We start from the raw sequence: 57,459 nt of genomic DNA on the forward strand, positions 1-57,459 counted from the left end.
AATGCGGTCGAGCACCAAGGTAGCTCAAGCTGCGAGGCCGAAAGCATCCGCCGACGGCGAGTCTTTGCCGGATATGCCAGAGCTGAACGATGTCTCCGCCTATGTCCCGCTTCGGGTTGCGGTGTTGCAGCGCCTGAAGGCCGCCATCGTCAACGGTACTCTGGCACCGGGACTGCTGCTCAGCGAAAACGCCATTGCGGCCAAGTTCTCGGTCAGTCGCACGCCGGTGCGTGAGGCCATTCGCGCGCTGGAGCAGGAGGGTCTGGTCTCGGTTCTGCCCGGGCGCAAGGTGATTGTTTCGATGCCAACGCTCGAAGACATTCGTGAAATTTACGATGTTCGCCTGATCCTCGAGGCGGAAGCCATGCGCCGCATCGTCTCTCACCATCCCGACCTGATACCCAAGCTGCGCGCTGCGGTGGAATGCCAGCGCGAGGCCCTCCGTGAGGATGACCGCGCCCACCTGCGACGCATCAATGCCGAATTTCACAAGCTGATCACCTCCGGCCTCAAGAACAGCCGGCTGGATCAGTCCCTTGAAGCCGTGCACGACTCCATTTCCCGCTTCCGCCTTTATTCACTGGAGGACGAAAGCTGGGCTGAGAAGGGTGTGGCGGAACACGATCAACTGATCTCCTTTCTTGAGAAAGGGGATGTTGAAGGTGCGATCAGTCTTTTGGAACAACACCTTAAGACTGCCCAGCAAATACTGGAAGACCGCTTTTGGAGAAGACGAGATGATGAAAAACAAATCTAATAATCGACTCTTAGGATTGACAACTACCGTCGCGTTACTGCTCGCGAGTGGCCCGTTGATGGCCGAGGAAATCGAATTGAAGCTGGCGCACGTCCAGCCCCAATCCCACGTCTTTCACAAGGGTGCTGAGAAATTCAGTGAGACTCTGAAAGACCTTTCCGGCGGCGAAATGACTGTCAGCATCTATTCAGACGGTGTCATGGGTGGCGAGCGCAGCTTGCTGGAATCCCTACAGATCGGCTCCGTCGACCTAGTTACCGTCACATCGGCGTTAACTAGCACCTTCAGCGACGACTATGCCATGTTCTCGCTGCCGTTCCTGTTCGCATCCTATGAAGACGTCTTCCGCATCCTCGATGACGAGTCGATCACCAAGGACCTGGGCCAGGATCTGATCGGCAAGGGCATCCGGCCCATTGCCTACTGGATCGGTGGTGCCCGCAGTTACTACGGTACCGATCCGGTTAATGAGCTGGGTGATTTCAGCGGCATGAAGATCCGCACCATGGCAGATCCCTATTACGTGAAGACTTGGGAGGCGCTGGGCGCACTGCCTACGCCATTGCCGTTCGGTGAGGTCTACACCGCCATGCAGACCAAAATGGTCGATGGCGCGGAAGGCGCAGTGAATACCTATGTCTCGAAGAAGTTCTACGAGGTGTCCCCCAACGTTGCCCTGATCAACTACGTCTATTCCGTGCAGCCCCTGCACATCGCAGAGAGCACTTGGCAGAAGCTCAATGACGAGCAGCGGGGCTGGGTTCTCGAGGCTGCGCAGGCGTCTGCCGATTACGAACGCAAGATGTTGATGGAAGTAGACGACGCTCTGCGGGAGACCCTGGACGAGCATAACGTCAAAGTAACCGAGCCGGCCATCGAACCGATGCGGAAGGCCGTCGAGCCGGTTTATGCGGATTTCCGTGAAGAGTACGGCGACGAAGTCTACACACTGGTGGAAAAGATCCTCGCGCAATAAGCGCGAGGGGTAACGTCCTGGGGGAGTCCTGTGATGACCAATGACAATCACGCCACTGGTGAGCGCCTGCTTTCGCGTGTCGCTTGGCTCTGGCAACGCCGAGCACTGTTCGTCGAGAGCCTCTGCGCACTTTGCCTGAGCGTGCTGGTGCTGACGCTCTTCGTGCAGGTCATCATTCGCTATGTATTCGCGTTCCCGCTGACCTGGAGCCAGGAAGTGGTGGGGTTTTCCTTTACCTGGCTGTGTTTCCTGGGATCGGCCGTGGGCGTGAAATATCGCGGCCATATCGTGGTGGACTTCCTGATGGACTTAACGCCGGTGCCTTTCCAGAAAGTGGTAGTCAGTCTCACTGGCATCGCGGTAGTGGCTTTCTGTGCCCTGCTGGCGTATGCCGGTTACGGAATGATGCTGATCAGCCATGGCCAGTCGACACCGGCCCTGGGACTGCACCTGAGTTACGTTTATGCGGCCCTGCCAGTCAGCGGCGCGCTCATGACCTGGTATGAATGCCGCCACATCGTGCAGGTATGGCGCGGCAAGGAAGCGCCCGTGGCCTTTACATTGATCCGTGAAGAGGTGCCTAACAAATGACGATGGTTCTCTTCACAGTTTTTTTGATCACAATGCTGCTGGGCATGCCGGTGACCTTTTCCCTCGGCCTCGCGGCCTTGGCCGGTATCCTCTACGTCGACTTGCCCATGGTGGCGCTGGCCCAGCGCATGGTACCGGCGATCTTCGACGCCTCTGCGTTGGTGGCCATACCTCTGTTCATTCTTGCCGGCAATATACTCAGTTACGGGGGGATGGGCGACCGGATGATCAACCTGGCCAACATTCTGGTTGGCCGCACCCGCGGTGGATTGTCATCGGCCAATATTACAGCCAGCATGTTCTTTGGCGGCATTTCCGGCTCGGCGACAGCAGATACATCGGCCATCGGTAGCGTCATGATTCCTGCCATGGAGAAGCAGGGTTACCCCCGCGCCTTTGCGACGGCAGTGACGGTAATCTCGTCGCCCCTCGGAACCATCATCCCCCCCAGTATTGTCATGATCGTCTACTGCTGGGTTACGGAGACGTCCATCTCCCAGATTTTTGCTGCCGGATATCTCCCAGGCTTACTTCTTGGCCTGTGCCTCATTTTGATGGGCTGGGTCATCTCGGTACGCAACCAATACCCCACGGCACCGCGCATGTCCCGGCGCGAGCAGTGGGCGGTCTTCCTCGACACCTTACCGGGCCTGATGATGCCCGTGCTGATCATCGGCGGCATTCTCAGTGGTGCCTTCACTGCCACGGAGGCGGCGGCGATTGCGGTGGTCTATGGCTTGCTGGTATCGGTCTTCTACTACAAGGAGCTGCATTGGTCAGACATGCCGAGCCTGTTCCTGGAGACCATCAAGCTTACCGGCATCGTCACTTTCCTGATTGCAGTCGCGGCTGTGTTTGCCTGGCTGATGGCTTACGACCGACTGCCCTATGAGGTGGCAGAAATGCTGGTTGCAGTCGACCCCAGCGCCAGTGTCTTCCTGCTTTTTTACGTGCTAATCCTGCTGTTCCTCGGCGTGTTCCTGGCGCCCACCGAAGGGCTGATCATCGCCGTGCCGATTCTCTACCCGGCCGCTATGGCCATCGGTATCGACCCGCTGCATTTTGGCATTATCACGGTGGTATCCCTGGCCATGGGGCACGTAACGCCGCCGGTCGGGCTCTGTCTGTTCGTTGGTGCAGCGGTCAGTAAGCTACCGGTTGGGCAGATTATCCGCGCGCTGGTGCCGTTCTATTTGGCAGCGCTGTTCGCACTGATACTGATCACGGTGTTTCCGATCATTTCGACTGGCATTCCGCGCCTGTTCGGCATGTAGCAAATGTGCAACGTACTACTCGATTTAATCCGCCACGCCCAGTCTGATGACCGGGTGTATCTAGGCGACCCAAAGGCCCGTGCCAAGCAATATTTGCTGGTATGAGCGACAGTCTATCTACGGAGGAATAACCCATGGGAACATCCCAACCAAAAACGATTACCGAACCGGCCCGCGAAACCCAGGTCATGATGGAAGCCGACGTGGTCGTCGTCGGTGGCGGTACCACCGGCCCGTTCGCTGCTATATCTGCCGGTCGGCGCGGCAAGAAAGTAGTAATGATCGAGCGCTTTGGCTCACTCGGCGGCAACCTGACGCTGGGCCTCAATACCAAGCCCTCCGGCGCGCTGCTGGGTGGCCTGCCGCTGGAAATCTGGAACCTGGCGCGCACCGTCGATGGCGCCGGTAAGGATTACATGGCTACCACCAAGACCGGTGGCGTGACCATCGCTTCGCCCTGTGACCCGGAGATTATGAAGATCCTGCTGACCAGGCTGTGCGTGGACGCGGGCGTGCAGATCCTGTTCGAAACCATGGTTTCCAAGCCGGTCATAGAAGACGGCGCGGTTATCGGGGTAATCGTCGAGGGCAAGGCCGGCCGCCAATTTATCGCGGCCAAGACCGTAATCGACTGCTCCGCCGATGGCGATATCGCCGCCCAGGCCAACGTGCCGTTCGTAATGGGGGCGGGTGACGAGGACATCACCATGCAGCCGGCGTCCATGTACTTCACCATGTCCAACGTCGACGTCAAGCGTCTTGCCGACTGGGCCCGCACGACCGACGACGTGCCCGCCCGCGCCATTCCCGAGAACGAGGAAGACTTGGACTACGGCCTGTGGCTCACTGGGTTCAACAAGACCCTGAAGCAGTATCAGGATGACACCGGTATCGTACTGCAACGTGACAATATCACCCTCAAGACAGCGGCGGGCATCATGTACGTCAATGGAACCCGTGTCTTGGGCGTGAATGTGTTCGATCCCCTCCAGTTCTCCCAGGCGGTGGTGGAATGCTACCAACAGATCGAAGCGGTGACGGAGTGCCTGCGCCAACGTGTGCCTGGTTTCGAGAACGCCAAGATCATGCAGATCGCCCCAATGCTAGGTGTGCGTGAGACTCGTCACATTAAGGGTGAATACGTGCTAACCGGTGAAGATGTGTTCGGTGGTAAACACTTCGAAGACAGCATCTGCGCCGACGCTTCTGCCGTGGATATCCACGACCCCAAGGGTGCTGACGTGGATTTCCGCGGTATGGTTCCCTACGAGATTCCGTATCGCTGCCTGGTGCCCTTGGACGTGGAGCAATTGTTGGTAGCCGGCCGTTGTATCTCGGCTGACCACGACGCCCACTCCCGCTCCCGTAATATGCCTGCATGCATGGCCACCGGCCAAGCTGCCGGTATCGCTGCCGCGATTGCCATCGAAAAGGGAGTCACGGTACGTGAAGTACCAGTTGCTGAAATCCAGCAGGCCCTGCGCGATATCAAGATGCCGTTATTCGCCGAGGATGTGGTCTAGGACGTTCACGACCCGACGTACGCAGGAGGCACTAGAATGAAGGTCGTGATCGCCCCCGACTCCTTCAAGGAAAGCCTGTCCGCCGAAGCCGCAGCGGGTGCCATCGCTGCCGGCTGGCTCAACGTCTTCCCGGAGGATAACGTTGTGCTGCTGCCAGTGGCCGACGGCGGCGAAGGCACCACCCGGGCGCTGGTTCACGCTACCGGTGGGAGTCTGCACACGGAGCGTGTTACCGGCCCGCTCGGGACGACGGTTGAGGCTAGCTGGGGCGTGCTCGGCGACGGTCGCACCGGTGTGATCGAAACCGCCGCGGCGGCGGGGCTCGAGCTGTTGACGCCAGCCCAGCGTAATCCCTGGCGCACCACCAGTCGGGGCACCGGCGAGTTGATCCTTGCGGCGCTGGATCGGGGCATAACCCACTTCATCATCGGCCTGGGGGGCAGCGCCACCAATGACGGCGGCGCTGGCCTGATACAGGCCCTTGGCGGCCAGTTGCTGGATGCCGCAGGTCAAGCTATTGAGCCCGGCGGCGGCGGTCTGACCCATCTTGCCCGCATTGATCTCTCCACCCTCGACCCCCGTCTCGGCTACGCCCGTTTTGACATCGCCTGCGATGTCGATAATCCGCTGGTGGGGGACCAAGGCGCATCGGCTATTTTCGGCCCGCAAAAGGGCGCTGACCCCGACATGGTAGGGCGTCTTGATGCCAACTTACTGCACTACGGGCAACTGCTCAGCGAGGCCACCGGCGTTAATGTGCTGACCTTTCCCGGGTCCGGCGCTGCCGGTGGCCTGGGGGCCGCCTTTCGTGGCGTGTTTGGCGCCTCACTGCGCCGAGGCATCGATATCGTGCTGGACGCGGTTGATATGGACCGGCGCCTGCATGGCGCGGGTCTGGTCCTCACCGGCGAAGGCCGAATCGATGACCAGACCGGCCGTGGAAAGACCCTGATGGGCATCAGCCAGCGCGCACAGCGTCAACATGTGCCGGTAGTTGCCTTGGTTGGTGCCATTATAGGCAATCTGGAGCCCCTGCGTGAAGAGGGGCTGAAGGCCGTGTTCAGCATCGTACCTGGTGCGGTGCCACTGGACGATGCCTTGGAGTCTGCGAACGTCAACCTGAACCGCACCGCCCAGCAGGTGGCTGAGGTCTGGCGCTTGGCTGGGCTATCAGGGGAAGGGTAATAACAACGCGGCGAGAAAAATGATCCTTTTCGTTGACCGTTAAATTGGCTCATTCAGAGCCAGCGGATTTACCATAATGGCCTTCTTATGCGCAGTTAAGGAGGTCACTGAACCAACACATTGTGGCCAAACCGCTCAGGGCTTAGAATCAGCTTTGAGATTCGAGTATTGACGACAAGAAAATCTGGTTACTGCCCCTACCCCAGAATTTCGGTCCATTTAAAACTGGAAAAATCCGGCTCCTCAGCGTAGCGCGTCACACCAAAACTGAACGCGGCGTGCCAAAGGTTGATTGGCGGATTTACAGAACTGAAGCTACGGTCGCAAAGCGAACATTCCAACTCATGTAGCAAACGCCTCTTTTGATCCTTGGGTGTACCACTCACACTGGTGTAAGCCCTCGGATTCGGACGCTGAAGAGTACTTGCATTGACTTGATTTTGAACACTGCGCCAAACTGTAGGCGTCAGTTCATTCCGATTGGGGTTGCCGGTCAATGTGGAATCCAAGGATTTTTCGAGAAAACGCCGGGATGAAGGCATCACCTGCGGCATGTCTGATCTGGATGTATGGTGCACTTTCAACTGCGCCTAGCTGGTCAGAGCCCCAACCGAAAGAAGCGCTGAATGTCTCTATCGCCGCCCCAGCGTTTTGGTGCCCATATGCTTGTGACAAAAACGAGCCGCGCTGGGGAGCCGCAGTGGAAATTGTTCGTGCCGCTCTGGCTTCAGGTGGGCACAAAGTTACCTATCAAAATTCGCCGTATGAACGAGCGCTCTTCGAGGTTCGTGAAGGCCGCATCGATGCCACAGTGCCAACCTTCAAGGGGGAGGCCTCCGACTTTACCTTTCCCAAGCATGCTGTCTCGTCCACCGAATACTGTTTTTACGTTTCGCGGGATGAGACGTGGCGTTATTCGGATCGCGAGTCACTTGGCAACATCCACTTCGTTGCCACATCAGGGTATACCTATGGCCAAATCCTCGACGCTTACATTTCCGAGAATTTAGAGCAAAGCGTAACGCTTCTCCGAGGCGAGAATATTCCCGATCGCATGCGCAGAATGGTTCGAATGGAGCGCAATGATGCGCTTCTTGATGATCGGGTATTGTTTGAATTTGACAAGGATAATAAGGACCTGATCAACGCTGGCTGTCTTCCCGAGCGCCATCCTGGTTACCTGGCACTTTCCCCGAAAACGCCTGACCGATCAAAAACGATCGCCGAAGCGTTCGACCGCGGCTTCGAGCGAATCCAGGCAAACGGCCAGCTTTGTCGGGTTCTGGAAAAGTATGGACTCACCGCCCGTTTCGTGCCGCACCTGAACGCGAAACACTGTTCTCGATAATAGAACACCGGAGAAGACTGACAACGACACAAAAGATCGTATTCTCGTTCTTTTGTATCCCTGTTTGGCACACAACCGCGCCACCCACCTTGAGCTCTGCGCTGCAAAAGCTTCTTTGGTTTCCAATTACTGCACCGGTCAGTCTTACCAGACTACGCTCACTTACTCGTGTCGGAGCAACATAAAGGTCCGCTTTCCAATGTTGGCTTGGGTCTATAAAACGCGCTAACTACTGTTCGCTTCTGTTCAGAGGATGTCTGAGTAAACCAAGCATATGATTATTGACTGACTCCGAGAGCGGCTTCGATTCGCAGCGATTCGAATTCAAGGGCCACGTTACAGCAGTCAGATCTCAATACTCTCAGCTATCTCCAGAGCATCCTCCACCTCGACGCCAAGGTATCGAACGGTACTGGATATATTTGTGTGTCCCAATAGCAACTGGACTGCTCGAAGATTTTTGGTCTTCTTGTAGATCAACGTTGCCTTGCTCCGTCTCATTGAGTGAGTGGCATAGACGGAAGAATCTAGTCCAATGCTGGTTATCCACTTCTTGACGATACGGGCATATTGATGAGTAGTGATGTAATCAAACATCCTCATCCGGCTCGGCCATAAATAATCCATACCTGATAGTCCGCGAAATTCGATCCACGCTTCGACCGATTCGCGAGTCTTTTTGGTTATCTCAAACTGAACAGGTTGGCTGGTTTTCTGCTGAATGACCTGCGCCCGATCCAAAACCTCTCCATTTCTGGAAATATCTCGGACCAAGAGCTTTACCATATCGCAAGATCGGAGCTTGCAATCGATCGCCATGTTGAACATCGCCAACTCGCGGATGTTTTCTGCAATCTCTAACCGAATGCGGATAGCCCATATTTGTTCGAGTTTGAGCGGTAGTTTCTGGCCAACGAGCTTCCCCTTGTTCCAGGGAGCTTTGCTGATAGGAAATGTCATGACGTGGCCCTCTTTGGAGGGTAAGGGCCCTTAAGTATGGTTCAGAAGATTGTTTTCTGCTGGCCAACCAGGTCGCAAAGCGGACAGTCAGATGGTGCGATAACGCCTCCGTCCACAGGCAAAATTGTGAGCGCAGTGAGTAATTTTGTTGGAATTCCCCCAAAAATATAGACACGCCCCATTAATTAGTTTTAAAACCGTCCGTGGAAACGGGGTAGAACCCGTCGTTGACTTCAGTTAATTGGTGAAACAACTGGATATCCCTATCGCCAGCTCTTAGTACAGGTTTGTTGTCAGGGATAACAAAGGGGGCGGAAATTATTGGCTAGGCCTATACAGTCTGAAATAGAAGGCCATGCCATGAAGCGATCCAGCTAAATCGAATAGCGAATTTCCTTCTTCCTGAAGCAAACGGACGGGGCCATCTGAACTCAGGTGCTTAAAGCTACTGGAGAGAGATTCAACACCTAAAAGGAATGGCGGCTGACGTGATCCCCGAAAAACTCACGCTTCACGATATGCTCTCAGAAAGATTTCGGACCGCCTTGATCCCTTTCTTTCTCCCTCATTTACAAAGCAGATTCTCATCCTAGAAGTAAAGCCATTATCGCTTTACGTGCCTTCCTTTTCGGTGCTATAAACAACGACCAAGCCTGATAAGTCAATGTTTTAGTTTACTTTTATGGAATAAATCTCATGCTATCGATGGAAACCCATAAAAAGTATCACTTTAGCGTGGTCATCCCATATCGACATATTGGCGACCCCCTCCTAAGTACCTGATTTTCCTACCCCTAGAATCTCATCCTAACGTTGGACTGACACAAGTTCAGAGAGCCCTGCGTAGCACACTTTCCAAAACTGTGCGGAGCCATGGGTGAAGAGCGGAAGCTCTTCACGGGCTGGCCAAGGATGGCCTGCCCTGGACCCTCAGTGCGACGCAGGAGCAATAAGTACTGAGGGGCGGAACTCAAGCGTCACATGGATGTGCTTGAGCGCGTTTTGGAAAGGGTGCTACGCAGGGCGATGACTCCCAGGCGGGAGGAAAGCAAAGAGGAGGTGAAAATCATGTCAGGCAAAACCGTAAACAGTGCAATCCTTCTGCTGGTGATCGGCAACGCCATGGCATTGGTCAGCGACGTATTCATCAAACTGATGGAATCCGGCGCCCCGATTTTCCAGTTCACCTTTCTGCGCTGCCTGCTGACACTGTTGATGCTGCTGCCGCTGTATCGCTACATTGATTCCCGGCGTCTGTTCCAGGGCCTGGGCGTTCATCTCCTCCGGGCCCATGTGCATCTGGCTGGAATGGTGTGCATGGTGATCGCAATCGGATCGCTGCCGTTGGCCACCGCCAATGCGATTTTTTATGCCGCGCCCATTCTCGTCATGCTGTTTGCGGTGATATTTTTCCGCGAGCGCCTGAGTGGCTTCGCCGGTATCATTGTTATTCTGCGTCCGGTAGCGATAGGATGGGGCGCGGTGGCGGCCCTGGGAGCCGCGCTGGCGCTGGCAATCGCCGCAGTAATGGTCCGGCAGTTGCCGCGCAAACAATCCACCGTGCACAAACTGGTGCTTAGCTACCTGCTGATCCTGCCCGCCAGTTTTGCACTGATGATTATTGAAGGCGCCCCCTGGGATCCGGCTATACTGGTAAATTCCCTCGGCTCCACGGTGTTCATTCTGGGCTACAACATCACCGTGTTACTGGCCTATAAACAGGTCGACGCCAACCAGGTGACCAGCGCCGAATACACGGGGCTGATCTGGGCCGTAGCCATTGGCTGGATCTGGTTTAACGAAGTTCCGGACTTGTGGTTTCTGGTCGGCAGCGTGATGATTGTCGTGCCGCTGGTGCTGATCGGCTTGCAGCACCGGAAGCTCAGAGCGGCCACTGTAAGAAGTGGTTCAGCTGGCCTGACACAGGCAGCAGCTCATTCCACAAATTGAATGAACAGAAAACCCTAAAAACCTGAAGAGAAGCGATGATCAACACCGCCTTGCTGGCCGCGTTTATTCCCACCTTTGTGCTGGTATCCCTGACTCCCGGCATGTGCATGACCTTGTCCATGAGTCTGGGCATGACCATCGGGGTGCGCCGCACATTCTGGATGATGGCGGGGGAGCTGATTGGCGTCGGGCTGGTGGCGGTTATGGCCGTGGTCGGGGTGGCTGCCGTCATGCTCAGCGCACCGATGGTGTTTACCCTCTTCAAGTGGGCGGGCGGGCTGTACCTGATGTGGCTGGGGGTGGAGTTGTGGCGCTCCCGGGGCAAGCTCGCCATCCCTGAGACCGGCGCATCCGCCAATGTTCTGGCGCGTCCCCTGCAGCTGGCAGCCCAGGGCTTTTTTACCGCTGTCGCCAACCCCAAAGGCTGGGCGTTCTTTATGGTTTTGCTGCCGCCCTTTCTGGACGGCAGCCGTCCATTGGCGCCACAGCTTTCAATCCTGGTCGCGGCGATTCTGGTGATCGAGCTGTTGTCGCTGATTCTCTACGCAGCGGGCGGTAAAACCCTGAGCAAGCTGCTGTCCAACGGCCGTAATGTTCGGCTGATCAACCGGCTCGCCGGCACTCTGATGATGGGCGTGGGCGTATGGCTGGCGCTCGGCACCTGAGGCTGTCGACAACGCCAACCCGGGCTTACCAATGATATCCAGGCCGTATGACTTCCCCATAGGCAGCCACCTCGATCGATTTACCTCAGAGGCCTGTGCTCTGGACAAACCCTGCCACGCCCGTCAATACAATTTCCGCCGCCATCGCCGAGAGAATCAGGCCGCTGATTTTCGACATGATATGCAGGCCGGTTTTCCCCATGGCTTTTTCCAGAAAACCCGAGAGGTACAGCAACCCCGCCAGCCCAGCCAGACTCGCCACCAGCCCCAGCAGACCACCGGCCACTTCGGGCACGGTGTTGAGTTCGGCGCCATAGACCAGAATCGCACCGATCGTTGCCGGTCCGATAATGATCGGAATCGCCAGCGGTACCACCGCGACATCATCGCGGTCCTCTTCCGGCAGGCCGGTGGCGTGGTTGCGGGTGCCGTCACTGACCAGACTGATCGCCGTCAGGAACAGCAACGAGCCGGCGCCAATCCGGAACGAGTCGAGGGTGATGCCGATGGCGTTGAACAGCAGCGGCCCGGCAAAGAACAGCGCCAACCCGAGGATCAGGGCGGAAATACAGGCCCGGCGGATGATGGCGCTTTTTTCGGCCGCACTCTGGCCCCGGGTCAGGGCCAGAAACATGGTCACCGCAAAAAACGGCGCCAGCAGAAACAGGAATTTCAGTGCGCTGGTAACAAAAGTACTGAAGAAAACGGCAATCATAGGCGGGCCTGGAGTCGACTGTTCGAAAGAAGTTCAAAACGGATTGCGCAGTTTACGGGGGCAGGTGTCGGCCGTCATCCGGTCGGCGGTCGAAACTTCCGTGTCTCACGGCTTTTCTACCGGGCCGTCTAGCCGGGAAGCACATAAATCGCTACATTGGTAACACAATAAAAGGACCTCATCCCATGACTACAACCCACGCCAACACCGTTATCATCGAAGCCTTTGGCGGCCCGGAAGCATTGAAACTGAAAACTATGCCGGTCGGAGAGCCTGGCCCGGGCGAGCTGCGGATCCGGCACAAGGCCTGCGGCCTCAACTTTATTGATGTTTACCAGCGCACTGGCCTGTACCCGCTACCCCTGCCAACCGCGCTCGGGCTGGAAGCCTCGGGTGTGGTCGAGGCCGTCGGCGACGGCGTCACCCACGTCAAACCCGGTGATCGTGTCGCTTACGCCTCCGGCCCTCCCGGCGCCTACGCCGAAGCCCGCGTAATGCCTGCCGCTCAGGTATGCCCGTTGCCGGAGGGGATCTCCTTTGATGAAGGTGCCGCCATGATGCTCAAGGGCCTGACCGTGCAGTATCTGTTTAGGCGCACCACCCCTCTCGATAAAGGCGACACGGTGCTGTTTCACGCCGCAGCCGGTGGAGTAGGCCTGATCGCCTGCCAATGGGCAAAATCCGAAGGTATCACCCTGATCGGTACTGCGGGCACGGACGAGAAGTGCGAACTGGCGCTGGCCCACGGTGCCAGCCATATGATCAATTACCGCACCGAGAACTTCGCTGAGAGCGTCCGTGCCCTGACCAACAACAAGGGCGTTGACGTGGTGATGGACTCGGTCGGCAAGGATACGTTTGAAGGCTCCCTCGACAGCCTGAAGCCCCTGGGCATGATGATTTCCTTCGGCAACGCTTCGGGAAAAGTGCCGCCGGTGGATATCGGCCAGCTGGCAGCGAAAGGCTCGCTGAAACTCACCCGACCCACCCTGTTCACCCACATCGGAGACCACGATACCTGCCAGCAAATGGCGCGGGAACTGTTCGAGAAGGTCACCTCCGGTGCAATCAAGATCCGCATCGACCAGCGCTTTCCGCTGGCACAGATAGCAGACGCCCACCGGACACTGGAAGCCCGCCAAACCACCGGTGCGACCATTTTGACGGTCTAGTGCCGGCCTGCCCCCGGGCTTCGGTGTCCCGGGTCAGCAGTTCGTCAGTCAGCGGGTGACGTAAACCCAGTTCTTACCGACGTTGTCGCAGACCACAATATCCCGGCTAATCTCGGTACACAGGTTGATGTTGTCCGGCAGTTCGTCGTGGTAACGGGCTTTTACGGCGAGGGTCTTCCTGTCCTGTTTCAGCAGGTGGTAGGTCTGCTCCTGCCGCTCGGCAAAATCGACGCCAGCGCCCTCAATACTGTGAAAAGCATTGTGGAACGCGGTGAAACTCATGGTGGACGCCCCCAGCCCGATCGCGAGCATTTTGGCGATGTAAATGTCGTAGGCATCGGACAGATAACGCCGGACGGCTTCGTCATCGTTGCGATCACCTTCGAAAGAAGGCAGCGACAGGGTATTGCTGTCATCGAGTACGCCGGGCAACAGCTCGCGGTTGTGCTGATTCGTTGCCAGTTCGAACCGGCGGCCCGGGCAGAGGAGAACCTCACCCTGCAATTGACACTTCGCAAGGCTTCGCTCTGCCGTCCTGTTAACCGGAGCCGCGGAACGCTGACCACCGCGGCTGTCGGCTCGGAATTCCGGCCAATTTCCAGCAGCCGGGGCGGCGGATTTGGCCAGTGAAGGCCTGGAATCGCCAACGGGTACAGGCACGTCCAAGCCCAGGCGGGCAGCCGGGCGCCTGAGCAACAGTGCCTGCACTTGGGGATCATTGCGTTTGAAATCCGCCCTCGACGGTAAACTGCCGCCCTCGCCCTGCGCCATAATATCGCAGTAGAGACGCTCCAGTTCAGACTGGGCGGACGCTATGCAGGCGTCATCGGCGCTGGCGTTCTGAAGCCAGAGAGCCAGCAGAATCATGACCAGCCGCCTGTTATGGTTAATCATGGCCACTCCAGCGGGTGTGCTGTTATTCCTTACCATACAGCGCCTTGTCAGGAACGGGTACCGACGCTTTGCGAAACAACACATAGTTTCCCAACAGCGCCAGCATCGCCCCGATAATCGCGGTTATGGTCCACTCAAACCCTTCCAGCCAGGTCGACACTGACAGCGCCACCACCGGAAACAAAACCGTGGCATAACCTGCCTTATCTGCGCCCAGGGTGCGAATGACTGTTATGTAACAGTAAAATCCGATAATGGAGCCGGGAATGGCGAGAAATACCGTAGCGCCCCAGAAAGAACCCGATGCCGGCAGCTGCCAGGTCACACCCTGAACCAGACACCAGATGCCCAGCGCCACCGCCCCATAAAACATCGCCCAGGCGTTGCCCGCCAACAGCGGTATCTCCGCTGTCCGCACCTTGAGACTGATCAGATTACCAAGGGAAAACCAGAAGGTACCGGCAGCCGCAAACAGAATGGCTGCCACTGTCGCGTTGCCGAGGGTCAGATCATGCCAGAACAGCAACGCGACACCCGTTACCCCCAGCGCCACCGCCGGATAGACCCGGGGGCTCGGCCGCAGCCCCATGATCCACCAGCCATTGAAGGCGTTGAACAATGCAGCCAGGGAGAACACCACCGCCAGCAAACCGGTGGTCATGGACTCCGCTGCACGGTAGATCAACAGAAAATTGATGCTGTATAGGGTCAGCCCCTGCAACACCAGCCAACGGTGCTGACTGAGCGACATCCGAGGCAGTCGGCGAAGCAGCGTCAGCCCCACAAGGGCAACCAGTGCGGCAATAACAAAGCGGTAAAACACCGAGAGATCCACCGGGGCCGCTTCTACCTGCAGTCGAATCGCTGTCCAGGTCAGGCCCCAGATAAGAACCGTCAGGCAGTAGTGAACACTGATTGGCATAACAGGGCTTCCAGTTGCGGAGAGGGAAAAGCCAGCCCACTAGCTTAGTCTAATCCGCGGGCTCCGCAATCCCGACAGCCATTAGTCTGACCGGCCCCTAATCCCGCTGCTCCAAAACCACCCTCGCCAGCAGGTCCTCGATCCGACGGATGGCCTCGGCATCACCTTTTTTGCCTGTCAGCACCACCTGAGAACCGATAGTAGCTACGTACAACAGCAGGGAGAGATCTTTGACGCGCTGGGGGTCATTGCTGAGACGCTGGAACAGGGTACAGTTCTGCTGAATGCGGGCGGCGTCTACCTGGGTAACCAGGTCGGCGGCGTAGTCATTGCGGCGGGCGAAATCCCGTACCGCCAGCTCTACCTGCAGGCGGCGGATATTGCGGGAGGCGTCCGTCAGCAGCAGTTCCAGAATTTCCCGCAGTTCGGTTTCCACATCCCCGCCCTTGGGCTTCCAGTACTGAAGCTCGTGCAGGCGACGATCCCGCCAGCGGTCCAGGAAGCTCACCACCAGGTCCCCGTGATCCTTGAAGTGCCAGTAGAAGCTGCCCCGGGTCACCCCCAGCTTCTTGGCAAGCGTCATTACCCGCAGATGTCCGAAACCACCGGCAGCAACTTCTCCGGCCGCCGCGTCCAGCCAGTGATCCCGGGTCAGCTGGGCTTTATCGGAGGCTTTACGGCTGCCTCGGGCAGAAGCTTTGGATTCAGTCATTCTGACGGCGCGTCCTGTTGGGTTCGGATAGGTGTGAATTCTACCTGAAGCGTTGACCACACCCACAACATACATTAGTGTATGGACAGACAATACACCAGTGTATGGGAATAACAAGGAGCCGCACATGACTACTGCGCACTACGACACCAACGGCAATATAGCCGTAATCCGACTCGACAATCCGCCCGTAAACGGCCTTGGGCTGGCGCTCCGCCAGGGCATTGTCAACGGCATTCTGCAGGCGGAAGCCAACGATTCGGTAAAAGCTGTGGTGCTGATCGGCTCCGACCGTGCCTTCTCCGGCGGCGCCGACATCAGTGAATTCGGCTCATCCAAAGCCACCGCCGAACCGAACCTGAACACTGTTATTAACTATGTGGAAAGCAGCCGCAAGCCGGTCATTGCTGCCATCAGTGGTGCCTGCATGGGTGGCGGGCTGGAACTGGCCCTGGGTTGTCATTACCGCATCGCCAAACCCGATGCCCAGATTGCCCTGCCGGAAGTGAAACTGGGCCTGCTGCCCGGCGCCGGCGGCACCCAGCGCCTGCCCCGGGTGATCGGCGCCGAACACGCCCTGAACATGATTGTGTCCGGCAGTGTGGTGCCAGCCAAGCAGTTCAAGGGCAGCGCCCTGTTTGACGAGATTGTCGATGTTGAACTGCTGGATGCGGCCATTGCCTACGCCACCAAGGCGATCAGCGAAAACCTGCCGCTCAAGAAAGTGCGGGACCTGAAAGTGAAGCACCCGAACCCGGAAGGCTTCTTCATGTTCACCCGCAACACCGTGGGGGCCATGACCAAAAACTACCCGGCCCCGTTGAAATGCGTGGACGCAGTGGAAGCGGCGGTAACCAAGCCCTTCGAGCAGGGCATGAAGATCGAGCGCGAAGCCTTCCTGAACCTGATGCAGACGCCGGAATCCCGCGCCCTGCGCCACGCGTTTTTCTCCGAGCGCCTGACCAGCAAGATTGCCGATGTGCCTGCCGACACGCCGATTCGTGACATCAACTCCGTGGGTGTGATCGGCGCTGGCACCATGGGCACCGGCATCAGCATCAACTTCCTGAACGCCGGTATCCCGGTCACCCTGGTGGAAATGAAGCAGGAAGGCCTGGATCGTGGCATCGCCCATATCCGCAGTGTTTATGAAGGCCGGGTCAAGAAAGGCAAGATGAGCGAGGACAAGGCCAAGGTGGCATTGGACCTGCTCACCACATCACTCAGCTACGATGACCTCAAAGACGCTGACCTGGTCATCGAAGCGGTGTTCGAAGACATGGGCGTCAAACAGTCCGTGTTCGAGAAGCTGGATGAAGTGTGCAAATCCGGCGCGATTCTGGCCTCCAACACCTCCACCCTGGATCTGAACAAGATCGCCAGCTTCACCAAACGCCCGCAAGACGTCATCGGCCTGCACTTCTTCAGCCCCGCCAACATCATGAAGCTGCTGGAAGTGGTGCGCGGCGAGAAAACTGCGAAAGACGTTCTGGCCACCGCCATGAAACTGGCCAAGGTCATCAAGAAGACCGCCGTGGTGTCCGGTGTCTGCGACGGCTTTATCGGCAACCGCATGATCAACCAGTACCAGCGCGAAGCGTTGCTGATGCTCGAAGAAGGCGCCAGCGTGCAGCAGATCGACAAGGCCATTGAGAAATTCGGCTTTGCCATGGGTCCGCTGCGCATGGCGGACCTGGCCGGCGGTGACATCGGCTGGGCCATCCGCAAGCGCCAGTACGAAGAGAACCCGGACATGGTGAAGATGGTTGTGGCTGACCGCCTGTGCGAAATGGGCCGTTACGGCCAGAAGACCGGCGCCGGTTTCTACCGCTACGAGCCGGGTAACCGCAACGCTCTGCCGGATCCGGAAGTGGACAAGGTGGTGGACGAGGTTCGCGCTGAACTGGGCATTACCCCACGCAAGATCAGCAACCAGGAAATCGTCGAGCGCTGTGTCTATGCCCTGGTCAACGAAGGCGCACAGATTCTGGACGAAGGCATCGCCCAGCGCGCCTCCGACATCGATATGGTGTACCTGACCGGTTACGGCTTCCCGGTGTTCCGCGGCGGCCCCATGCATTACGCCGAAGAAGTCGGACTGCCCAACGTGGTTCGCGCCATGCAGGCCTTCACCGAAGACCGCCACACCCAGCCAGGCTTCTGGGAGCCGGCGGCGCTGCTGGCCAGGCGCGCCAAGGAAGGCAAGGGTTTCGACAGCAAATAACCGGTACACAAATTTATCCGGGGCGCCCTGCACACCGACGCTCCGAGCTCAGGAGAATTGTTATGTCCAATGATGTTGTCATCGTATCCACTGCCCGCACGCCCCTGGCCAAGTCCTGGCGCGGCGGTTTGAACATGACCCACGGTGCTACTCTGGCGGGCCACGCCATCCAGCACGCGGTCGAGCGCTCCAACGTCGACCCCAACGAAATCGAAGACGTACTGATGGGCTGCGCCCTGCCGGAAGGCTCCACCGGTAACGACGTTGCCCGTATGGGCGCCATCCGTGCCGGCCTGCCGGTGTCCGTGGCGGGCGCCACCATCAACCGCTTCTGCTCCTCCGGCCTGCAGGCCATCGCCATGGCCGCCCACCACATTGCCGTGGACCGGGTGCCGGTGATGGTCGCCGGCGGCGTGGAATCCATCTCCACCGTTCAGGCCAACGTCAACCAGAACTACTTCATGGAACCCTGGCTGGCGAAGAACAAGCCGGAGCTCTACTGGTCCATGCTGGACACCGCTGAAACCGTGGCCAAGCGCTACGGCATCAAGAAAGAAGACATGGACGAATACGGCGTCCGCAGCCAGCAGCTGGCGGCCAAAGCCCGTGAAGACGGCAAGTTCGACGACGAAATCGTGCCTATCACCACCACCATGGGTGTCGCCGACAAGGCCACTGGCCAGCTCAGCAGCCAGGAAGTGACTGTCAGCCAGGACGAGGGCATCCGCCCGGACACCAACCTGGAAGGCGTCAGCAAAATCCGCTCGGCGATGGAGGGCGGTGTGGTCACTGCCGGTAATGCCAGCCAGTTCTCGGACGGCGCATCGGCCTGTGTGCTGATGGACAGCAAAATTGCTGAACAGCGCGGTGTTGCTCCGCTGGGTATCTTCCGGGGCTTCGCCGTCGCCGGTTGCGAGCCTGACGAAATGGGCATCGGCCCGGTCTTCGCCGTGCCCAAGCTACTCAAGCGTGCTGGTCTGACAGTCGACGACATCGGCCTGTGGGAACTCAACGAGGCCTTTGCCGTTCAGGTGCTCTACTGCCAACGCAAACTGGGTATCCCGATGGACCGCCTGAACGTCAATGGCGGCGCTATTGCCGTCGGCCACCCCTACGGCACCACCGGTTCCCGCCTGGTTGGCCATGCCCTGATCGAAGGCAAGCGCCGTGGTGTTAAGTACGTTGTCGTCACCATGTGCGTCGGTACTGGTATGGGTGCTGCCGGTTTGTTTGAGGTTGCCTAGAGCCTTGGTTGCCTGAGGCTTTGGGGGAAGCGCCTGTTGGGAAGGTATCTCCAAAACGCGCTCCTTCGGCCCATGGATGGCGGAGTCCAAGCGCCCCAGGGATGGGCCGCAGGAGCGTGCTTTGAAAGGGGGTTCCCAACCGACACAGCCCCCGAGCTAGCAGGCCAGTCGTTAAATCTCGCAGGCCACAAACAAGCTGAAAACCATTTACCTCAGCCAAACAGACAAGAGGTGCACCATGGATCTGAATTACACCCCCGAACAAGAGGCGTTCCGCGCCGAAGTTCGCCAGTTTCTCGATGACAACCTGCCGGATGACATTCGCGAACGGGTGCAGAAACGCCTGCGCCCGGACAAAGCGATGACCGAACGCTGGCAGAAGATTCTGTTTGATAAAGCCTGGGGAGCTTCCACCTGGCCGAAAGAATTTGGTGGAAACGGATGGGACCCGATTCAGCAGATCATCTTTGAAGAAGAATGCGCCCTCGCTGGAACTCCACGGCAACTGGACTTCGGCCTGCGCATGGTCGCGCCGGTGATCATGACGTTTGGTAACGACGAACAGAAACAGCGATTTTTGCCAGGCATCCTCAGTGGCGAAGACTGGTGGTGCCAGGGTTATTCGGAACCCGGTGCAGGTTCGGATCTGGCATCCCTGCGCACGTCTGCCAAGCGGGAAGGCGACCACTACATCGTCAATGGCCAGAAAACCTGGACCACTCTTGGTCAGCACGCGGACTGGATTTTCTGCCTGGTGCGGACCAGCACTGAGGGCAAACCGCAACAGGGCATTTCATTCCTGCTGATTGACATGAACACCCCCGGCATCGAGGTTCGGCCGATCATCATGCTGGACGGTGAGCATGAGATTAACGAGGTCTACTTCGACAATGTGCAGGTGCCGGCGGAGAACCTCGTCGGCGAGGAAAACAAAGGCTGGACCTACGCCAAGTTCCTGCTGGGGCATGAGCGTACCGGGCTGGCAAACGTTGGGCAGTGGAAAGCCATAATGAAGCGGCTCAAAGAAGTGGCGCGCCAGGAGCAGGATGGTCAGCGACCGCTGATTGAGAACACCCGCTTCCGCGACCGACTGGCGCAGCTGGATATGGAGCTGCGGGCGCTGGAGCTGACGGTGTTGCGGGTGCTGACGGACAAGCGTGGGCCCGGGCCGCAGGCATCGATTCTGAAAATTCGTGGTACCGAAATCGGTCAGCAGCTGTTCGAGATGCTGATGGAAGCGGGCGGGCAAGATGCCATCGCCCATATTCCGGCGGCGCTGGAGTTGGATTATAACGGCCCCAGAGTCGGCTCTTTCGATACCACGCCCGCTGCAGGCGATTACTTCAACATGCGCAAACTGTCGATCTTTGGCGGGTCCAACGAGATCCAGCGCAATATCATTGCCCAACTCGTGCTCGGTCTGTAAGGAGGCGTTATGAATTTTGATCTCACCGAAGAACAGCAAATGCTGAACGATTCCCTGCGTCGCTTCGTGACTAACGAATACGGCTTTGAAAAGCGCGGGCAGATCATCGGCTCCGGAGCCGGCATTGACCGTGCTATCTGGGCGAATTTTGCCGAGATGGGTCTGCTTGGCTTCACCTTTCCGGAGGACTATGACGGGCTGGGCGGCAATGCCATCGACACCATGGTGGTGATGGAAAACTTTGGCCGCGGTCTGGTGGTGGAGCCCTACCTGGCTACCGTCGTACTGGCCGGCGGGTTGATCCGGGATGCCGGCAACGATGCCCAGAAAGCCGACATCCTGCCGGGCATCGCCAGCGGCGAGCGTCTGCTGGCGCTCGCTCACTACGAGCCAGGCGCCCGCTATCACCTTAGCCATGTACAGACCATCGCTCACAAGGACGGCGACCACTTCCTGATCAGTGGCCAGAAAACCGCCGTGCTCCATGGCGGCCAGGCGAACCAGTTGATTGTCTCCGCGCGCACCAGTGGTGCCGTGAACGATGAATCCGGGTTGTCCCTGTTCCTGGTGGATCGCCGCGCCAAAGGCGTCAAAGTGGACGAGTTTGCTACCCACGATGGCCACCGCACCGCCGAGGTCAACTTCAGCAACGTCAGGGTCAGTGCCGACAATCTGATTGGCACCATTGATGACGCTTACCCGGTCATCGAAAAAGCGGTGGATCTGGGTATTGCGGCCTTGTGCTCCGAGGCTGTTGGCGCCATGGAAGCCATGAACGCAGGCACGCTGGAGTACATCAAAACCCGCAAGCAGTTCGGGGTGCCGATCGGCAAGTTCCAGGTGCTGCAGCACCGCATGGCAGACATGTTCATCCAGACCGAACAGGCCAGAACCATGGCCATTCTGGCCGCCAGCGAAGCGGACTCCGATGACCGCGCCAGTCGCCGGGAAGCCATCTCCATGGCCAAGACCCTGGTCGGCCAGGCCGCCCGCTACGTTGGCCAGGAAGGCGTGCAACTGCACGGTGGCATGGGCGTGACCGATGAGATGTTCACCGCCCATTTGTTCAAGCGCCTGACTCTGATTAATCTGATGTTTGGTGATGCCGACCATCATCTCGCCCAGGTCAGTGATGCCCTGCTGGCAATAACCGCCTGAATACCGAAGGAGAACACCATGAGCGTAAAACAATTACTGGACCTGACTGGCAAGGTTGCCTTCATCACCGGAGGCTCCCGTGGGCTGGGCCTGCAAATGGCGGAAGCCCTGGGCGAGATGGGAGCCAGCATTGCCATCAGTGCCCGAAAGCAGAACGAGCTGGATGATGCCAAGGCACACCTGGAAAGCCTGGGTGTGAACGTGGTTACCATCGCCGCCGACCTCTCCAAACTGGAAGGCATTCCCGCGCTGGTGGATCAGGTGGTCAATCAGTTGGGGGATATCGACATTCTGGTCAATAACGCGGGCGCCACCTGGGGCGCGCCAGCGGAGGATTATCCACCTGAAGGCTGGATGAAGGTGATGAACCTGAACGTCAACGCCATTTTCTTCCTCACCCAGACCGTGGGCAAACGCTGCATGATTCCCCGCAATACCGGCAAGATTATCAACATTGCCTCAATCGCGGGCCTGTCTGGCAACCCCGAAGGTATGCAGACCATCGCCTACAACACCAGCAAAGGCGCTGTAGTGAACTTCACCCGGGCGCTGGCGTCTGAGTGGGGACACTACAATATCAATGTCAATGCCCTTTGCCCCGGGTTCTTCCCTTCGAAAATGTCCCAGGGCCTGCTGGAGTCTCAGGGCGACAGCATGCTTGGTCGTATCCCTTTGAAGCGTTTCGGCGGAAATGAAGACCTCAAGGGCGCAGCCGTCCTGATGGCCTCAGAGGCCGGCCGCCATATCACCGGCCAGTGCCTGGCGGTGGATGGCGGCACTATGGTCTCCTAATACTGCTTTATCAGAGCCATACCGGCTGGGCCTTCGATAGCCAGCCGGTCACGGCTCTCAAACAGCTTTTTCTCCTCCAGACTGCCGTCCTGATACCGCAAAACCAGCGTGTAAGCCGCCAGGTCCTCGCCTTCATGGCTTCCCATCCAAACCGGCCCCGGATACCGGCTGACCTGCAAAGCGCCACCCTCAACCCGCACACCCCACCTCAGCACCCGTGGCCCACCAGCTGCCTGGGTTGTAACTGTGCCGTCGGCCCTCAGGGTCAGGCGTCGTTCAAGATCCTTGAAGAACTCGCTGGGCTTAGGTTTCAGCCAGTACAGACCAATCAGTTCAGACGGCACCTCCGTGCTGACGACAACCGACCGACCCTGGTCCTCAAACACCTCCGTGCTTGAAACCGTTCGGGCGGTGATCACCTCGGCCGTAGCCACCTGGGTGACTACCAGCAACAAAACTGCGATAGCGACTCGGATGGGAAAGGTCACCGACATGTTCACGGCGAGCTTCAAAACGAGACTTACTTGTTAGTAGTGTTGTAAACGTAAGAGGCGACTTTGCCGTTGCCATCGAAACGCACCACCAGATCGGTGGTTTCGTCATCGCTGAACGCGGACCAGCGGTATTTGCCATAGGTCCAGGTACGCTTGCCATCCTCGACTCCTGTGCGCCAAGGCTCGCCGAACATATCCTGGATGTCGGACCGGGTGGTTTTACCAGTCTCAATCTGATCTACCTTGTGGGTGGCAAAATCCTTGCCCACCGTCGCACAACCGGTCACAAACAGGGTGGTGCCGAACAGCACCGCTGTAAACACTGACTTGACAGATCCCATAATGCCTCTCTTTCGTTGGTTTAAATGCCGATATCATACGGCTTATTGATCGCGGATGAATTACCGCTTGGACACCTGCCGCTCACACCACATCCGGCTAAAAAGTACTGTAAAAACCGACCGCCAGTGTATAGGGAGCCTCTGATAAAACTTCTGAATGAACTGATTTCGTCAGAAAACTTTACAGTTGTCAAATGGTCGTTTTCCAACCGGTTGATTGTCGGTCGTAAATTTTCAGGCGCGAATATTACAAGGTTAATCATGGCGTTGCATGACGTTGTTTATCTCAGCGTGATTCCGTTGGTGATTCTCGCCGAGTACCGGTTCGCCCATACCTGGCAGCGGCGGCGGCCGCCAAGGTGAAAACTATTGCCATGCAGCATGGGCAAAAAGTTACCCGCATCGTTGCGTGGACGTTTTTGTCCCGGCGCGAACAGATTGACTGGTGTCGCGCCCGTTGGTCTGATTAACGCGCGCGCCGCGATATAGCGTTGAAAAAGGGCCGCCTGGAGAAAGGTGAACGGTGTTCCAGCGTGCTCAACCCGACTCGGTGGCACGGCGGTTGCGATTTTCCAGCCCAGAAACAACAGGTAGAGCCCACTCAGTGCCATCAGCCCGGTGTAGCTGACCGGATAGACCTGAAAGACTTGCACCAACCCCAGGCCGACCAGCACCACCATCAGCACGAAACCACCGGCGACCCCCAGCATATGCGACACCGTAAGATGAAAACCGAATCAGCCGGTCAGCTCGCGTAACAGCACTCGCAAACGTCTCATGCCGGCGACCACGTGTTCCGGATCACCCTTCAGGCTCAGCTCCACCTCGCGTCGTCCGTCTGCATGGGGCAGGCAGGCCAGACGCAAATCCGGATACTCCGTCAGCAGCAGCTCCATCAGTGGAATCAGTGGCCCTTCCGAGGTATCGGTCAGCACCAGAGTCTGACTCACGGTGCGATTAGGTGCCTGGTAGTCGGCATAGTCATGGTCAAGCACCCACTCCACCATCGGCCAGGCCATTCGGGGAAAGCCGGGCACAAAATGATGGCGATGGATGGCAAAACCGGGAATGCCGTTGATCGGATTGGGAATGATTCGGCTGCCAACCGGAAACTCCCCCATCCGCAGATGCAGCGGATTCAGTCGTGACCCGAGCCGTGACCGGATTTCCGCTTCGGCTTCACGATGCAGAACAGTAACCACTCCCAGGGCTGCAGCCGCACACTGGCGCGTCAGGTCGTCCGGGGTCGCGCCAATGCCACCAAAGCTGAATACTACATCGGGGCCAGCAAAGGTTTGCGTTAGCGTCTGGGTAATCAACTCGCCGTCATCCGCAATCGTGCGCACCCACGACAGCTCCAATCCGCGCTCGTCAAACCGCGTAATCATGGCGGCCAGATGAGCATCCTGTTTGCGGCCGTTCAACAGCTCGTCACCGATGAGAACGAGACCGAAACGGGGCATTGGTGTGGTGTTCATCATTACTCCTGCGCAACGCTGGCACGAGGCCCGGATTTTTACATAATTAAAATACTAACCTGTCCAATCTGATACTAATGCAGCTTTACCAGCGGTTCGATAAAGAACAGTGTATGCGACAGAGTCCGAAAATGACGAGGGTCTGATGTTATTTCTGACGACCGCCATAATTCTCTGAGCAAGGGCGCTATAGGTGTATTACGCTATGAACAACACCGTATTACAGAGTCACCTTACGTTATGCTGCGAGCTCTGGGCCGAACATTCGCCACCCCGTTTTTCTGAGGTCTACACCATGAAGCCAACGCTGCCACTCCCGGCATTCCCGACAATTATGCTTCAGACAACGACCCTGACCTCGGCCTCCTGGGAATCCGATGACGCCTGCGGACTGGTGCTGTTGTTGCCGGAAGGCAACCGGGATGCCGTTGAGAAAACACCCTGGGCCGACGCGCTGCGCCTGCGTATGGATGCATTTCCGGAGAAGACCAACCCGGTGCTCACCACCACTCCCAATGGTCTGCGTACCGCCATCGGTTTCATTGGTGAGGGCGTTGCCAGCTTCAAATTACTGACCCTGGCGCGCAAGCTGGTTGACCCACTGCTGACTGAACGACCACGCCAGATCAAAGTGGTTTCCCTGCTGGATGACAGCGTTGCCGCCCGGGCCATGGCGCAAGCCCTGGTAGCCGCAGTGCATGCCGCCGTATTCCGCCTGCCGAAAATCACCGGCAAACCGGAAGATCTTTCCACTCTGCAAACGGTCAGCTTTGTGGGTGACTATGCCGGGGCGGAGTTCAACCATGCGCTGGCCACCGCCGAGGGCAACAATCTGGCCCGTTGGTTGACGCAATTACCAGGCAACTACCTGACTCCGGCCCTGTATCGCAACTACGCCGAGACACTGGTGAAGCAGGAAGGCTGGGACGCTGACTTTATCGACCTGAAGCGGCTGGAGAAACTGGGCGCAGGGGCCTTTTTATCGGTCACCGAGGCCAGCCCCAACCGCGATGCGGGCGTGCTGCACCTGAGCTATCGGCCCAAAGGTTCAAAAGGGCCGGCACTGGCTCTGGTGGGCAAAGGCATCTGTTTCGATACTGGCGGCACCAACCTCAAAGTCGGTGACGGCATGCTGGGCATGCACGGTGACATGCAAGGCAGTGCGGTCGCGCTCGGCACCTTTCTGGCGCTCACCCGCCTGGGCTTCAAGCAGCTGCTGGCTGGCGCTGGCAGAAAACCACATTGGCCCGAACGCGGTGAAGTGCAACGACGTCATCACTGCACTGAATGGCACTACCATTGAACTGATCAATACCGATGCCGAGGGCCGCATGGTACTGGCCGATACCCTGGCCCTCGCCAGCCGTGAGAAGCCCGTGGCCATTCTCGATTACGCCACCCTGGCCGGTGCCATGACCAACCGGCGCGACTGGATTGAGCCCATCATCCAGGCCGGTGAGCAATGCGGTGAGCGGGTCTGGCCGATGCCTTACGAGGATGACTACGATGAAGATCCGGAATCCCAGGTGGCCGATACCCTGCAATGCCGCACCCAGGGCGTAGGGGATCACCTTTATGCGGCACGCTTCCTGGGTCGCTTCGTCGGCGAAGGCATTGGCTGGGTTCATGTCGATATGGCCTCTTCCGGCACCCACAAAGGCGGCCCGGCCCAGATTCCGACCGATGTGCAGGGCTTTGGCGTGCGCTTCGGCGTTGAGTGGTTCAGCACCATGGTCACAGCAAAAGGAGACGCGACGTCATGAACACCGAATACCCGGCCACCAGCACCCAGGCGGCAATTGCTGCGTTTGATGCCACACTGGCGCGTTTTGCCGAGGCCCGAAAAGCTGACCCGAAAGCCTCCAGTGCCGAGGTACTGGAGTCGGCCAGGGTGGTCATGACCACGCCCGAAGGCCTGGACGCCCTCTATGAACGGGTCGCGGCAGTGGAAACCGCCGGGGTCTTCGCTGGCCGGGACTGGGCGCAACCGGCTATCCTGCAGCCCGGCCTGGCGGTGCGCTCGTTGCGCCAAAGCAACGCCGAAATCACGGTCATCGAAGCACTCAGTGAAATCCGCATGCTGGCGATTGCCTCCCGCGATTACTTTCACCCCGGGATCGCCACCCAACGCGCTCGTAATTTCCTGACCCAGGTCATGGCACTGAACCTGGATCTGCTTTCCGGTCAAATGAGCGAAGCCGACCGCGAACGCCCGCAGGAACTGGGCGCAATAGTACAGTCTCTGTACCAGTTTTTGCTCGCACATCTCGGTTACGAGAGCATTCTTGCCAGCCTTGTGGGCGAGGTCAAGCGCCTTTTGGCACAGCGGCCGATCCAGACCGACAGCATCAAGAAAATGATCAGCCAGATCGCCAAGTGTCTGTTCGATCCCGAACTTGATACCGCCGGTAGCGAGGACGCCGCACGCCTGGTCAAGGCCTTGTTCGGGCCCACCAGGGGCTGTCGGGAAGATCCCGGTCTGGCGGTTTACAACGAGCGTCTCGCCACCATGGATGAGGCCACGCTCGAGGACGAAGCTACCGACTTTGCCAACGCCATGGGCGAGACCGGGCTGGTTTCGGCTTATCACCCAGCCTTTTTGCGTTTTATCCGCAACCGCCGGGACGATCTGATTCCCGTTGCCCTGGGGCTGAGCACCACCGGTATTGACGCCCTGCAGTGTTACAGTCAACTGGTCTACCGACTGATTGACGACGCCATCTTTCCGGAAACCAGTCAGGCCGCTTATGGTCTGGCCATGCTGCTGGAGCGGGGCACACTCTTTCACCCACCGGTTGCGGCCGGGCTGTGGCGGCAGATTGAATTGAAACTGTCGCCAGAATCCGAGGAACTACTGACCTCGGTGTTCGGTGAGGAACAGCCACCGAGGGTCTTCCTCCTGGCGGGGATACTGAGTATTCTTGGCCTGCCTCTGGGGGTTGGCCAGGGCAACAACCCGACCTGTCAATCGGTCATCGGGCTCTCGATGTGGGCCGATAACGACGCCGACTATCTGCTACAGCTGGTGGCCTGGGCCGCCCGCGACAACGAAATTCTGACCCGGTTTGAGGGTGAGCGGATATCGTCCAAGGGACTTGAGCACGGCCTTGCAAAAGAACTGCCGCTGGATGTGGATGTCGTCTCGCTGATGCTGGTGCCCCACCTTGACCGCCTCTATGTGGAAATGGGCCGCCTCTGCGGTGAACGCGACGATGATTTACATCGCTGGATCAATCCGGAATTCTATGGCTGGTGGGTAGGCCATGGTTTCCGGGTAGTGACCGATATCCACACCGGCAAGCTTGATGACTATGAGGGCTTCATCCGCCAGTTCTATGCCAGTTATCACCCCTATTACAACGGTCACATGCCAGTGATCCACCCACAGCCGGCGGGCATCGCCTCGACCGACAGCGGCGGCCGCTATGTCGGCCGGCACGCCATTACCATTTTGCGGGTAGCCCTGGATGCTCACGCCCAGATGCGGGTTTATTTCTTCAATCCCAACAACGACGGTGGTCAGGACTGGGGCCAGGGCATCGTCTGCGCCATTCAGGGCAATGACGAACTCAACGGTGAAGCGTCCCTGCCCATTGCCGAGTTTGCCTCACGAATGTACGTGTATCACTACGACCCGCTGGAGCTGGGTGATACCGCTGCAGTACCCGACGAGGAAGTCGCGCGTGTGATGGAACTCGGCCGCACGAGTTGGGCGACGGATCTGTGACAAGGTACCGGATGCACATCACTCAACAGGAAACCTAGCCTAATGCGACTCGATTATTTTATTGCCAACACCGCCAACCAGTCCCGCAAGGAAGCCCGCCGCACCATTATGGCCGGGCGTGTCACCATCGACGGCACGGTCTGCAAAAAAGCCGGAACCCCGGTGACAGGACAAGAGACAATTCGGTTTGATGACCTCGTCATGAGCCTACCCGGAGACGGAGATTGAGAGCAACCATCGTTACTTCCGGAACTACAACCCGAATCGGCTCCACCAGAGCCTTAATGACCAGATAACGCACTCTGACACGCCGGGCATTTCATCATACAAAGATCCATAAACCAGTGGTAAAACAAAGGCCAGCCCGAGCCATTCGACATTGTGTTCACCCACCATCACACAATGCCTGTTCTATATTTGTTGAAATAAACGTTATTGCATGCAACATTAGGTTCAGGCGACCACAAAACACCGCCTACGAGCTTAAATTTCAGATATTGCATACAATCTTGGAGAACAACGGTGGCCGAGAGCAAGAGCCGGGTTAGTACCTCAGTTCCGAGAACGGCCAAAACGGAAGTTCACGACGCCATCAAGCAGCGTATTCTCAACTCGGTTTATCTGTCTCATGAATTCATCCGGGAAGCACGGGTAGCCGAGGAACTGGAAGTCAGCAGGACGCCTGTCCGTGAGGCATTCAGGGAGTTGATTTCCGAAGGTTGGCTGGAGGCCATTCCACACCAGGGCGCCAGGGTGACGGCGTGGACTGAAAGAGACGCCCGTGAGGTGTTTGAAATCCGATTGGTATTGGAGCCGATGGCCGTTGCTTTGGCGTGTCTCAGAATAGATAAGGCTCGCCTCGACTATCTAAAGTCTCTGGCCAATCAAATGGAAACGCTGACTAAACAAGTCGAAACCAATACTGAGGCCCGCAATAGCATTGCTGCACTCAATCACGAATTTCACAAAGAGTTGATTGCCGGTAGCGACAATCATCGCTTGATGGCTGCGCTGGAAAACATCGTGCGGACGTCGGTAATCAGAAGAAATTTCACAAACTACCATCCAGAACATCTCCAACGCAGTATGCGCCACCACCGGGAAATACTGGATGCCATTGAAGCCGGCAGCGTGAACTGGGCTGAAAGCATCATGCGTTCACACTTGCTCGCAGCACGTGATTTGCACGTCAACGTCTCTGACCCGGAGGCTCATCACCAGCCCGCTGCGCGCACTTGAATATTTAACTAAAATATAATTAAATCAAGGGAAAACAATTATAATGTCCCTAAGTAAACTTGCTCCAACCACGCCGTTAAACGATCTCAAGGTACTCGAACTTGGGCAACTCATAGCAGGGCCTTACTGTGGCCAGATTTTGGCCGATTTCGGTGCCCAGGTGATCAAGATCGAGCCTCCCGGCAAGGGCGACGCCATGCGCCAGTGGGGTGAAGCCGACGCAGATGGCGAGCCCGTATGGTGGAACGTCATCGGTCGAAACAAGCAGTCCGTGACTCTGGATCTTCGCGATCCGCAAGGTCAGGAAATACTGCGCAATCTGGCCACTCAGGCCGACATTCTGATCGAAAATTTTCGTCCCGGCACAATGGAGCGCTGGGGGTTGGGCTACGACATCCTGTCCAGTAACAACCCAGGATTAATTATGGTTCGGGTCACCGGATTTGGTCAGGACGGGCCCTATTCTAACCGTGCCGGTTTCGCTTCTGTGTGCGAGGCCATGGGTGGTTTACGCTACATCAGTGGTTATCCCGACCGGCCGCCGGTTCGGGTGGGCATTTCGATCGGAGATACGCTGGCCGGAATCCATGGTGCAATCGGCGCACTGGTGGCCCTTCATCAACGGGAAAAATCAGGCGCAGGCCAGATTGTCGACAGTGCCATCTTCGAGTCTGTCCTGGGGATGATGGAAAGTCTGGTACCTGAGTACGATCGGGCCGGCAAGATCCGTGAGCGAAACGGCAGTTCTCTGCCCGGTATCGCGCCTTCCAATGCCTATCCGGCCAGAGATAATCGTGATGTGATCATCGGCGCCAACCAGGACAGTGTTTTCCGCCGTTTGTGTGAGGCCATGGGTCAGCCGACGCTTGCGGATCACCCGGACTATGCAACCCATCGGGCAAGGGGAACAAACCAGCAGGCGATTGACGATGCCGTAGCGGCCTGGACACGTCAGCATGATGCCCAGGAAATCGTGGACAGGCTCGCGGAAGCAGGCGTGCCGGCGGGACTCATCTTTCGCGCTCCCGACATGTTGGCTGATCCCCATTTCAAGGCCCGGGAATCCATCGTCATGGTGCCAGACCGCAAAGGCAAACCGCTGCCCATGCAGAACGTGTTTCCCCGCCTGACCCAAACGCCAGGCACCATTCGGCACACCGGGCCCCAGCTTGGAGAGCACACCGACGCGATCTTGAAAGACTGGCTTGATATGGACGACGCGCAGCTGGATACGCTGCGCAGTTCGTCCATCATCTGAGCAGGAGAGCACCATTGGAACCCATTCTCGTTTTGATCGCTTTAGTTGCCATGATTGCCTTTGGTTTTCCCATATTTCTGGCGCTTGGACTGTCTGGCCTATTCGGGCTTTACATGGCGCAGGGCAGCCTGGCTTTTTTCTTCGCGCCCTCCTCTTTGTTTGGGCAACTCAACAGCTTTGAGCTGATTGCACTGCCGTTGTTCATTCTGATGGGCAGTATTCTCGGTGCAACACCGGTCGGGTCGAGTCTTTTCCAGGTTGCCGTGCGCTGGCTAAACTGGCTCAAGGGCAGTCTTGCCATATCATCTGTCGGCGCATCGGCCATGTTCGGCGCCGTATCCGGTGTCAGCCTGGCTGGCGTAGCGGCTGTTGGTTCAATTGCCGTGCCTCACATGATAGAGCGTGGTTACAGTCGCTCGCTGGCCGCCGGTTCGGTTGTCAGTGCCGGCGCCTTGGCGATGCTGATTCCGCCGAGCGTCCCCTTTATTATCTATGGGTCCGTATCGGGTGTGTCAGTGGCAGATCTGTTCATTGGCGGTATCGTTCCCGGCGTGGTCCTGGCGCTGGCGCTCTGCCTTTATATTTGGGTACGGGTGCATTTAAATCCTGAAGAAGCGCCGTTCTCCACCCAAACCTTTACCTGGAAAGAGCGTTTCCAGAGCCTCGGTAGCATCTGGCATTCGGTACTACTCGTTATTGCCGTTCTGGGCTCTATTTACGCCGGCATCGCCACGCCCAGCGAGGCCGCCGGTATCGGTGCGCTGGGCGCCCTCCTGATTGCCACGGTGATATTTCGGTCACTTAGCTGGAGCAAATTTCTCGCCATTATTGCTGAGACAGCGCGTATCAGCGGTGTCATTCTACTCATTATCGGGTGTGCGAAGATTTTCGGCGATTACCTCAACTTCGTGCGCGTGCCACAGATACTGTCTGAAATGCTCACTGCCAGCCCATTGCCCGCCTGGGCAATTCTGGTCGTAATTATGTTGTTATTGGTGCTGTTGGGCATGATGGTGGATGCCGTGTCACTCATTGTGGTCACCACCCCCGTCCTGCTACCACTGATCATTGCACTTGGTTACGACCCGCTGTGGTTTGGCATCGTGCTGGTGCTCAACCTGGAAATTGCAGTGGTGACACCACCCGTCGGGCTTAATCTGTATGCCCTGCGCGGGGTGTGCCCGGAGCTCTCGATCGAAGAAATCATTCGTGCTGCGCTGCCCTTTGTGGCGGTACAGTTCGTCGTACTGATGTTATTTGTTTTGTTCCCAGGTATCAGCCTCTGGTTGCCAGGGCTCTTGTAGCCTTGGCGTTTCACTCACTAACACCATTACAACAAAAATCAAAGGAAAAATACCATGCCAATGACACGTCGAGCATTACTGAAGAACACCACTCTGGCGTCTGCCAGCTTCGCGCTAATAGGCGGCCAGAGTCTGTTTGCCGGTCGCGCCTCAGCAGCCACGAAGCTCACTGGGGCGTATTATATTCCACCTTCCTACGAAGCCCTGAGTTACGGTTCCAACGGATTTATTGACTACCTCAAAAACCAGGGAGGCGATGCCCTAAACGTCGATTTCTACCACTCCGGCCAGCTTGTGAAGGCCGATGAGCAACTGCCCGCGTTGCGTGCCGGCGCCATTGATTTCATGTTTCATACCACATCGTACATTACCCGTTCTCTGCCGATTCTGGGCATCACCGGCCTGCCCGGAGTGGTTGACGAGCTCTATCGCAACCCGGAGCGCCTCGCCAAGGGCAGCCCTCTCATGACATTGATCAATGCGGAATTGGCCAAGGACAATATCTACATGCTCACTTCCGGTGGCGGAATTCTTCAGCCTGAATACATCTGGAGCACAGCGGCCAGCCCGATTCGCTCACTCGACGGTGTGCGCGGCAAGAAAATCCGTATCGTCAGTTTCGAAGCCACGACAGCACTGAAGCCCTTCAACATTGCCGCCGTGCGTATTTCATCGTCGGAAACCTACATGGCGCTGCAGCGCGGCACCATTGATGCGGCAGTGGCAAATATTTCAACCGTCTATGGGCGCAGCCTGCAGGAACAACTGAAAGTGTGCTACGAGCTGCCCATGACCGCCTACACAGTGGCCCCGTTCATGCTCCGCTCGCGCTGGGACGCCCTTGAGGGCGACGTCAGGCAAGCTCTTGAAGGCGCAGCACAGTGGTACGAAGAGAACTTCGCCAGCTACTGTAATGAAGAGATCTACCCGAACAAATACTGGCCTGCCGTCAAAGAGGCCGGAGTAGAAGTTGTCCTGCCCAGCGACGAAGATCTCGCGACTTACCGGGAAAGCAGCCAGACGGTATGGGAAGAGTGGAAGGAGCAGGTCGGCAAGGAGGTCGGCGAAAAAGCCATCGCACTTGCTCTCGGTCAAGTCTGAGGAGTGATTTTGATGACCAAGTTGGCAATGCAAAGTTGGGACGGCCTTCTGGCTGTCCTGCGCTGGACCATGATCGTGGTGCTGATTTTCATGATGCTGACCATCTGCTATGACGTGGTTATGCGCTATGTGTTTGTGCAACCGACAAGCTGGAGTCTGGAAATCAACTCGTTCCTGCTGGTCTATCTGGCGGTCATCGGTGCAGGCGAGGCTCAGCGCCATGATTCCCACATCCGCATCACGTTCTTCACCCAACGCCTTCCAAGGCGTGGGCAAGATCTGGTCAGAATAGTCACCGGAGCGCTTGGCTTGTTGTTCTGCTCAATCATGGTCTGGCGCGGTAGCCTGATGGCCCACGACGCCTGGTCATATGGCGAACGGGTATCAAGCGCCTTTGGCACGCTCATGGTCTATCCCTACGCGCTCATTCCCATCGGTTTTGGCGCGCTTGGGTTGCAATTTCTGATCGATATTCTGTGTGCAGGGTACGATCTATTCCGTCCAACAAACCGGGAGGACACAACCCATGCCTGATTCATTGAGCCATAAGTTAATTGCGGCGCACTTGGTGAGTGGCAAGATGACGCCGGGTAGCGAGATTGCGCTCACAATGGACCAGGCGCTGCTGCAGGACGTACTGGGTACGCTGGTCATGTTGGAACTCGATGCAATGGGCATCGAGCGAGTACATACATCGCCCAGTGTTCAGTACATTGACCACACCCTGACCCAACAGGACAACTTCAACGCCGACGCCCACCTGTTCCTGAAGAGCGCATGCGAGCGTTTAGGCATCTGGTACAGCGGTCCGGGTAATGGCATCAGCCACCCGGTGCACATGGAACGCTTTGGCAAGCCTGGTGACAGTCTGGTGGGGTGTGACAGCCACACGACCTCAGCGGGAGCCCTGGGTATGTTGGCCATTGGCGCCGGCGGTATTGAAGTAGCCATGGCGATGGCCGGTGAACCCCTGTTTTTAGCGATGCCTCACATCGTCGGGGTGCGCCTGACCGGAGAGCTTCCGGACTGGGTCAGTGCCAAGGATGTGGTATTGGAGCTGCTACGCCGCCACGGGGTGGCGGGAGCAAAAAACTGCATCCTCGAGTATTACGGCCCCGGGCTGGCGGCACTGGATACCATGGACCGCCATGTGCTGGCCAATATGGGCACAGAGATGGGAGCCACAACCAGCGTGTTTCCCAGTGATGACGTCACCCTTGAGTTCATGCGAGCCCGGGGCCGCGCATCCGAATGGCAGGCGTTAGCAGCAGATCCGGGCTGTCAGTACGACCGGGACGAACACATTGATCTGACCCGACTGGAACCCCTGATTGCCCTGCCCTCCAGCCCGGACAAGGTTGTGCCTGTCAGTGAAGTGGCCGGAGAGCCGGTCTACCAAGCGTATATCGGTTCATCGGGAAACCCTGGGTATCGCGACTTTGCGGTCGTTGCGGACATTGTCCGGGATCGTACGATCTCACCCAATGTGTCGCTGGACATCAACCCATCCACTCGGCAGGTTCTGTCGGCGCTGATTGACAAAGGCCACCTGGCCACCTTGATCAAAGCCGGGGCGCGTCTTCACCAACCCGGTTGCAATGGTTGTATCGGAATGGGCCAGGCCCCCGCAACGGGCCGTAACAGCCTGCGCACTGTGCCGCGCAACTTTCCCGGCCGCTCGGGCACCCTGGAGGACGCGGTGTTCCTGTGCAGCCCCGAGACCGCCGCCGCCTCAGCATTGTACGGTGTAATTACCGATCCGCGCACCCTGGGGCAGACCTACCTGCGTCCGACCGAACCTGAAAACATGAAGCCTGACGACCACATGTTTTTGCCGCCATTGGCGCCCGACAAGGCACGCCACGTCAAACTACTGGCAACCGACAACACCCCCCCGCTGGCTGTGCTCAGGCCTTTACCGGAGTCCATATCCGCGCCGGTACTGCTGAAGGTTGGCGACAACATCTCTACCGATGACATCATGCCCGCAGGTGCGCGTGTGCTCCCGATCTGGAGCAACATAGAGGCCTCATCGGAACACACATTTGAAGCGGTGGATCCAGGTTACACCACCCGGGCGCGCAATCAGGGGGAAGCTGGCCACATTATCGTTGCCGGTGACAACTACGGTCAGGGCTCAAGCCGTGAAAACGCGGCTCTCGTGCCCCGGTCTCTGGGACTGCAGGTGGTCATTGCCAAGAGCATTGCCCGCATACACTGGCAGAATCTGCCCTGCTTCGGTGTCTTGCCTTTGACCCTGGACAATCCAAAAGACCTGGACCAACTGCAGCAGGGCGACGTGATTCGGATTGACCATCTTCGTGACCAACTGGCCGCTGGCACCCGCATCACGGCCATCGTCAATGACCACCAGACAATTACCTTGAAACATGAGCTAAGTACCCGCCAGCAAGCTATTTTTTCAGCCGGTGGCGTTATCAACTGGCTCTCGCGGAGAACCGGATCATGAACACCATCCTCCACCCCCCCACGGCAGTCGATCTCGTTGAAGTCGCCCCTCGGGATGGCTTTCAATCGATCCACGAATTATTGCCCACAGCCGACAAGATCCGATGCATTCAGGCACTGATTGACGCCGGCATTACCCGCATTGAAATTGGCTCATTTGTCAGTCCCAAAGCCATCCCCCAGATGGCAGATATTGGCGACATCGTAGCGGCATTTCAGGAACATACCGGCATGCGTTTCTCGGCGCTTGTCCCCAATCTCAAGGGTGCCGACCGGGCTCTGGCGAAGGGCATCAAGGAACTTGTTTTTGTGGTCTCGGTGTCGGAGTCCCATAACCAGAGCAATGTGCGCCAGAGTGTGGACAGTTCACTGGAGGGCCTGAAAGCAATCGCCGAGCGGCTCAGGCGCGAAAAAGAGTCTGTGGGTCTGAGGCTCGATTTAGCTACCTGCTTTGATTGTCCCTATGAGGGCGAGATCCAGTGGCAACAGGTAGATGCGGTGCTGGGTAAAGCTCGGGATATCTGCCAGGGTATCGAACTGGAAGTGGGCCTTTGTGACACCACGGGCCGCGCCACACCCTATCAGGTCGCAAACCACTTCACCCGCCTGCGGGAACGCCATGACAGCGCCGCCCTGAAATGGGCCTTCCACGGCCATGATACCTTTGGAATGGGTGTCGCCAATGCCCTGTTCGCGATCCAGCATGGCGCAACCACCCTGGATGCCTCCGCCGCAGGTTTGGGTGGCTGCCCGTTTGCTCCCGGAGCGACCGGAAACACCGCTACCGAAGATCTGATCTATGCCCTGCAAGGGGGCCATATCGATACCGGGGTGAATTTGCCACGGCTTCTGGTGGCAGCCGACGCCATCGCTGCCCTGCCGGGGGGCCAAACGGCCAGCCACCTGCGCAATGTTCCACGCGAACGGGTGAGCTAACCATTGCAGCGTCCGGCTACCGTTAACCCGAGTAGCCAATACTTCCATAACCGGGCACCGGGCCGAGGATGATGACTATGCCAACACTGTGGGGACGCACTACCTCCAGCAACGTCCAGAAGGTTATGTGGTTGTGCGCTGAGATGGCACTTGATGTGGAGCGTATCGATATTGGCGGCAAGTTCGGCAACACCGATACCGCGGCCTTCAGGGCAAAAAACCCCAATGGCCTGATACCGGTTTTTGAAGACGAGGCGCTGGTGTTATGGGAATCCAATGCCATTTTGCGCTATTTGGCGGTGAGCCGTGCCAATCAGGCCTTTTATCCCGCTGAGCCAACCACCCGGGGTCTGATTGATCAATGGATGGATTGGCAGTTGGGAACACTCTGGCCCTGCATGAGGCCGTACTTCATCAGCCTGGCACGAACACCGGAAAAAGAGCGCGACCATACCGCCACCGACGCCGCACGGGACAAAACATTCGCGTTATGGTCAATACTGGAAGATTCACTGGTCTCATCTGACTGGATCGTTGGCCGGGCGCCTAGCCTGGCAGATATTGCTCTGGGCCCTTTTCTGCATCGCTGGTTCACACTCAACCCAGCGGCCCTACACCAACAACCCCGACTTCAGGCGCTCTACCACCGATTTTCAGAACGGCCCACCTACCAGCAACACGTCATCGCGCAGCCGTTCCGCTAATCAACGTGGATTCAGGCCCGTGCCGCTAGAGTTGGGTGATACCCATGCCGGGCCGGACAAACGGGTCAATTCAGCGCAGATAACTCTCAAGCGCAAACACATGGGGGTCATCATCGCCCAGTGTTCGCAACGCAGTGGCGAGTTTCAGCAAATAATCGCTGTTGCGACCGCTGGGGCCCTGGGCGTTAGAGATCTGGTTGGCAATTTCAGCGTCCTCGGCCGGGCCGAGGAAGGCAGCGTTGTCTTCGGTGGCGATATACACCAGGCCGTCTTCGCGGGTGCCATCAGTAAATATCATCGGGGTGACAAATCGCAGGTAGCCATTTTTTTCCCGCACATCCAGGTGTGAAAAGACGTCAGGGGAAACCCGGTAAGCCATGCCCTTACAGCAAGTAGCAGGCGACTCTATCAGGGTAACCACGCGTCCCGGGGACTCGAGGGTGCCGCGGTGGTCATGGGAGCCCTGCCAGAACCGACGAGCCCAACCTTCAATGCTCGCCGGGCGTTGCTCCAGGAACGGGAAATCGACCTTGTAGATCAGTGAGCCGTAGCCAAACAGCCACACCGACTCTACCCCATCAAAGCAGTAGCGCCGGCGATTGTGTTCCGTGGTATCAAAAGACATGGTGCTGGTCGGTTTCCTCTACACCCGGATTTGATATCAATATAACTTGGTCAGCGCCTTCTTGGCGAATGCTTCGACGTCTGCAATCCGGCCTTCCTTCACCTTGACCAGCCATTGGGGGTCCTGAAGCAAGGCGCGGCCGACGGCAATCAGTTCAAACTCGTGGTTGTTCATGCGTTCCACCAGTTCGTCGATTCCTGACTGCTCCACCGCTTCCTTCTTGCTGGCAAAGGTGCCGCTGATGAAGTCTTCGGTCAGACCAACACTGCCCACAGACATCGTCGGCTTGCCGGACAGTTTCTGGGTCCAACCAGCAAGGTTCAGATCGGAACCCTCAAATTCCGGTTCCCAGAAGCGACGGGTCGAAGCGTGGAAGATGTCTACACCTGCTTCAACCAACGGTGTGAGGAACTGCTCCAGCTCCTCCGGTGTGCTGACCAGTTTCGCTTCGTAGTCCTGCTGTTTCCATTGGGAGAATCTCAGCATAATCGGAAAATCCGGGCCCACGCGATGGCGAATGGCTTCGATAATTTCGATCACAAAGCGCTGACGATTGGCCATGTTGCCGCCGTACTCGTCGGTGCGCTGGTTGGTACCTTCCCAGAAAAACTGATCGAGCAGGTAACCGTGGGCCCCGTGGATCTCCACACCATCAAAACCGAGGGCCTGGGCATCCTGGGCCGCGTCTGCAAAGGCCTTGACCACATCGGCGATGTCGTCCAGCGTCATGGCCTTGCCATTCGGCTTACCGGGGGCAAACAGGCCGGATGGGCTGAAACCCGGCACACCGGGGTCTGGCTCGATGCCTTCCTTGCGAACGGCGCCTACGTGCCACAACTGCGGGAAAATAGCGCCGCCGGCCTCATGAACCGCATCCACGACTTTCTTCCAACCCCCCAGGGCCTCATCGCCATGGAACGCCGGTACGTCGGGATAGCCATTGGCGCCGGGATGATTGACCGTAGTGCCTTCGGTAATCAGCAGGCCCACACCACCTTCGGCGCGACGGCGATAGTAATCCACCACGTTATCCCCTGGCACATTGCCCGGTGAAAAATTGCGGGTCATCGGAGCCATGGCCACACGATTACGGAGTTTCAGGGAGTTGTCTTCAAAAGGCTGGAATAACGGACCGAGGTTCATGGTCATGGGGGAGGCTCCTTAAATGAGTAGCAACCTTGCTAGTTTGGTTTCTTAAAGCAACCATATTGAATCTGGTTTTAAAATGCAACCCTATTAGGTACACTCGATTTCATGGCCAGAAAACGTTTTGATGACTCCAACTGCTCCGTCGCCCGCGCCCTCAATGAAGTGGGGGACTGGTGGTCGCTGCTGATTGTGCTGCAGGCGATGTACGGCAGCCGCCGGTTTGTCGACTTTCAGCAGGAACTCGGTATTGCCCGGAATATCCTGTGTGACCGTCTTGCCCGTCTGGTGGATAACCAGGTCCTGCGCAAGGTCGAGGTGGGCGAACACGGCTCACGCCAGGAATACCGCCTGACTGAAAAGGGCCGGGATTTGTTCCCGGTCGTCATTGCATTGCGCCAATGGGGCGACAAGTGGAACCCCTCCCCTGAGGGCGCCCCATTAAACCTGAGAGACCGCGAAACGGGTCAAGCCATCCGGCCCATGACCGTGCAAACCGAGGGCGGCAAAGAGCTTACAGTGCGGGATGTATGCATGCCTGAAGAAGTCACTGACGAATCCTCCAAAGCTGGCGAAAAGATCGGCTAAGCCCCTGCCCCAGCAGGCTTTCTTCCCTGCAATTGAGCTATATCAAATTTCCCGCGAATGGTCGTCCGGACCCGTGTCCATTCTTGCGCTAAATCAACTCGTGATTGTCACAGCCGCTTAACCTGAGTTCATCCACTTTCTGGCTAAGGAAACCGTGATGTTCCCAAGAAGACTCTGTCTGCTGGCTGTCGCCACCAGTTTTTTGAACGCCCCTGTGATTCACGCTTATGAAGCGGGAGACCTGATCCTGCGTGCAGGCGTCGCCGTGGTTGACCCGCAGGATTCCAGCGGTAACGTTCGGGTTGGTGCTACCGAACTGGCGGGCTGGAAGGTCGATGTGGACTCCAACCGTCAGCTTGGTCTCACGGCCAGCTACCTTGTTACCGACCACTTCGGTGTTGGGCTCCTGGCGGCAACGCCGTTCAAACACAACATCAGTGGCGATGGCAGCGCCCTGTCAGGGGCGGGCAAGCTGGCCGAAACCAAACACCTGCCACCGACCCTCACTCTGCAGTATTTCCCTCTGGCCAGCGGCAGCCAGGTTCAGCCCTATATAGGTGTCGGGGTGAATTACACCGTGTTCTTTGAGGAAAAGACCACCCCGACTTTGACCAACGCCCTGGGCGCGGACCGCACCACCATTGAACTGGATGACAGTGTTGGCGTTGCGGGCGAGCTCGGTGTTGACGTCGCCCTGGATGACCACTTCGGCTTTAACGCCGCAATCTGGTGGCTCGATATAGACACGGAAGCCACGATCAAGGCATACGACGGCGCAGACAATCTTGCAGCGACTGGCAAGGTCGACGTTGATATTGACCCTCTGGTCTATATGCTGGGCTTCACCTACCGCTTCTGACCTTTCCCGGGCAACCCGGAAACCGCACGTAAAAAAACCGCCATCATCGCTGAGGGCGGTTTTTTCATGGCGCGAACTCTAGAACAGCACTAAAAATGCTGGCTCAAGCCCGGTTCAGGCAGTTTCACGACGAACAGAGGGCCGCCGTGACTGCGGGTTATTGCCACTCCCGGCACCCCGGCCACCACCTACGCCCGCACTGCGGCCACGACTCTGACCACCGCCATTACCGCTACGTCCGCCATTGGGACGGGGACCGGATTTTGGCACTGCGGACATCTTGCCGCTGGGCTCGAAGCCTTCAATGGTCTTGCGCGGAATATCCTTCTTGATCAACCGCTCGATTCCTGCCAGCAATTTGATCTCATCGGCGCTGACCAGAGACAGCGCGTGACCACTTTCACCCGCCCGACCGGTACGGCCGATACGGTGCACGTAGTCTTCCGGCACGTTCGGCAGCTCGAAGTTAACCACTTGCGGCAGTTGTTTGATGTCGAGACCACGGGCAGCAATATCCGTTGCAACCAGAACCCGAACCGAACCCTGCTTGAACTCATGCAACGCACGGGTCCGGGCACCCTGGGATTTGTTCCCGTGGATCGCGGCGGCCGTGATGCCGTCTTTTTCCAGCTTCTGGGTCAGGCGGTTGGCGCCGTGCTTGGTACGGGTAAAGACCAGTACCTGCTGCCAGTCATTGTGCTTGACCAGCTGGCTCAGCAGTGCAGATTTCTGGCTCTGGTCGACCGGGTAAACAGTCTGATCAACATTGTCAGCAGTGGCGTTGCGAGTCGCCACTTCAATCTGGACCGGATTGGTCAACATACCTTCCGCCAGCTTGCGGATATCGCCGGAGAAGGTCGCGGAAAACATCAGGTTCTGACGCTTGGCTGGCAGCAGGGCCAGGATCTTCCGGATGTCACGGATAAAGCCCATGTCCAGCATGCGGTCAGCTTCGTCCAGTACCAGGGTCTCGACGCCGTCAAATCGCACAGCACCCTGCTGGTATAGATCCATCAGACGTCCTGGCGTTGCCACCAGGATGTCAACACCACGACGGAGCTTGGCGATCTGGGGGTTAATTTTTACACCACCGAATACCACCGCAGAGGAGGTCGGCATGTACTTGCTGTAAAGCTCGACACTGGCAGCAACCTGTGCGGCCAGTTCGCGAGTCGGCGTGAGGATCAGAGCACGAATACCCTTACCCTGACGCGGCGTTTCTGCCAGCCGCTGCAATAAAGGCAGCGTAAAGCCAGCGGTTTTGCCGGTACCCGTCTGAGCCGCAGCCATCACATCCTGACCGGACAAAACAGCCGGAATGGCCTGGGCCTGGATGGGTGAAGGGGTGTCATAACCCTGGTCTGCAGTTGCACGTACCAGCTTCTCGGACAAACCGAGTGAAGAAAAATCCATAAGTTAAATCTCTTGCGGTTCTTGCCCACCGTAATGCGGGGAAGACCGTGAACTAGTCATCGAATGTATAACGACTACGGCCGCGCGATACTGCTGGCGCCGTCCTCTGAAAGGTCGTATCGGATGGGGTTCGCCTTAAAAAGACGAAATCCTTCGAGGTAGGAAGGCGCGCATCATAACAGACGCCCTGTGAAATAACGAATGGGAAAACCCCTATGCCGCGCAGAAAGGACCGGCAGATAGCACGGATAGAAAACAAGAGCCGGGAATAAAGGATGACAGAGCGGTAGTTTACTTTTTAACCATTGACGTTAACGTCAACCCCTTCTATCCTTCATCTGTCAGGCCTCAAAAAGGCATCGACAATTCGAAATCTGTCCATCGGCTTACCCGCCGGGGCGCCAAAAACAAAACGACCGCGAACGCCGTGATCCGGCAGAGTGGGAGAGGATTTCAGCATGTTATTACTCAGTATGTCCGCGAGAGCAGGCTACATTAGCCGGTTGCCCGCATCAGTTATAAAGTTTCCCGACGCACCTGTTCGCTTTGCTGCCCCCGACATGACCAAAAGGGAGTGCCAGCTATGACGGTTTTCACCCATCCCGAATTCGATAATCACGAACACCTGTCTTTTTACTGCGACCCCGATACCGGCCTGCGCGCCATTATTGCCGTGCACAACACCTCCCGGGGCCCCGCCCTGGGCGGCTGCAGAATGTTTCCCTACGCCAGCGATGAAGAAGCCTTGCGTGATGCTCTCAGACTGTCCCGCGGCATGACTTACAAATCCGCTCTGGCTGGTCTGAACCTGGGGGGTGGCAAGTCGGTCATCATTGGGGACCCCCGCGAACACAAAAGTGAAGCCCTGCTGGAAGCCATGGGCCGCTTCATTAATCAACTGGGCGGCTTGTACATCGCAGCGGAAGATTCCGGCACCAGCGTGGCAGACCTTAAAGTGATGGGGCGTCAAACCGCCCATGTGGCCGGTATCGCCGAGCGTTTGGGCTTTGATGGCAGACCGTCCACTGGCGACCCTTCACCTGCCACCGCCTATGGCACTTTCGTTGGCCTGCAGGCAGCGGTTCGGCACAAGCTCGGCCGCAGTGATCTGGAAGGCGTGAAAGTGGCCATACAGGGCATCGGCAATGTCGGGTACCGTTTGGCCCGACACCTGAAAGAAGCCGGCGCGAAATTATGGGTTTATGACCTCCATCAGGACCAGATGGAGCGCGCCGTCGATGAATTGGGGGCAACGGCTGCCAGCGCCGACGAGATCCTCAACCTGCCGGTGGATGTGGTAGCACCGTGCGCGATGGGTGCGGTATTGAACGATGACTCTATCTGCCGTCTGCAAGCCCCGATTGTTGCCGGTGCGGCCAACAATCAACTGGCAAGTCCGCGGCACGATAACGCGCTGTGGAACCGAGGCATTCTCTACGCTCCGGACTTTGTTATTAATGCCGGCGGCATCATTGATGTCTATTACGAGCGCCAGGGGCCCGACCCTCAGGCCGTCCGCCGCCATGTCGAAGCCATTGGTAACACACTGGATGAAATTTTTGCCCGCTCCGCTAACGAAGGTCTACCCACCGGGGTAATCGCGAATCAGCTGGCCGAAGAGCGCTTCAAGCACACAGCCCGGTAGCCCGGACCCAACCGGTCACCAGGTCCCCGGCGGCCTGTCTGCCCTGAAAACAAAAACAGCACTCAGGAGAAAGCAATGAACACTTCGTCTTCCGCCAATGCCAAAGGCGCCAACAATCAGGACAGCGCCAAACGAGGCATGTGGTCCTCTCGCCTGGCGTTTATCCTTGCAGCCACCGGCTCTGCGGTCGGACTCGGCAATATCTGGAAGTTCCCCTACATCACCGGTGAGAATGGCGGCGGCGCCTTTGTTCTGGTTTACCTGCTGTGTATCGCGGCCGTGGGCCTGCCGATCATGATGGCGGAAGTTCTGATTGGTCGCAGGGGCGGCCACAGTCCGGTTAAAAGTGTCCGGCTGATTACCGAACATGACCGCGCTAATCCGGCCTGGCGCTGGATGGCCGCCGTTGCCGTATTGGCAGCTTTTCTCATTCTATCGTTCTATTCGGTGATTGGCGGGTGGGCTATGTCCTATGTGGGAACCGCTGCCACCGGACAACTGGCAGGTCAGTCCGCCGACCAAATCGGTGCCATCTTTACCGACTTGCTGGGCAGCCCCGTCAGCCTGCTGTTGTGGCATACGGTGTTTATGGCGCTGGTTATGCTGGTGGTAGCAAAAGGGGTGCGATTCGGGATTGAACGGGCGGTTACAATCCTGATGCCAGCGCTGTTTGTGTTGTTACTGCTTTTGGTAGGCTACGCGATGACCACCGGTTTCTTCGGTCAGGCCGTCGCGTTCCTGTTCCAGCCGGATTTTTCCAAACTGACCACCGCCGGGGTACTGATTGCCCTTGGTCATGCCTTCTTTACGCTCAGCCTTGGTATGGCGATCATGATGGCCTATGGCTCCTACCTGCCAAAAAACGTTTCCATCGCCAAGACGTCCATAGCCGTATCGGTCATGGATACCGGTGTGGCCCTGCTGGCCGGGCTTGCCATCTTCCCGATTGTGTTTGCCAATGGTCTCGAGCCGGGTGCCGGACCCGGGCTGATTTTCCAGACCCTGCCGCTGGCCTTTGGCCAGATGCCCATGGGCAGCCTGTTCGGTACGCTGTTTTTTGTGCTGCTGGTGTTCGCCGCCTGGACCTCCGGCATCTCACTACTGGAACCGTTGGTGGAATGGCTGGAAGAACGCAAGGGCATGAACCGGATGGTCAGCACACTGAGCGCGGGCATCGCCTGTTGGGCGTTGGGGATTGCGTCCATTCTCTCCCTCAACCTGTGGTCAGGCTTTGCGCCGCTGGGCATGTTCAGCATGTTTGAGGGCAAGACCATTTTCGACCTGCTGGATTTCTTCACAGCTAATATTCTGCTGCCTCTGGGCGGGTTGCTGGTAGCGGTGTTTGCGGGCTGGATAATGAGCCGGGAAGCCCTGGAGCGGGAGCTGGCGATGTCACCAGGGGCGTTCTCGCTGTGGTATCGCGTTTTGCGCTATTTCGCCCCGGTTGCCGTAGCGGTGGTGTTTATCTATAACCTGATTGCATGACCAGACTGGCGTGGGCCTGCCGAATCCCGGCAGGCCCACCTGTCCCGACAAAATAAAAGTGAGACAGAATAGGCATTATTACGTAGTATTTGCAGAGTAATTACAGAAGGCTTTAACGCTTATGCGTCGATTGATCGTCAATACCGCTGTCAGTGCCTCGGTGTTAATGGCAGCAGGTTGCGGACAGGGCACCGAAGCGGCCGCATCTGACCAGTCGTCCGGGGAAATCCCGGCCAGGGAACAATTGGCACCCCCCCAGGAATCCGGCGTACTCCATGTCGCCACCCGTAACGGCTCCACTACCTATTATCTTGATCGCCACGAAAGCCCGATCGGGCCGGAACATAGCCTTGTCACCCAGTTCGCACAGAGTAAAGGCTGGGAAGTGAACTGGACCATGCACGATTCCACCGCCGAAGTACTCCAGGCGCTGAAAGATGGCAACACTCATCTTGCCGCTGCCGGCCTCACGCACTTACCTTCCCGGGATGAACAATTCGCCCGCGGACCCGCCCATACCGAAATTACGGAACAGCTGGTGTGCCACCGGGACATGCGGCCCATGCCCCGGTTACCGGAGAACATGGCGGACATAACCATCACCGTTACCGCTGAGTCAAGCTACGCCGAGACTCTTGCGGCACTCGCCAGCGAGCACGAAGGTATCGACTTTACGGAAGATGAAAGCCTTACCACCGAAATTCTGCTGTCAAAAGTGGCCGAGAAACAGCTCGACTGTACCGTCGCGGATTCCAATATCGTCCAGGTCATGCGCCGCCACTTTCCCCACCTTGAAGTCGCGATGAACATCACCAGCGGCAACAATCTGGGCTGGTATTTGCCCAAGGGCTCGGACAGCCTGGCGAATGACACGCGGGAATGGATGAACAGCCAGGCCGGTGATGACGCCATTGGGTACGTGCAGAATCATTTTTACGCCTATATTGGTGATTTCGATTTTGTCGATCTCCGGGCTCTGAACCGTCGCATTAATGATCGCCTGCCCAAATTCATTGAGCGCTTCTCCGAGGCAGAAACTGCCACCGGAATGCCCGCAGAGTTGCTTGCTGCGCTGGCATACCAGGAATCACACTGGGATCCGGCAGCGGTGTCGCCGACCGGGGTAAAGGGCATCATGATGCTGACCCGCAACACCGCTGAATCACTCGGGGTGATGAATCGCCTGGATCCGGCTGCCGCCATTGATGGTGGCGCCCGCTACCTGGCGGATAGGCACCGCCGCCTGCCGGATACCATTCCGGAACCAGACCGCACCTTTCTGGCCCTGGCCAGCTATAACATTGGGCGCGGCCATCTGCTGGACGCCCGCCAGCTGGCCCGGGACCTGGGCAAGAACCCGGATTCCTGGGAAGACATGAAGGAAGTGCTACCTCTGAAAGCGGACAAGCGTTATTACCCAAGCACCCGTTACGGTTATGCCCGGGGTTATGAGCCGGTACACTACGTGCAGCGAATCCGCAACTATCAGGATGTGATCGCGTCGGCGTTTGACTGAACACCAGGTAACTAATCAGAAGCCTTGCCGGATGCCTTCGGGAGGCTGTCCAGATAGTCCATTCGCTGTTTCTCGTAACAGAACTCCCGATCGGCGGTGTCCACGATCGTACTGCAATTGATTTTCCCCGGGCCATCGGTTGCGTCCGGAGAACCGTTCAAACTGCAGCCTGTCAGCACGAGCGCCACGGTCACACCACAAAATCCGGTTTTCAAAGTCACATCAGTTGCCTTTTTGTCAGAACAGTTTTCGGAATCAGCGACTGTGCGGCCGCCCCTTTGACGACACTATCAGCTGTTTCAATTGTTCGTTCAATTCTTCTGCCGGCAGAGCTTCCCGGCTAATGACCTCGAGCCTGGAGCTCGCTGCCGGCTCGGCACTGACGACCGAGAGCGCGCCTTCGGCAATGTTGATTGCCCGCCACCCCTCGTTGGTGTGAACGACCGCCTTGAATCTGAGAAAACGTCCGTCCAGCGCCAATACCAGTAAACGGCTCTCATTCAACTGCGTGTCGGCATGCACCCGCCAACCGACACTGGCATGGCCCTGCCCCCGGTTCGTCACCATTTGCCACGGCACGTCCTCCAGGGAAGGGGGCGCTGGCTTTTCTTCCTGATCAGCATGAAGGTGATGGGCATGAGGCGTGGTGACCTCATTCCGGTCGGTGTTTCCGTCCAGCCAGGCCGTATTCAGGCGGCCTTTCCGGGTATGGAACACCGCCCGCTTCCTGGGCGACAGCGCTTCGGACCAGCCATCAAAATGGGCCAGCTGGGCATCTGTGCAGAGGTCGGTCTTATTGGCCACCAGAATATCGGCAGCCGCGACCTGATCCCGGAACTGAACGTTCTCAAGCACCCGCGGCTCCTCAAGACGGCGAGGGTCCACCAGACAAAGCACCGGTCCGAGCGCCAAAACTTCCTGGTAGTGCTCGCTGGTCAGGGTTTCAATGATTTGCGACGGGTGCCCGAGGCCGGTGGGCTCAATCAGCAGGCGATCAGGCTGAGCTTTGTGAATCAACCGGTTAAGGCCGATTTTCATAGGCAGGCCTGCCACACAGCACATGCACCCGCCGGGCACCTCACGCACCACCGCGCCTTCCTGCTCCAGCAGAGCGCCATCAATACCGACCTCGCCGAACTCATTGACCAGTACGGCCCAGACCTCGCCCGCTGGTTTATGCTTCAACAGATCGATAATGGCCGTGGTTTTCCCCACGCCCAGAAAACCGAAGACCAGATTGGTAGGAATGGGTTGCTTCATCGGGGTCCTTTTCAAAATTAGGGGGCCAGTACTATACTTTGGTCGCACCGTACGGCCCGAGCACCAATAAAAACAACATTCAGGAGCACATCCATGGCGATCGACCCGCAGAAGAAAACTTCTCTGCACTGCCTTTACTATTGGGCAAAAAACGCCCCGGACAAGACCTACCTTACGCAACCGTTTCCCGACGGCCATGTGGAGACTCTGACCTGGCAACAGGCGGCAGACCAGGTTTCCCGGATGGCCGCCTACCTTAAATCACTGGAGCTGCCGGCACCCAGTAATATCGCGGTGCTGGGTAGGAACAGCGCGCACTGGATTCTGTCTGACCTGGCCATCTGGGCCGCAGGCCATGTGTCCGTGCCTCTGTACCCGACCCTGAACGGCGAAACTGCAGCCTACGTCCTGGAGCACAGCGATGCCAGGCTGCTGTTTCTGGGCAAGCTTGATGGTAAGGCCGATGGCTGGAATGACATCAAGAGCCATATTCCCGACGACCTGCCGATCATCTCCCTGCCCATGTCACCAAGGGACGACACGCCCACCTGGCAGGAGATTATCGCCAAAACCGCTCCGATTACGCCTGAAATGCCTGACCCGGACACCCTGGCGACGATTGTCTACACTTCCGGCAGTACCGGTCGCCCGAAGGGTGTTATGCACAGTTTCCGCACCATGATCTCCGTGGCGGACGGCCTGCAACAGTTGTTTCCGGTCGGGCCGGACGAGCGCATGCTCTCCTACCTGCCGCTGGCTCACGTGGCGGAGCGCGCCGCGGTTGAAACCCAATCCCTTTACTACGGCTTTGAGCTCTACTTTGCCAACTCCCTGGAGACTTTTCAGGAAGACCTTCAGCGCGCCCGGCCCACGCTGTTTTTCTCCGTGCCACGGTTATGGATGAAATTCTACCTCGCAATCAACCGTAAACTGTCTCCGAAAAAACAGAAAATCCTGTTCAACATTCCCATTCTCAACAAACTGGTCAAGAAAAAAGTGCTGAAACAGCTCGGTCTGGATCATTGTCGTGCCGCCCTCACCGGAGCGGCGCCGCTGGCACCTGAAATTATCGGCTGGTACCGCAATCTGGGTTTGGAGCTGCTGGAAGTTTACGGCATGTCGGAAAACTTCGGTTATTCCCACTGCAACCGACCCGGCTCTGCCAAAATAGGCACGGTCGGTATTCCCAACCCCGGCGTAGAGCACCGTATCAGCGCCACTGCCGAACTCGAAGTCAAAAGCCCTGGCCAGATGCTCGGCTATTACAGGAATGAAGAAAAGACCCGCGAGGACGTCACCGATGACGGTTTTCTCAGAACCGGTGACATGGGTGAGATCGATGGCAACGGCTTCCTTCGCATTACCGGCCGAGTGAAGGACCTCTTCAAGACCTCGAAAGGTAAATACGTGGTACCGGTGCCGATCGAAAACCGCTTCAACCATCCCAGAACGGAGGTCATTTGTGTTGCCGGAGCCAACCAGAGCCAACCCTGTGTGATGGCACTGCTGTCCGAGGATGCCCGCACCGAACTGGAGAACGGGGGCAGTCACAAAGCCCTGGAACAGGAACTGGAAGCCGAACTCGATAACGTCAATGCCAACACCGAGGCCCATGAAAAGCTCGCGTTTGTGGTGGTGGTGAAAGACCCCTGGACCATGGAAAACGGCATGCTGACACCGACCATGAAGATCAAACGCAACATCATCGAAAGCCACTATGCCAATAAAATGGACCAGTGGTATGCTCAAGGCAGGAAAGTGGTCTGGGAGTAAGGTTATTGAGGCTTTAAGTCAGTTGTGCCAAGGTGCGGTCATTCACTTTTCCGGACGGGCCATACTATGCTCACTGTCTTTTCACCCCTGCACAACCGCCGTACCGCCAAAACAGAGCTAGACGGCGGCATCCTGATCGAACCCCACGAAAAACCCTCCCGGGCAGAGACCATTCTGGCCCGGGTTATTCATCAGGACCTCGGTGATATCGTTGCCCCGGATGACTTCGGGCTGGAGCCGATTCTGCGGGTGCACACGCCGGAATATGTCGGCTTTCTCGAGCAGTGCTGGGATGACTGGGTGGCTGCAGACAAACCCGGCGAAGCGATTCCTGCGGTCTGGCCCGGCCGTGGCATGCGCCAACGGATCCCCAAGGATATCGATGGCCGTCTGGGTTATTTCAGCTTTGCGGCAGAAACGTCGATTACGGATGGCACCTGGGAGGCTGCCCGGGCATCAGCCAACGTGGCCCTGACCGCACAGAAACGGATCGCGCAGGGCGAGCGGGCGGTATTCGCCTTGTGTCGCCCACCAGGACATCACGCCGCCGCTGATCTGTTTGGCGGTTACTGTTTCTTCAACAATGCCGCCATTGCTGCCCAAGCCTTCCTGGATCAGGGCGCCAGACGTGTTGCCATTCTGGATGTGGATTTTCACCACGGCAATGGCACCCAAAGCATTTTTTATGATCGGGCAGATGTCCTGAATATCAGCCTTCATGGTGACCCTGACCTGGTCTTCCCCCACTTTCTGGGCTTCGAGGATGAAACCGGTAACGGCGTGGGAGAAGGCTTCAACCTCAACCTGGTATACCCGCCCGACACCCCGTTCAGCGTCTGGCGGGAGGGTCTGGAGACTGCCTGCGAGCGCATAGCGCACTATCAGCCTGATGCGCTGGTTATTCCCCTGGGCGTCGATACCTTTGAGGATGACCCGATCTCGTTCTTCAAATTCAAATCCGGTGATTACGTCACCCTCGGCGAACGCCTCGCCAGACTTGGGCTGCCAACCCTGTTTACCATGGAAGGTGGCTATGACGTGGAAGCCATCGGCATCAATGCGGTCAACGTGCTGGAAGGTTTTGAGCGCGCATCCTCAGGTTAGCAGTCATCAAAGCCGAACCCCGGCACCCCGACCCGGTATTCACGGGATTCTCCAGCACCGCAAGCCTGCCTGCGCTTTGTGCAAGCCGTGCTAAAGTGGGGAACAGTAATCGTCTCATAAGGGCTGCTCATGATTTTCGGAATTGCCTGGTTCGTAATGATGTGGTTTGGCCTGATCATGGTCGCAATGGTTGCTGCTGTGGTATTTATTCTGCACCGAAAGCACGATGCCGGGGATGACACCGAAACGAACACCCGCCAGCAACCCGATGAGGTCCGCCAACAAGTGCTTGAAAAAATTGAAGGTATGCATGCCGCTGCTGAAGGTCTCCGTGGCCGCGCTCGCGTAAAGGCATTGCGGCAATACATGGATAGCATGAGCGATGGGCTGGAACTGATCTCGGAAATCCGCGCCCCTGCGAGCGGGTCCCCCAAGGGGGAGTGGGTGATTGCGCCCGGAGCGAAACCTGAGCGCCGCATCCTCTACATCCATGGCGGCTCGTGGATTGCCGGCAGCCCCAAAAGCCATCGCGCCATTACTGACCGGTTGTCGCGGTTGGCCCAAGCTTGTGTATTTGCTATCGATTACCGGCTGATGCCCGAAAACCGCTACCTGGACGGCATCATCGACTGCCAGCGGGCTTACCGCTGGATACTCACCAACGGCCCGGACGGTGAGGCACCGGCCGACTTCCTGGTGGTCGCCGGAGACTCTGCGGGCGGCAGCCACACCCTGGGGCTGATTGCCTGGATACGTGACCAGGACCTGCCACCACCGAGCGCCGCTATCGCCCTGTCACCTTCCACCGAGCTGATGCTGACTTCCCTGGGCAGTCGTGCCAATCTGAAAACCGATGCCATGCTGGGACCCGCCGTTAAAAAATTGGCCCGGGTACCCCTCCCATTCCTTTGGTGGGGAACTGTTCTGGGCTTTCGGGTGTTACCCACCAGTCCGATGGCATCGCCTCTGCGCGGAAAGCTACACGGTCTTCCGCCCACACTGATTCACGTCAGTGAATCGGAATTGCTGCTGGAAAACGCCCAGCGGTATGTGGAGAAAGCACAGGCTGCCGGCTCGCCGGTGGAAGTAAGAACCTGGCCGGACATGGTGCATGTGTGGCATCTGTTTACGCCACTATTGCCGGAGGCGGAAGAGGCGTTCGAGCATATCGGGGAGTTTCTGGCGCGAGTGGAAGCGGAAGCGGAAGCGGAATCAGTGTAGAGGAATCAGCTCAGCAGGCGCTCTTTGGCCTCATTAACTCGGGCGGCCAGGTAGTTACTACCGCCCCGGTCCGGGTGCATTTTCTGCATCATCCGGCGGTGAGCACGGATGATCTCTTCCCGGCTGGCGCCGGGCTCCAGCCCCAGGATATCCAAGGCTTCACTGTCGGTTAGCGGGCCGTCGGCATTGGCACGACCTTTGGGTTCCTCGCCGTCATCGCCAGCCTGATCGTCAGCGCGCCAGGAGTCTCCGAAGCGGCGGTCGAGGTAGGTTTCCAGCAGCCGGGCAGAATCCTCGTCCTGCTCGCGACAGTATTGTAACAGCTCGATAAATTCACTCTCGCCCAGATCCGCCAGCGCCCGCCCGGCCATAGGGCCTTTCAGGATCTTGCCGCTCATGATTCCGGAATCATGGTCCAGGGTCATATCGAGGATATCACTGGAAACATGGGATTGGTTGCCCGCTTTGGCCTTTGCTTCCCCCCGTCCTGCCCCCGCCATGCGGCCCATCAAAAGAGATGGCAGCACCCGGCGCAGCAGCGGGAAAAGAAACGCCAACAACACAAACAGAAGGTGCAATCGGCCGGTAAGGGCCAGAACGACCACCATCGCGATACCGGCAATCAACACCAGCTTGATGATGGCCGGCTTGCGCTGGCTGGGCGGCTGGTTGCGCAGCCAGACCCACGCAACTACCGACATGACGATAACCAGAAGCGTTAATGGCACTCACATACTCCGGACTCATCGGCCCATCGATTGATCGAAACGAGCGCTACCTGATCTGTCGGGTCAGGCGCTTGACTTCCGGGGAGCTGCGGCTGGAAAAGTCCTGCAAAGCCTTGACTCCCCCGGAAGCATAGACCGCAACTGCGGCCATAAGATCCTTCAGCACCTGCGGGCTGTTGCGATCAAAGGGGGCATAGGCGCCCCCCGACAGTTTGCTCACCTGCTGGAACACCGCCCTGGCATGGGCATCGGCGCCTTCATGGAACATAAACACCGGGGTTCGCAGCATGCCCAGTTCCCCGGCGATATGACAGAGCTCGTCCACCGGTTCCTCGCAACAATCCCCGATAAACACCACGGCCTTGACCGCCTTTGCGCGGGTTTCTTTCATGGCGTGTGCCAACAGCCGGCTGATCTGGGTGCGGCCGCCCAGGCAAGAGACGCCGTTCATAAGGTTCAGCAGCTGGCCGGTCTCGGTGACAAACCCCGTCGCCTTGAATTCGCGAAAGCCCCGGTAGTAACAAAGCTGAATGGCCAGACCGCCCAAATCCCTGGTCGCCAAAAACAATTCACTCTGTAAGTGGCAAGCCTGATCCCAGGTAGCCTCCCGGCTCGCGGTGGCATCAAGGGCGAAAATCAGCCGGCCCTGCCCACCACCACCCTGTTTGGGCAGCTTGCGGACCTGATGGATAAACTGGTCGATTGACTGTTTATCGGATTTGGCGCGTAGCTCTTTGTCGGACATAAGCGTCTAAAACCGTCTGGGTTGGCCAAACTATCACTACAATCCTAGGGCAAAGACAGCGCAATTCACAGGCCCGAAAAGGGAGCGCAGCCTTCATTGTATTCAAGGGCCGTGGTTTTTTGCTATTCCGCTTGACCTCGGCCCTGATCCGGCAAATGTCCAATTTGAAAAGATACCGGTTTCCTCCCGGCGAGTATTTGTCGCATCGGCTTCGACAGACGCCGGCATTTGTCCTAGGATGGATTAAACTGGTGTAGTGCAATCGATCCAGCATGAAGTGGCCTTTCTATTTTTCTTGATAAAGGCTCCCATGGTTTATGTACCGCTTTACAGAGGAATGCAATGTCCTATTTCACAATTGCAGGGGTCCAGATGCATGCCCCGCATCACGGTGATAACACCGAAGCCATGCGCCACCGGATTGATCTGCTGATGGCCCGCTTTCCGCAGGTGCAAATGGTGATGTTCAGTGAGCTCGTGGTCGCCGGCTCTTCCACACATCACGCTGAACCGCTGCCCAGCGAAAAGGAAAACAAGTTCTGCGAAATGGCGCGGCAACACGGCATCTGGTTGATACCTGGTTCTATGTTCGAGCGCCTGAACGACAAGGTTTACAACACCCTGAGCGTAATAAATCCTCAGGGTCACGTGGTCTGCCGCTATCGTAAGATGTTTCCATTCCGCCCCTACGAACAGGGTGTGGAAGCCGGCACCGAGTTTGTGGTCTTTGATGTTCCGGAGGTAGGCCGGTTCGGGGTGTCCATTTGCTATGACATGTGGTTTCCCGAGACCACCCGCACACTTGCCTCCATGGGTGCAGAGGTCATCCTGCACCCCACCATGACGGACACTATCGACCGTGACATCGAGCTCTCGATCGCCCGCACGAGTGCCGCAGTCAACCAGTGCTTTTTCTTCGATTTCAACGGAGCCGGCGCCATGGGGAACGGTCGTTCGATTGTGGCTGGGCCCTCAGGGGATGTTATTCACCAATCCGGTATCGGTGATGAAGTCGTGCCCATCGAGATTGACATACAGCGGGTTCGTCGTGAAAGGGAACGAGGTCTCAGGGGGCTCGGTCAGCCCCTGAAGAGCTTCCGGGACCGGGAGGTCGACTTTACACTTTACCGGCATCCCAATAGTTCGACCCCGTTTCTTGATAGCCTGGGGCCATTGGAAAAGCCCGTTCGAGATGATCTGACCGGTTCTTGATAGCGCGGCACGATGATCTGACGCAGCCAGCGCGGAGAGCAAGATATGATTCGGGGACTGCTCAATATGCTCCGTCAGCGCGTCGCCGACTGGCTGTTACCGGAGACCAACGACGACCCGGTGCCCACCACAACAACAATCGATGCCGAGCGCAAAAGTGTTTCGCAAGCCCGGCAAGTCAGGTCCAGAAGAGGAGTGAAAGGAATGGCCACAATAAAAAGCATTTCCGATATCCGCCGTTATTTCCACAACAACAAGGAGCCGGTTTATTTTATCTCCGCAACCAATTTCAACCTGTTGGGCATCGGAGACTGGGTGGGCAATTTCCGCCATATTAATTACATCAACTGTTTCGACGACAAGCAGAAGAATGTTTTCGTACCAAAGGAGAAATTCCCTCGCGACTTTGAGAGCATCGAGGACATCAATAACTACCTTCTCGAGCACAAAGAGGTCATCGATTACCTGCAGTCCCGGGGCGGCAAGGGTACCGTGGCTTTTCTCATGTTTGATGAGCGCACCGAAGAGATCTGCGATCAGCTCGGGCTGAAGATCGCTTTCCCGCCGGCAAAGCTGCGCTCACGGATGGACAACAAGATCGAGACGGTGCGAATAGGCAACAAGGTCGGCGTACCCAGTGTGCCCAACGTGCTGACCAAAGTTGACAGCTACGCCCATCTGTTGGAGGTCAGCGAGCCGCTGGGCACCAACGATCTGGTCATACAGTCTGCTTACGGGGATTCTGGCCACACCACCTTCTTCGTCTCGAGCGAGGACGAGTATTACAAGTACGCTGAAGAAATTGAGGCGGAGCCCGAAGTCAAAATCATGAAGCGCATCAACTGCCGTGGTTCCGCCATTGAAGCCTGCACTACCCGTTGCGGGACCGTGGTGGGGCCGCTGATGACTGAACTGGTGGGATTCAAGGCGCTGACTCCCTATAAGGGCGGCTGGTGTGGCAATGAAATGTTTGCTGGCGCCTTCTCCCAGGAAGTTCGTGACAGGGCCCGCGAGTACACGTTCAAATACGGGGAAGCTCTGCGGGAAGAGGGCTATCGCGGTTATTTTGAACTGGATTTCCTGATCGATTCGGATTCGAACGAAGTTTACCTCGGTGAACTCAATCCGCGGGTAACCGGTGCCAGCTCCCTTACCAATGTCGCGGCGTTCGCCCATTCCGACGTTCCATTGTTTCTTTTCCATCTGCTGGAGTTTTCGGGAGAAGATTTCGACTTTGATATCGAGGAACTCAATGAACGCTGGTCCCACCCTGACAGCATTGACAGCTGGAGCCAGCTTGTCATCAAGCATACGGACGAATCCATCGACCTGCTGACCGAAGCCCCTCAGTCAGGCGTATGGAGAATGGCCGATGATGGCAGCATCCGGTTCGACCACTACAGCTACCATCCCCATGCTGCAGAGAGCGAACAGGAAGCCTTTTTCATGCGGATCAGTGGCAAGGGCGACTTCAGGTACGAAGGCGCGGACCTGGGAATTCTGATTACCAAGGGGCGCCTGATGGATGATGACTTCCAACTGACCGCCAGGGCTCAGGCATGGATTGACGGCATTCGAGGTCAGTTCAAAGGCCAGTCCCTGCAGGATCCTGTCGTCGAATCCATCGCTGTCGATCACGCCATTGGCGGCGGCAATTTCAAGATTCTGTGATCAATGAGACCGATACGGCGGTGGATGCCTCCACCCTTCCTCGTCCCGGGATTGGTGGAGGTCTGACTTTGACAGACCAGAAGCAACTGACTTTCAGGGCGGTCAGTGAGCCGGTGCCCGGAGAGAAATGGCGCAGTATTTTTGATCTCCACTGGCCCGCCTTTGAGCGCTGGTACCTGTCTGAAACCGAACGCGAACGCCCCAGTTATCTGGCCTGTTTCAATGCCTTCAGTATGCACATGCCAGAACTCGTGCCCACCTACAGAAGGCTGTGCGAACTGGCTGGAGGCGGGGATCTGTCATCGCGCATGCTCAGCCTGTACCGCCCGCCTCCGTATATCACCGGTTGCTCCCAGGCGGTCATGGCCAACGGCCAGAGCAATGTTCTGGTCAGAAACTACGATTATCCGCCCGAACTCTGCGAAGGCACCATTCTCTCAACCTGCTGGAATGGCCGGCGGGTGATTGCCATGTCCGACTGTCTCTGGGGGGTGCTGGATGGCATGAATGACGGCGGGCTTGCGCTTTCTCTGGCTTTTGGGGGTCGCAAGACGGTGGGGGATGGGTTCGGAGCTCCGGTCATTCTGCGCTACATTCTCGAGTTCTGTGACACCACTGAGGAGGCAGCCCGGGTTCTGGCCAGGGTTCCGACTCATATGGCCTACAACATAACCGTGAGCGATGCCCGTGGACACTACATCACGGCAATGATTGGTCCGGACCGGGAAGCTGCCATCAAGCGTATTCCGATGGCGACCAATCACCAGAAAAAAATTGAATGGTATGCCCATGCGCTGGCGTCTGAAACTCTGATTCGGGAACGCCAACTGGCCATTCTTCTGGATGATGAGGAAACCACGGAAGAACGTCTGATTTCATCCTTTTTTTCGCCGCCGCTGTTTCGCAGCGACTATCGGCGCGGCCTGGGC

At 57.6% G+C, this 57,459-nt stretch carries 54 protein-coding genes (1 of these 54 only partly in view); 38 read left to right on the plus strand and 16 right to left on the minus strand.

The genetic code is table 11. The annotated features are described in order from the left end of the window. The first annotated feature begins 1 nt into the window (after position 1). From F6Y09_RS04395 to F6Y09_RS04425, 7 genes are all read left to right on the plus strand, one after another. Positions 2-757, plus strand: a complete 756-nt coding sequence (locus F6Y09_RS04395; protein ID WP_179959330.1) for a GntR family transcriptional regulator — start codon at positions 2-4, stop codon at positions 755-757. A 16-nt stretch (positions 758-773) separates the two neighbouring features. Beyond that, positions 774-1,733 (plus strand): TRAP transporter substrate-binding protein, encoded by a 960-nt coding sequence (locus F6Y09_RS04400; RefSeq protein ID WP_179959331.1) that lies wholly within the window; start codon positions 774-776, stop codon positions 1,731-1,733. A gap of 33 nt (positions 1,734-1,766) precedes the next feature. Then, positions 1,767-2,324: a TRAP transporter small permease gene (locus F6Y09_RS04405; protein WP_152205676.1), complete on the plus strand. Its 558-nt coding sequence runs from the start codon at positions 1,767-1,769 to the stop codon at positions 2,322-2,324. Continuing rightward, positions 2,321-3,598: a TRAP transporter large permease gene (locus F6Y09_RS04410; protein WP_152205677.1), complete on the plus strand. Its 1,278-nt coding sequence runs from the start codon at positions 2,321-2,323 to the stop codon at positions 3,596-3,598. Before F6Y09_RS04405 ends, F6Y09_RS04410 begins: the two co-directional genes overlap by 4 nt. A 134-nt stretch (positions 3,599-3,732) precedes the next feature. Then, positions 3,733-5,121 (plus strand): FAD-dependent oxidoreductase, encoded by a 1,389-nt coding sequence (locus F6Y09_RS04415; protein ID WP_152205678.1) that lies wholly within the window; start codon positions 3,733-3,735, stop codon positions 5,119-5,121. A gap of 36 nt (positions 5,122-5,157) precedes the next feature. Then, positions 5,158-6,306 carry a glycerate kinase gene (locus F6Y09_RS04420; protein ID WP_152205679.1) on the plus strand — a complete coding sequence of 383 codons (1,149 nt, stop codon included), beginning with the start codon at positions 5,158-5,160 and terminating at the stop codon, positions 6,304-6,306. Positions 6,307-6,838: 532 nt separating this feature from the next. Then, on the plus strand, positions 6,839-7,654 hold the full coding sequence (locus F6Y09_RS04425; protein WP_152205680.1) for a transporter substrate-binding domain-containing protein: 816 nt from the start codon (positions 6,839-6,841) through the stop codon (positions 7,652-7,654). A 345-nt stretch (positions 7,655-7,999) separates the two neighbouring features. Here F6Y09_RS04425 and F6Y09_RS04430 read toward each other — a convergent pair whose 3' ends face one another. Further along, complete coding sequence (locus F6Y09_RS04430) at positions 8,000-8,614, minus strand: tyrosine-type recombinase/integrase (RefSeq protein WP_152205681.1); 615 nt, start codon at positions 8,612-8,614, stop codon at positions 8,000-8,002. Between the two features lie 1,068 nt (positions 8,615-9,682). On the opposite strand from F6Y09_RS04430, the gene F6Y09_RS04435 reads away from it, so the two are divergent. Together F6Y09_RS04435 and F6Y09_RS04440 are read left to right on the plus strand one after the other, a co-directional pair. Further along, complete coding sequence (locus F6Y09_RS04435; protein WP_152205682.1) at positions 9,683-10,564, plus strand: DMT family transporter; 882 nt, start codon at positions 9,683-9,685, stop codon at positions 10,562-10,564. Positions 10,565-10,599: 35 nt separating this feature from the next. Then, positions 10,600-11,229, plus strand: coding sequence for a LysE family translocator (locus tag F6Y09_RS04440; RefSeq protein ID WP_179959332.1), 630 nt, complete (start codon positions 10,600-10,602; stop codon positions 11,227-11,229). Positions 11,230-11,314: 85 nt separating this feature from the next. Here the strand turns inward: F6Y09_RS04440 and F6Y09_RS04445 are convergent, their stop codons facing one another. Next, positions 11,315-11,944 (minus strand): MarC family protein, encoded by a 630-nt coding sequence (locus F6Y09_RS04445; protein ID WP_152205683.1) that lies wholly within the window; start codon positions 11,942-11,944, stop codon positions 11,315-11,317. 185 nt (positions 11,945-12,129) lie between these two features. On the opposite strand from F6Y09_RS04445, the gene F6Y09_RS04450 reads away from it, so the two are divergent. Further along, positions 12,130-13,116, plus strand: coding sequence for a quinone oxidoreductase family protein (locus F6Y09_RS04450; protein WP_152205684.1), 987 nt, complete (start codon positions 12,130-12,132; stop codon positions 13,114-13,116). A 48-nt stretch (positions 13,117-13,164) separates the two neighbouring features. Here the strand turns inward: F6Y09_RS04450 and F6Y09_RS04455 are convergent, their stop codons facing one another. From F6Y09_RS04455 to F6Y09_RS04465, 3 genes are all read right to left on the minus strand, one after another. Beyond that, a complete protein-coding gene (locus tag F6Y09_RS04455; RefSeq protein ID WP_246180296.1) occupies positions 13,165-14,010 on the minus strand; it encodes a hypothetical protein in 846 nt (281 codons plus the stop codon). Between the two features lie 22 nt (positions 14,011-14,032). Continuing rightward, positions 14,033-14,932, minus strand: a complete 900-nt coding sequence (locus F6Y09_RS04460; protein ID WP_152205685.1) for a DMT family transporter — start codon at positions 14,930-14,932, stop codon at positions 14,033-14,035. Positions 14,933-15,029: 97 nt separating this feature from the next. Continuing rightward, positions 15,030-15,644 (minus strand): TetR/AcrR family transcriptional regulator, encoded by a 615-nt coding sequence (locus F6Y09_RS04465; RefSeq protein WP_152205686.1) that lies wholly within the window; start codon positions 15,642-15,644, stop codon positions 15,030-15,032. Between the two features lie 127 nt (positions 15,645-15,771). Between F6Y09_RS04465 and F6Y09_RS04470 the strand changes: the two genes are divergently transcribed. From F6Y09_RS04470 to F6Y09_RS04490, 5 genes are all read left to right on the plus strand, one after another. After that, positions 15,772-17,868: a 3-hydroxyacyl-CoA dehydrogenase NAD-binding domain-containing protein gene (locus F6Y09_RS04470; RefSeq protein ID WP_152205687.1), complete on the plus strand. Its 2,097-nt coding sequence runs from the start codon at positions 15,772-15,774 to the stop codon at positions 17,866-17,868. Positions 17,869-17,930: 62 nt separating this feature from the next. Beyond that, on the plus strand, positions 17,931-19,112 hold the full coding sequence (locus tag F6Y09_RS04475) for an acetyl-CoA C-acyltransferase (protein WP_152205688.1): 1,182 nt from the start codon (positions 17,931-17,933) through the stop codon (positions 19,110-19,112). A 238-nt stretch (positions 19,113-19,350) separates the two neighbouring features. Next, positions 19,351-20,538 (plus strand): acyl-CoA dehydrogenase family protein, encoded by a 1,188-nt coding sequence (locus F6Y09_RS04480; RefSeq protein WP_152205689.1) that lies wholly within the window; start codon positions 19,351-19,353, stop codon positions 20,536-20,538. A 9-nt stretch (positions 20,539-20,547) separates the two neighbouring features. Further along, a complete protein-coding gene (locus F6Y09_RS04485; RefSeq protein ID WP_152205690.1) occupies positions 20,548-21,696 on the plus strand; it encodes an acyl-CoA dehydrogenase family protein in 1,149 nt (382 codons plus the stop codon). 18 nt (positions 21,697-21,714) lie between these two features. After that, positions 21,715-22,488, plus strand: coding sequence for an SDR family oxidoreductase (locus tag F6Y09_RS04490; protein WP_152205691.1), 774 nt, complete (start codon positions 21,715-21,717; stop codon positions 22,486-22,488). On the opposite strand, the gene F6Y09_RS04495 is transcribed toward F6Y09_RS04490, so the two are convergent. The 4 genes from F6Y09_RS04495 to F6Y09_RS04510 all read right to left on the minus strand — a co-directional run bounded on the left by F6Y09_RS04495 (position 22,485) and on the right by F6Y09_RS04510 (position 24,801). Beyond that, positions 22,485-22,976 carry a hypothetical protein gene (locus F6Y09_RS04495; protein WP_152205692.1) on the minus strand — a complete coding sequence of 164 codons (492 nt, stop codon included), beginning with the start codon at positions 22,974-22,976 and terminating at the stop codon, positions 22,485-22,487. The genes F6Y09_RS04490 and F6Y09_RS04495 overlap by 4 nt on opposite strands. Positions 22,977-23,008: 32 nt before the next feature. Then, positions 23,009-23,323, minus strand: a complete 315-nt coding sequence (gene bamE, locus F6Y09_RS04500) for an outer membrane protein assembly factor BamE domain-containing protein (RefSeq protein ID WP_152205693.1) — start codon at positions 23,321-23,323, stop codon at positions 23,009-23,011. 281 nt (positions 23,324-23,604) lie between these two features. Further along, positions 23,605-24,033 carry a hypothetical protein gene (locus tag F6Y09_RS20075; protein ID WP_179959333.1) on the minus strand — a complete coding sequence of 143 codons (429 nt, stop codon included), beginning with the start codon at positions 24,031-24,033 and terminating at the stop codon, positions 23,605-23,607. Between the two features lie 27 nt (positions 24,034-24,060). Then, positions 24,061-24,801 carry a competence/damage-inducible protein A gene (locus tag F6Y09_RS04510; protein WP_152205694.1) on the minus strand — a complete coding sequence of 247 codons (741 nt, stop codon included), beginning with the start codon at positions 24,799-24,801 and terminating at the stop codon, positions 24,061-24,063. 205 nt (positions 24,802-25,006) lie between these two features. Between F6Y09_RS04510 and F6Y09_RS20675 the strand changes: the two genes are divergently transcribed. From F6Y09_RS20675 to F6Y09_RS04570, 12 genes are all read left to right on the plus strand, one after another. After that, positions 25,007-26,104 carry a M17 family metallopeptidase gene (locus tag F6Y09_RS20675; RefSeq protein WP_152205695.1) on the plus strand — a complete coding sequence of 366 codons (1,098 nt, stop codon included), beginning with the start codon at positions 25,007-25,009 and terminating at the stop codon, positions 26,102-26,104. Next, entirely contained in the window at positions 26,058-26,564 is a 507-nt protein-coding gene (locus F6Y09_RS20680; RefSeq protein ID WP_179959301.1) for a M17 family metallopeptidase, read from the plus strand. Before F6Y09_RS20675 ends, F6Y09_RS20680 begins: the two co-directional genes overlap by 47 nt. Beyond that, positions 26,561-28,528, plus strand: a complete 1,968-nt coding sequence (locus F6Y09_RS04525) for a hypothetical protein (protein ID WP_152205697.1) — start codon at positions 26,561-26,563, stop codon at positions 28,526-28,528. Before F6Y09_RS20680 ends, F6Y09_RS04525 begins: the two co-directional genes overlap by 4 nt. A gap of 42 nt (positions 28,529-28,570) precedes the next feature. After that, on the plus strand, positions 28,571-28,756 hold the full coding sequence (locus F6Y09_RS04530) for a S4 domain-containing protein (protein WP_152205698.1): 186 nt from the start codon (positions 28,571-28,573) through the stop codon (positions 28,754-28,756). A gap of 294 nt (positions 28,757-29,050) precedes the next feature. Next, entirely contained in the window at positions 29,051-29,767 is a 717-nt protein-coding gene (locus tag F6Y09_RS04535) for a GntR family transcriptional regulator (protein ID WP_152205699.1), read from the plus strand. Between the two features lie 43 nt (positions 29,768-29,810). Continuing rightward, positions 29,811-31,025, plus strand: a complete 1,215-nt coding sequence (locus tag F6Y09_RS04540; protein ID WP_152205700.1) for a CaiB/BaiF CoA transferase family protein — start codon at positions 29,811-29,813, stop codon at positions 31,023-31,025. Positions 31,026-31,039: 14 nt separating this feature from the next. Next, positions 31,040-32,329 (plus strand): TRAP transporter large permease, encoded by a 1,290-nt coding sequence (locus tag F6Y09_RS04545; protein ID WP_152205701.1) that lies wholly within the window; start codon positions 31,040-31,042, stop codon positions 32,327-32,329. Positions 32,330-32,383: 54 nt separating this feature from the next. Further along, positions 32,384-33,430 carry a TRAP transporter substrate-binding protein gene (locus tag F6Y09_RS04550; protein WP_152205702.1) on the plus strand — a complete coding sequence of 349 codons (1,047 nt, stop codon included), beginning with the start codon at positions 32,384-32,386 and terminating at the stop codon, positions 33,428-33,430. A 12-nt stretch (positions 33,431-33,442) separates the two neighbouring features. Beyond that, complete coding sequence (locus F6Y09_RS04555) at positions 33,443-33,964, plus strand: TRAP transporter small permease (RefSeq protein ID WP_152205703.1); 522 nt, start codon at positions 33,443-33,445, stop codon at positions 33,962-33,964. Next, positions 33,957-35,900 (plus strand): aconitate hydratase, encoded by a 1,944-nt coding sequence (locus F6Y09_RS04560; protein ID WP_152205704.1) that lies wholly within the window; start codon positions 33,957-33,959, stop codon positions 35,898-35,900. Before F6Y09_RS04555 ends, F6Y09_RS04560 begins: the two co-directional genes overlap by 8 nt. Continuing rightward, positions 35,897-36,835, plus strand: a complete 939-nt coding sequence (locus F6Y09_RS04565) for a hydroxymethylglutaryl-CoA lyase (RefSeq protein WP_152205705.1) — start codon at positions 35,897-35,899, stop codon at positions 36,833-36,835. Before F6Y09_RS04560 ends, F6Y09_RS04565 begins: the two co-directional genes overlap by 4 nt. 77 nt (positions 36,836-36,912) lie before the next feature. After that, entirely contained in the window at positions 36,913-37,539 is a 627-nt protein-coding gene (locus F6Y09_RS04570; protein WP_179959334.1) for a glutathione S-transferase family protein, read from the plus strand. Between the two features lie 70 nt (positions 37,540-37,609). Here F6Y09_RS04570 and F6Y09_RS04575 read toward each other — a convergent pair whose 3' ends face one another. Further along, entirely contained in the window at positions 37,610-38,164 is a 555-nt protein-coding gene (locus tag F6Y09_RS04575) for a gamma-glutamylcyclotransferase (RefSeq protein WP_152205707.1), read from the minus strand. 36 nt (positions 38,165-38,200) lie between these two features. Further along, complete coding sequence (locus tag F6Y09_RS04580) at positions 38,201-39,313, minus strand: NADH:flavin oxidoreductase (protein WP_152205708.1); 1,113 nt, start codon at positions 39,311-39,313, stop codon at positions 38,201-38,203. A gap of 105 nt (positions 39,314-39,418) precedes the next feature. On the opposite strand from F6Y09_RS04580, the gene F6Y09_RS04585 reads away from it, so the two are divergent. Both F6Y09_RS04585 and F6Y09_RS04590 read left to right on the plus strand, forming a co-directional pair. Then, positions 39,419-39,898, plus strand: a complete 480-nt coding sequence (locus tag F6Y09_RS04585; protein WP_152205709.1) for a winged helix-turn-helix transcriptional regulator — start codon at positions 39,419-39,421, stop codon at positions 39,896-39,898. A gap of 157 nt (positions 39,899-40,055) precedes the next feature. Further along, on the plus strand, positions 40,056-40,757 hold the full coding sequence (locus tag F6Y09_RS04590; protein WP_152205710.1) for an OmpW/AlkL family protein: 702 nt from the start codon (positions 40,056-40,058) through the stop codon (positions 40,755-40,757). A gap of 114 nt (positions 40,758-40,871) precedes the next feature. Here F6Y09_RS04590 and F6Y09_RS04595 read toward each other — a convergent pair whose 3' ends face one another. Then, on the minus strand, positions 40,872-42,170 hold the full coding sequence (locus F6Y09_RS04595; protein WP_152205711.1) for a DEAD/DEAH box helicase: 1,299 nt from the start codon (positions 42,168-42,170) through the stop codon (positions 40,872-40,874). A gap of 583 nt (positions 42,171-42,753) precedes the next feature. On the opposite strand from F6Y09_RS04595, the gene F6Y09_RS04600 reads away from it, so the two are divergent. The 3 genes from F6Y09_RS04600 to mltF all read left to right on the plus strand — a co-directional run bounded on the left by F6Y09_RS04600 (position 42,754) and on the right by mltF (position 46,816). Then, on the plus strand, positions 42,754-43,815 hold the full coding sequence (locus F6Y09_RS04600; RefSeq protein ID WP_152205712.1) for a Glu/Leu/Phe/Val family dehydrogenase: 1,062 nt from the start codon (positions 42,754-42,756) through the stop codon (positions 43,813-43,815). A 75-nt stretch (positions 43,816-43,890) separates the two neighbouring features. Then, positions 43,891-45,300: a sodium-dependent transporter gene (locus F6Y09_RS04605; protein ID WP_152205713.1), complete on the plus strand. Its 1,410-nt coding sequence runs from the start codon at positions 43,891-43,893 to the stop codon at positions 45,298-45,300. Positions 45,301-45,421: 121 nt separating this feature from the next. After that, positions 45,422-46,816, plus strand: coding sequence for a membrane-bound lytic murein transglycosylase MltF (gene mltF, locus F6Y09_RS04610; protein WP_246180298.1), 1,395 nt, complete (start codon positions 45,422-45,424; stop codon positions 46,814-46,816). 11 nt (positions 46,817-46,827) lie between these two features. Here the strand turns inward: mltF and F6Y09_RS04615 are convergent, their stop codons facing one another. Then, on the minus strand, positions 46,828-47,037 hold the full coding sequence (locus tag F6Y09_RS04615) for a hypothetical protein (protein WP_152205714.1): 210 nt from the start codon (positions 47,035-47,037) through the stop codon (positions 46,828-46,830). Positions 47,038-47,071: 34 nt separating this feature from the next. Continuing rightward, a complete protein-coding gene (locus tag F6Y09_RS04620) occupies positions 47,072-48,076 on the minus strand; it encodes a CobW family GTP-binding protein (protein ID WP_152205715.1) in 1,005 nt (334 codons plus the stop codon). Positions 48,077-48,169: 93 nt separating this feature from the next. Here F6Y09_RS04620 and F6Y09_RS04625 point away from each other — a divergent pair, with 93 nt between their 5' ends. The 3 genes from F6Y09_RS04625 to F6Y09_RS04635 all read left to right on the plus strand — a co-directional run bounded on the left by F6Y09_RS04625 (position 48,170) and on the right by F6Y09_RS04635 (position 52,174). Continuing rightward, a complete protein-coding gene (locus F6Y09_RS04625) occupies positions 48,170-49,849 on the plus strand; it encodes an AMP-binding protein (protein ID WP_152205716.1) in 1,680 nt (559 codons plus the stop codon). 66 nt (positions 49,850-49,915) lie between these two features. Next, positions 49,916-50,953, plus strand: coding sequence for a histone deacetylase family protein (locus F6Y09_RS04630; protein ID WP_152205717.1), 1,038 nt, complete (start codon positions 49,916-49,918; stop codon positions 50,951-50,953). Between the two features lie 129 nt (positions 50,954-51,082). Beyond that, positions 51,083-52,174 (plus strand): alpha/beta hydrolase, encoded by a 1,092-nt coding sequence (locus F6Y09_RS04635; RefSeq protein ID WP_152205718.1) that lies wholly within the window; start codon positions 51,083-51,085, stop codon positions 52,172-52,174. 5 nt (positions 52,175-52,179) lie between these two features. Here the strand turns inward: F6Y09_RS04635 and F6Y09_RS04640 are convergent, their stop codons facing one another. Together F6Y09_RS04640 and F6Y09_RS04645 are read right to left on the minus strand one after the other, a co-directional pair. Next, positions 52,180-52,902, minus strand: coding sequence for a DnaJ domain-containing protein (locus F6Y09_RS04640; protein WP_152205719.1), 723 nt, complete (start codon positions 52,900-52,902; stop codon positions 52,180-52,182). A 46-nt stretch (positions 52,903-52,948) separates the two neighbouring features. After that, complete coding sequence (locus F6Y09_RS04645) at positions 52,949-53,647, minus strand: VWA domain-containing protein (protein ID WP_152205720.1); 699 nt, start codon at positions 53,645-53,647, stop codon at positions 52,949-52,951. A gap of 342 nt (positions 53,648-53,989) precedes the next feature. Between F6Y09_RS04645 and F6Y09_RS04650 the strand changes: the two genes are divergently transcribed. The 3 genes from F6Y09_RS04650 to F6Y09_RS04660 form a co-directional block, all read left to right on the plus strand. After that, positions 53,990-54,859: a carbon-nitrogen hydrolase family protein gene (locus tag F6Y09_RS04650; protein WP_152205721.1), complete on the plus strand. Its 870-nt coding sequence runs from the start codon at positions 53,990-53,992 to the stop codon at positions 54,857-54,859. Positions 54,860-54,904: 45 nt separating this feature from the next. Further along, positions 54,905-56,530 (plus strand): biotin carboxylase, encoded by a 1,626-nt coding sequence (locus tag F6Y09_RS04655; RefSeq protein WP_218944090.1) that lies wholly within the window; start codon positions 54,905-54,907, stop codon positions 56,528-56,530. A 68-nt stretch (positions 56,531-56,598) separates the two neighbouring features. Next, positions 56,599-57,459: the 5' portion of a C45 family autoproteolytic acyltransferase/hydrolase gene (locus F6Y09_RS04660; RefSeq protein ID WP_218944091.1), read on the plus strand. Its footprint extends 162 nt past the window's final position; 861 of the gene's 1,023 nt are visible here — the first part of the coding sequence; its start codon is at positions 56,599-56,601; the stop codon falls past the right edge of the window.

Source organism: Marinobacter changyiensis (assembly GCF_009193265.1).
Classification (GTDB): domain Bacteria; phylum Pseudomonadota; class Gammaproteobacteria; order Pseudomonadales; family Oleiphilaceae; genus Marinobacter; species Marinobacter changyiensis.

Coding starts and splice junctions, on each gene's coding strand:
- F6Y09_RS04395 (WP_179959330.1), top strand. CDS start 2: ATGCGGTCGAGCACCAAGGTAGCTCAAGCTGCGAGGCCGAAAGCATCC.
- F6Y09_RS04405 (WP_152205676.1), top strand. CDS start 1,767: ATGACCAATGACAATCACGCCACTGGTGAGCGCCTGCTTTCGCGTGTC.
- F6Y09_RS04410 (WP_152205677.1), top strand. CDS start 2,321: ATGACGATGGTTCTCTTCACAGTTTTTTTGATCACAATGCTGCTGGGC.
- F6Y09_RS04415 (WP_152205678.1), top strand. CDS start 3,733: ATGGGAACATCCCAACCAAAAACGATTACCGAACCGGCCCGCGAAACC.
- F6Y09_RS04420 (WP_152205679.1), top strand. CDS start 5,158: ATGAAGGTCGTGATCGCCCCCGACTCCTTCAAGGAAAGCCTGTCCGCC.
- F6Y09_RS04425 (WP_152205680.1), top strand. CDS start 6,839: ATGAAGGCATCACCTGCGGCATGTCTGATCTGGATGTATGGTGCACTT.
- F6Y09_RS04430 (WP_152205681.1), bottom strand. CDS start 8,614: ATGACATTTCCTATCAGCAAAGCTCCCTGGAACAAGGGGAAGCTCGTT.
- F6Y09_RS04435 (WP_152205682.1), top strand. CDS start 9,683: ATGTCAGGCAAAACCGTAAACAGTGCAATCCTTCTGCTGGTGATCGGC.
- F6Y09_RS04440 (WP_179959332.1), top strand. CDS start 10,600: ATGATCAACACCGCCTTGCTGGCCGCGTTTATTCCCACCTTTGTGCTG.
- F6Y09_RS04445 (WP_152205683.1), bottom strand. CDS start 11,944: ATGATTGCCGTTTTCTTCAGTACTTTTGTTACCAGCGCACTGAAATTC.
- F6Y09_RS04450 (WP_152205684.1), top strand. CDS start 12,130: ATGACTACAACCCACGCCAACACCGTTATCATCGAAGCCTTTGGCGGC.
- F6Y09_RS04455 (WP_246180296.1), bottom strand. CDS start 14,010: ATGATTAACCATAACAGGCGGCTGGTCATGATTCTGCTGGCTCTCTGG.
- F6Y09_RS04460 (WP_152205685.1), bottom strand. CDS start 14,932: ATGCCAATCAGTGTTCACTACTGCCTGACGGTTCTTATCTGGGGCCTG.
- F6Y09_RS04465 (WP_152205686.1), bottom strand. CDS start 15,644: ATGACTGAATCCAAAGCTTCTGCCCGAGGCAGCCGTAAAGCCTCCGAT.
- F6Y09_RS04470 (WP_152205687.1), top strand. CDS start 15,772: ATGACTACTGCGCACTACGACACCAACGGCAATATAGCCGTAATCCGA.
- F6Y09_RS04475 (WP_152205688.1), top strand. CDS start 17,931: ATGTCCAATGATGTTGTCATCGTATCCACTGCCCGCACGCCCCTGGCC.
- F6Y09_RS04480 (WP_152205689.1), top strand. CDS start 19,351: ATGGATCTGAATTACACCCCCGAACAAGAGGCGTTCCGCGCCGAAGTT.
- F6Y09_RS04485 (WP_152205690.1), top strand. CDS start 20,548: ATGAATTTTGATCTCACCGAAGAACAGCAAATGCTGAACGATTCCCTG.
- F6Y09_RS04490 (WP_152205691.1), top strand. CDS start 21,715: ATGAGCGTAAAACAATTACTGGACCTGACTGGCAAGGTTGCCTTCATC.
- bamE (WP_152205693.1), bottom strand. CDS start 23,323: ATGGGATCTGTCAAGTCAGTGTTTACAGCGGTGCTGTTCGGCACCACC.
- F6Y09_RS20075 (WP_179959333.1), bottom strand. CDS start 24,033: ATGCTGGGGGTCGCCGGTGGTTTCGTGCTGATGGTGGTGCTGGTCGGC.
- F6Y09_RS04510 (WP_152205694.1), bottom strand. CDS start 24,801: ATGAACACCACACCAATGCCCCGTTTCGGTCTCGTTCTCATCGGTGAC.
- F6Y09_RS20675 (WP_152205695.1), top strand. CDS start 25,007: ATGAACAACACCGTATTACAGAGTCACCTTACGTTATGCTGCGAGCTC.
- F6Y09_RS04525 (WP_152205697.1), top strand. CDS start 26,561: ATGAACACCGAATACCCGGCCACCAGCACCCAGGCGGCAATTGCTGCG.
- F6Y09_RS04530 (WP_152205698.1), top strand. CDS start 28,571: ATGCGACTCGATTATTTTATTGCCAACACCGCCAACCAGTCCCGCAAG.
- F6Y09_RS04540 (WP_152205700.1), top strand. CDS start 29,811: ATGTCCCTAAGTAAACTTGCTCCAACCACGCCGTTAAACGATCTCAAG.
- F6Y09_RS04550 (WP_152205702.1), top strand. CDS start 32,384: ATGCCAATGACACGTCGAGCATTACTGAAGAACACCACTCTGGCGTCT.
- F6Y09_RS04555 (WP_152205703.1), top strand. CDS start 33,443: ATGACCAAGTTGGCAATGCAAAGTTGGGACGGCCTTCTGGCTGTCCTG.
- F6Y09_RS04560 (WP_152205704.1), top strand. CDS start 33,957: ATGCCTGATTCATTGAGCCATAAGTTAATTGCGGCGCACTTGGTGAGT.
- F6Y09_RS04565 (WP_152205705.1), top strand. CDS start 35,897: ATGAACACCATCCTCCACCCCCCCACGGCAGTCGATCTCGTTGAAGTC.
- F6Y09_RS04570 (WP_179959334.1), top strand. CDS start 36,913: ATGCCAACACTGTGGGGACGCACTACCTCCAGCAACGTCCAGAAGGTT.
- F6Y09_RS04575 (WP_152205707.1), bottom strand. CDS start 38,164: ATGTCTTTTGATACCACGGAACACAATCGCCGGCGCTACTGCTTTGAT.
- F6Y09_RS04580 (WP_152205708.1), bottom strand. CDS start 39,313: ATGACCATGAACCTCGGTCCGTTATTCCAGCCTTTTGAAGACAACTCC.
- F6Y09_RS04585 (WP_152205709.1), top strand. CDS start 39,419: ATGGCCAGAAAACGTTTTGATGACTCCAACTGCTCCGTCGCCCGCGCC.
- F6Y09_RS04590 (WP_152205710.1), top strand. CDS start 40,056: ATGTTCCCAAGAAGACTCTGTCTGCTGGCTGTCGCCACCAGTTTTTTG.
- F6Y09_RS04595 (WP_152205711.1), bottom strand. CDS start 42,170: ATGGATTTTTCTTCACTCGGTTTGTCCGAGAAGCTGGTACGTGCAACT.
- F6Y09_RS04600 (WP_152205712.1), top strand. CDS start 42,754: ATGACGGTTTTCACCCATCCCGAATTCGATAATCACGAACACCTGTCT.
- F6Y09_RS04605 (WP_152205713.1), top strand. CDS start 43,891: ATGAACACTTCGTCTTCCGCCAATGCCAAAGGCGCCAACAATCAGGAC.
- mltF (WP_246180298.1), top strand. CDS start 45,422: ATGCGTCGATTGATCGTCAATACCGCTGTCAGTGCCTCGGTGTTAATG.
- F6Y09_RS04620 (WP_152205715.1), bottom strand. CDS start 48,076: ATGAAGCAACCCATTCCTACCAATCTGGTCTTCGGTTTTCTGGGCGTG.
- F6Y09_RS04625 (WP_152205716.1), top strand. CDS start 48,170: ATGGCGATCGACCCGCAGAAGAAAACTTCTCTGCACTGCCTTTACTAT.
- F6Y09_RS04630 (WP_152205717.1), top strand. CDS start 49,916: ATGCTCACTGTCTTTTCACCCCTGCACAACCGCCGTACCGCCAAAACA.
- F6Y09_RS04635 (WP_152205718.1), top strand. CDS start 51,083: ATGATTTTCGGAATTGCCTGGTTCGTAATGATGTGGTTTGGCCTGATC.
- F6Y09_RS04645 (WP_152205720.1), bottom strand. CDS start 53,647: ATGTCCGACAAAGAGCTACGCGCCAAATCCGATAAACAGTCAATCGAC.
- F6Y09_RS04650 (WP_152205721.1), top strand. CDS start 53,990: ATGTCCTATTTCACAATTGCAGGGGTCCAGATGCATGCCCCGCATCAC.
- F6Y09_RS04655 (WP_218944090.1), top strand. CDS start 54,905: ATGATTCGGGGACTGCTCAATATGCTCCGTCAGCGCGTCGCCGACTGG.